Annotated in this window: 50 protein-coding genes and 1 pseudogene; 33 read left to right on the forward strand and 18 right to left on the reverse strand. The window is 35.2% G+C overall.

Translation table 11 applies throughout. The features are described from left to right. Window positions 1-120 precede the first annotated feature (120 nt). Window positions 121-1,191, reverse strand: a complete 1,071-nt coding sequence (gene corA, locus EKL98_RS14215; RefSeq protein WP_126562956.1) for a magnesium/cobalt transporter CorA — start codon at window positions 1,189-1,191, stop codon at window positions 121-123. A gap of 331 nt (window positions 1,192-1,522) precedes the next feature. Between corA and EKL98_RS14220 the strand changes: the two genes are divergently transcribed. After that, entirely contained in the window at window positions 1,523-4,084 is a 2,562-nt protein-coding gene (locus EKL98_RS14220; protein ID WP_197037198.1) for a zinc-dependent metalloprotease, read from the forward strand. A 172-nt stretch (window positions 4,085-4,256) separates the two neighbouring features. Here the strand turns inward: EKL98_RS14220 and EKL98_RS14225 are convergent. Beyond that, window positions 4,257-4,459 (reverse strand): annotated as a pseudogene (locus tag EKL98_RS14225) (rhodopsin); the annotation flags it as partial. Between the two features lie 160 nt (window positions 4,460-4,619). Here EKL98_RS14225 and EKL98_RS18620 point away from each other — a divergent pair. Continuing rightward, entirely contained in the window at window positions 4,620-5,042 is a 423-nt protein-coding gene (locus tag EKL98_RS18620; protein ID WP_126463003.1) for a Brp/Blh family beta-carotene 15,15'-dioxygenase, read from the forward strand. A 44-nt stretch (window positions 5,043-5,086) separates the two neighbouring features. Here EKL98_RS18620 and dnaK read toward each other — a convergent pair whose 3' ends face one another. Beyond that, window positions 5,087-6,973 carry a molecular chaperone DnaK gene (gene dnaK / locus EKL98_RS14235; protein WP_126452530.1) on the reverse strand — a complete coding sequence of 629 codons (1,887 nt, stop codon included), beginning with the start codon at window positions 6,971-6,973 and terminating at the stop codon, window positions 5,087-5,089. A gap of 381 nt (window positions 6,974-7,354) precedes the next feature. Between dnaK and EKL98_RS14240 the strand changes: the two genes are divergently transcribed. From EKL98_RS14240 to EKL98_RS14255, 4 genes are all read left to right on the forward strand, one after another. Continuing rightward, on the forward strand, window positions 7,355-7,531 hold the full coding sequence (locus EKL98_RS14240; RefSeq protein WP_126452532.1) for a histone H1: 177 nt from the start codon (window positions 7,355-7,357) through the stop codon (window positions 7,529-7,531). Window positions 7,532-7,769: 238 nt separating this feature from the next. Beyond that, window positions 7,770-8,207 (forward strand): acyl-CoA thioesterase, encoded by a 438-nt coding sequence (locus tag EKL98_RS14245; RefSeq protein WP_126463004.1) that lies wholly within the window; start codon window positions 7,770-7,772, stop codon window positions 8,205-8,207. 181 nt (window positions 8,208-8,388) lie between these two features. Beyond that, window positions 8,389-8,967: a cytochrome b/b6 domain-containing protein gene (locus EKL98_RS14250; protein WP_126562957.1), complete on the forward strand. Its 579-nt coding sequence runs from the start codon at window positions 8,389-8,391 to the stop codon at window positions 8,965-8,967. Between the two features lie 221 nt (window positions 8,968-9,188). Then, entirely contained in the window at window positions 9,189-9,869 is a 681-nt protein-coding gene (locus tag EKL98_RS14255; RefSeq protein ID WP_126562958.1) for a haloacid dehalogenase type II, read from the forward strand. A 122-nt stretch (window positions 9,870-9,991) separates the two neighbouring features. On the opposite strand, the gene EKL98_RS14260 is transcribed toward EKL98_RS14255, so the two are convergent. The 3 genes from EKL98_RS14260 to EKL98_RS14270 all read right to left on the reverse strand — a co-directional run bounded on the left by EKL98_RS14260 (window position 9,992) and on the right by EKL98_RS14270 (window position 12,847). Continuing rightward, window positions 9,992-10,477 carry a hypothetical protein gene (locus EKL98_RS14260; protein WP_126463010.1) on the reverse strand — a complete coding sequence of 162 codons (486 nt, stop codon included), beginning with the start codon at window positions 10,475-10,477 and terminating at the stop codon, window positions 9,992-9,994. A 244-nt stretch (window positions 10,478-10,721) separates the two neighbouring features. Further along, the gene (locus EKL98_RS14265) at window positions 10,722-12,302 is read right to left on the reverse strand and encodes an NADP-dependent glyceraldehyde-3-phosphate dehydrogenase (protein ID WP_126463012.1); all 1,581 of its coding nucleotides are present in this window, start codon (window positions 12,300-12,302) and stop codon (window positions 10,722-10,724) included. 233 nt (window positions 12,303-12,535) lie between these two features. After that, window positions 12,536-12,847, reverse strand: coding sequence for a rhodanese-like domain-containing protein (locus EKL98_RS14270; protein ID WP_126463014.1), 312 nt, complete (start codon window positions 12,845-12,847; stop codon window positions 12,536-12,538). 271 nt (window positions 12,848-13,118) lie between these two features. Here EKL98_RS14270 and EKL98_RS14275 point away from each other — a divergent pair, with 271 nt between their 5' ends. The 15 genes from EKL98_RS14275 (at window position 13,119) to trpA (ending at window position 26,663) form a co-directional block, all read left to right on the forward strand. Beyond that, window positions 13,119-13,745, forward strand: a complete 627-nt coding sequence (locus EKL98_RS14275) for a Crp/Fnr family transcriptional regulator (RefSeq protein ID WP_126463016.1) — start codon at window positions 13,119-13,121, stop codon at window positions 13,743-13,745. Between the two features lie 68 nt (window positions 13,746-13,813). After that, window positions 13,814-14,602, forward strand: a complete 789-nt coding sequence (locus EKL98_RS14280) for a sulfite exporter TauE/SafE family protein (RefSeq protein WP_126463018.1) — start codon at window positions 13,814-13,816, stop codon at window positions 14,600-14,602. 80 nt (window positions 14,603-14,682) lie between these two features. Continuing rightward, window positions 14,683-16,098: an MBL fold metallo-hydrolase gene (locus tag EKL98_RS14285; RefSeq protein WP_126463020.1), complete on the forward strand. Its 1,416-nt coding sequence runs from the start codon at window positions 14,683-14,685 to the stop codon at window positions 16,096-16,098. A 59-nt stretch (window positions 16,099-16,157) separates the two neighbouring features. Continuing rightward, window positions 16,158-16,994, forward strand: coding sequence for a methyltransferase domain-containing protein (locus EKL98_RS14290; RefSeq protein WP_126562959.1), 837 nt, complete (start codon window positions 16,158-16,160; stop codon window positions 16,992-16,994). A 212-nt stretch (window positions 16,995-17,206) separates the two neighbouring features. Then, window positions 17,207-17,662, forward strand: a complete 456-nt coding sequence (locus EKL98_RS14295) for a MarR family winged helix-turn-helix transcriptional regulator (RefSeq protein ID WP_126463024.1) — start codon at window positions 17,207-17,209, stop codon at window positions 17,660-17,662. A gap of 14 nt (window positions 17,663-17,676) precedes the next feature. Next, window positions 17,677-18,309, forward strand: a complete 633-nt coding sequence (locus EKL98_RS14300) for an NAD(P)H-dependent oxidoreductase (RefSeq protein ID WP_126562960.1) — start codon at window positions 17,677-17,679, stop codon at window positions 18,307-18,309. A gap of 35 nt (window positions 18,310-18,344) precedes the next feature. After that, window positions 18,345-18,914 carry a YceI family protein gene (locus EKL98_RS14305; protein ID WP_126463028.1) on the forward strand — a complete coding sequence of 190 codons (570 nt, stop codon included), beginning with the start codon at window positions 18,345-18,347 and terminating at the stop codon, window positions 18,912-18,914. 348 nt (window positions 18,915-19,262) lie between these two features. Further along, window positions 19,263-20,663: an anthranilate synthase component I family protein gene (locus EKL98_RS14310; protein WP_126463030.1), complete on the forward strand. Its 1,401-nt coding sequence runs from the start codon at window positions 19,263-19,265 to the stop codon at window positions 20,661-20,663. 154 nt (window positions 20,664-20,817) lie between these two features. Continuing rightward, on the forward strand, window positions 20,818-21,384 hold the full coding sequence (locus EKL98_RS14315; protein WP_126463032.1) for an anthranilate synthase component II: 567 nt from the start codon (window positions 20,818-20,820) through the stop codon (window positions 21,382-21,384). A gap of 73 nt (window positions 21,385-21,457) precedes the next feature. Further along, window positions 21,458-22,450, forward strand: a complete 993-nt coding sequence (gene trpD, locus EKL98_RS14320) for an anthranilate phosphoribosyltransferase (RefSeq protein ID WP_126562961.1) — start codon at window positions 21,458-21,460, stop codon at window positions 22,448-22,450. 87 nt (window positions 22,451-22,537) lie between these two features. After that, window positions 22,538-23,317: an indole-3-glycerol phosphate synthase TrpC gene (gene trpC / locus EKL98_RS14325; protein WP_126463036.1), complete on the forward strand. Its 780-nt coding sequence runs from the start codon at window positions 22,538-22,540 to the stop codon at window positions 23,315-23,317. Between the two features lie 117 nt (window positions 23,318-23,434). After that, window positions 23,435-24,076, forward strand: coding sequence for a phosphoribosylanthranilate isomerase (locus EKL98_RS14330; RefSeq protein ID WP_449404011.1), 642 nt, complete (start codon window positions 23,435-23,437; stop codon window positions 24,074-24,076). Window positions 24,077-24,080: 4 nt separating this feature from the next. After that, window positions 24,081-25,262, forward strand: coding sequence for a tryptophan synthase subunit beta (trpB, locus tag EKL98_RS14335; RefSeq protein WP_126463038.1), 1,182 nt, complete (start codon window positions 24,081-24,083; stop codon window positions 25,260-25,262). Between the two features lie 258 nt (window positions 25,263-25,520). Then, window positions 25,521-25,841: a gamma-glutamylcyclotransferase family protein gene (locus EKL98_RS14340; RefSeq protein ID WP_126463040.1), complete on the forward strand. Its 321-nt coding sequence runs from the start codon at window positions 25,521-25,523 to the stop codon at window positions 25,839-25,841. A gap of 60 nt (window positions 25,842-25,901) precedes the next feature. Beyond that, on the forward strand, window positions 25,902-26,663 hold the full coding sequence (trpA, locus tag EKL98_RS14345) for a tryptophan synthase subunit alpha (protein WP_126562962.1): 762 nt from the start codon (window positions 25,902-25,904) through the stop codon (window positions 26,661-26,663). 564 nt (window positions 26,664-27,227) lie between these two features. On the opposite strand, the gene EKL98_RS14350 is transcribed toward trpA, so the two are convergent. After that, window positions 27,228-29,876 carry a TonB-dependent receptor gene (locus EKL98_RS14350; RefSeq protein WP_126553551.1) on the reverse strand — a complete coding sequence of 883 codons (2,649 nt, stop codon included), beginning with the start codon at window positions 29,874-29,876 and terminating at the stop codon, window positions 27,228-27,230. A gap of 297 nt (window positions 29,877-30,173) precedes the next feature. Between EKL98_RS14350 and ychF the strand changes: the two genes are divergently transcribed. From ychF to EKL98_RS14385, 7 genes are all read left to right on the forward strand, one after another. Continuing rightward, on the forward strand, window positions 30,174-31,268 hold the full coding sequence (ychF, locus tag EKL98_RS14355; protein WP_126463046.1) for a redox-regulated ATPase YchF: 1,095 nt from the start codon (window positions 30,174-30,176) through the stop codon (window positions 31,266-31,268). A 370-nt stretch (window positions 31,269-31,638) separates the two neighbouring features. Then, a complete protein-coding gene (locus tag EKL98_RS14360; RefSeq protein WP_126562963.1) occupies window positions 31,639-32,160 on the forward strand; it encodes an NADPH-dependent FMN reductase in 522 nt (173 codons plus the stop codon). Between the two features lie 142 nt (window positions 32,161-32,302). Then, on the forward strand, window positions 32,303-34,165 hold the full coding sequence (locus EKL98_RS14365; protein WP_126463051.1) for a DNA topoisomerase IV subunit B: 1,863 nt from the start codon (window positions 32,303-32,305) through the stop codon (window positions 34,163-34,165). 11 nt (window positions 34,166-34,176) lie between these two features. Further along, a complete protein-coding gene (locus tag EKL98_RS14370; protein WP_126553547.1) occupies window positions 34,177-34,362 on the forward strand; it encodes a hypothetical protein in 186 nt (61 codons plus the stop codon). Between the two features lie 50 nt (window positions 34,363-34,412). Beyond that, window positions 34,413-34,862 carry a DUF1016 N-terminal domain-containing protein gene (locus tag EKL98_RS14375; protein WP_126562964.1) on the forward strand — a complete coding sequence of 150 codons (450 nt, stop codon included), beginning with the start codon at window positions 34,413-34,415 and terminating at the stop codon, window positions 34,860-34,862. Window positions 34,863-34,939: 77 nt separating this feature from the next. Continuing rightward, window positions 34,940-35,080, forward strand: a complete 141-nt coding sequence (locus tag EKL98_RS18150) for a PDDEXK nuclease domain-containing protein (protein WP_231507362.1) — start codon at window positions 34,940-34,942, stop codon at window positions 35,078-35,080. A gap of 32 nt (window positions 35,081-35,112) precedes the next feature. Then, window positions 35,113-37,803, forward strand: coding sequence for a DNA gyrase/topoisomerase IV subunit A (locus EKL98_RS14385; RefSeq protein WP_126463056.1), 2,691 nt, complete (start codon window positions 35,113-35,115; stop codon window positions 37,801-37,803). A 39-nt stretch (window positions 37,804-37,842) separates the two neighbouring features. On the opposite strand, the gene EKL98_RS14390 is transcribed toward EKL98_RS14385, so the two are convergent. The 7 genes from EKL98_RS14390 to EKL98_RS14420 form a co-directional block, all read right to left on the reverse strand. After that, window positions 37,843-38,613 carry a TerC family protein gene (locus EKL98_RS14390; RefSeq protein WP_126463058.1) on the reverse strand — a complete coding sequence of 257 codons (771 nt, stop codon included), beginning with the start codon at window positions 38,611-38,613 and terminating at the stop codon, window positions 37,843-37,845. A 33-nt stretch (window positions 38,614-38,646) separates the two neighbouring features. Continuing rightward, window positions 38,647-39,021, reverse strand: a complete 375-nt coding sequence (locus EKL98_RS14395) for a DNA topoisomerase IV (RefSeq protein ID WP_126463060.1) — start codon at window positions 39,019-39,021, stop codon at window positions 38,647-38,649. A 161-nt stretch (window positions 39,022-39,182) separates the two neighbouring features. Further along, window positions 39,183-39,755: a pentapeptide repeat-containing protein gene (locus tag EKL98_RS14400; RefSeq protein WP_126562965.1), complete on the reverse strand. Its 573-nt coding sequence runs from the start codon at window positions 39,753-39,755 to the stop codon at window positions 39,183-39,185. Continuing rightward, a complete protein-coding gene (locus tag EKL98_RS14405; RefSeq protein ID WP_126463064.1) occupies window positions 39,755-39,976 on the reverse strand; it encodes a DUF6095 family protein in 222 nt (73 codons plus the stop codon). Before EKL98_RS14405 ends, EKL98_RS14400 begins: the two co-directional genes overlap by 1 nt. Before the next feature lie 56 nt (window positions 39,977-40,032). After that, entirely contained in the window at window positions 40,033-40,845 is an 813-nt protein-coding gene (murQ, locus tag EKL98_RS14410) for an N-acetylmuramic acid 6-phosphate etherase (RefSeq protein ID WP_126562966.1), read from the reverse strand. 155 nt (window positions 40,846-41,000) lie between these two features. Then, the gene (locus EKL98_RS14415; protein ID WP_126562967.1) at window positions 41,001-41,669 is read right to left on the reverse strand and encodes a ZIP family metal transporter; all 669 of its coding nucleotides are present in this window, start codon (window positions 41,667-41,669) and stop codon (window positions 41,001-41,003) included. An 88-nt stretch (window positions 41,670-41,757) separates the two neighbouring features. Next, on the reverse strand, window positions 41,758-42,522 hold the full coding sequence (locus EKL98_RS14420; protein WP_126463070.1) for a class I SAM-dependent DNA methyltransferase: 765 nt from the start codon (window positions 42,520-42,522) through the stop codon (window positions 41,758-41,760). Window positions 42,523-42,617: 95 nt separating this feature from the next. On the opposite strand from EKL98_RS14420, the gene EKL98_RS14425 reads away from it, so the two are divergent. After that, complete coding sequence (locus EKL98_RS14425; protein WP_126452595.1) at window positions 42,618-43,793, forward strand: THUMP domain-containing class I SAM-dependent RNA methyltransferase; 1,176 nt, start codon at window positions 42,618-42,620, stop codon at window positions 43,791-43,793. Between the two features lie 56 nt (window positions 43,794-43,849). Continuing rightward, entirely contained in the window at window positions 43,850-44,086 is a 237-nt protein-coding gene (locus EKL98_RS14430) for a hypothetical protein (protein ID WP_126463073.1), read from the forward strand. Window positions 44,087-44,186: 100 nt separating this feature from the next. Here EKL98_RS14430 and EKL98_RS14435 read toward each other — a convergent pair whose 3' ends face one another. From EKL98_RS14435 to rlmD, 3 genes are all read right to left on the reverse strand, one after another. After that, complete coding sequence (locus EKL98_RS14435; protein WP_126562968.1) at window positions 44,187-45,008, reverse strand: DUF6048 family protein; 822 nt, start codon at window positions 45,006-45,008, stop codon at window positions 44,187-44,189. Continuing rightward, window positions 44,980-45,501 (reverse strand): DUF6452 family protein, encoded by a 522-nt coding sequence (locus EKL98_RS14440; RefSeq protein WP_126562969.1) that lies wholly within the window; start codon window positions 45,499-45,501, stop codon window positions 44,980-44,982. Before EKL98_RS14440 ends, EKL98_RS14435 begins: the two co-directional genes overlap by 29 nt. Before the next feature lie 88 nt (window positions 45,502-45,589). Next, window positions 45,590-47,005: a 23S rRNA (uracil(1939)-C(5))-methyltransferase RlmD gene (gene rlmD / locus EKL98_RS14445; RefSeq protein ID WP_126463077.1), complete on the reverse strand. Its 1,416-nt coding sequence runs from the start codon at window positions 47,003-47,005 to the stop codon at window positions 45,590-45,592. Between the two features lie 627 nt (window positions 47,006-47,632). Here rlmD and EKL98_RS18670 point away from each other — a divergent pair. The 3 genes from EKL98_RS18670 (at window position 47,633) to EKL98_RS18680 (ending at window position 48,467) form a co-directional block, all read left to right on the forward strand. Continuing rightward, complete coding sequence (locus EKL98_RS18670; protein WP_449404012.1) at window positions 47,633-47,911, forward strand: transposase; 279 nt, start codon at window positions 47,633-47,635, stop codon at window positions 47,909-47,911. Window positions 47,912-48,018: 107 nt separating this feature from the next. Continuing rightward, window positions 48,019-48,309 (forward strand): transposase, encoded by a 291-nt coding sequence (locus tag EKL98_RS18675; RefSeq protein WP_449404013.1) that lies wholly within the window; start codon window positions 48,019-48,021, stop codon window positions 48,307-48,309. Then, complete coding sequence (locus EKL98_RS18680) at window positions 48,309-48,467, forward strand: transposase (protein WP_199734583.1); 159 nt, start codon at window positions 48,309-48,311, stop codon at window positions 48,465-48,467. Before EKL98_RS18675 ends, EKL98_RS18680 begins: the two co-directional genes overlap by 1 nt. Window positions 48,468-48,623: 156 nt before the next feature. On the opposite strand, the gene EKL98_RS18155 is transcribed toward EKL98_RS18680, so the two are convergent. Beyond that, complete coding sequence (locus EKL98_RS18155) at window positions 48,624-48,749, reverse strand: VOC family protein (protein WP_317125163.1); 126 nt, start codon at window positions 48,747-48,749, stop codon at window positions 48,624-48,626. Window positions 48,750-48,919: the final 170 nt, after the last annotated feature.

Below are 48,919 nucleotides of genomic sequence, written 5' to 3' on the forward strand. Positions count from 1 at the left end.
AATTTTGCGGACTTGTTTCATAGGCTAAAATTAAGATTATTTCTTAACTTAATGTGATGGCTAAGTTAGCATGTCCAGTCATATTGTTATTTAATATTTTTTTGTAATACCCTTTTTATATTAAAACCACTGGCGTTTTTTAAAATATATAATCATCCCTATTACGATCAAAAACATAGCACCCATAACGGTATGATAGCCATATTGGTATTTAAGTTCCGGTAAATTTTCAAAATTCATTCCATACACACCTACAATAAATGTAAGCGGAATAAAGATTGCTGAAACAATAGTCAGTGTTTTCATAATCTCATTCATCTTATGTGTTTGTGCCGAGAAAAAAAAATTAGAGGCACTTTCTAATGACCCCATATCCGATTCTATTTGTTCTAAAAGTTCCAGGCTCTTTTGATGCAATCGTGCAAAAAAGCTAAAATTCTCTTTTTCTATCGCATTAAATACATTATCATCTTTGATGCTCTTTATATTGTACAAAGAATCTCGAAGCGGAACTATAGAGCGCTTCAAAAAATTGAAATTATCCCTGTGTTTTTCAATTTTTTCTAAGATAATTGGGTTGGTACTTTGTTTTGAAAGGTTGATGAGTTCCTCTACTTTATCTTCTTCGTTTTCTATGGTGATGTAAAAATTTTCCATAATGGCATCTAAAAGAATGTACAACAAGTAATCCGTTCTTTTGCTTCTTACAATGCCGGAATGCGTCCGAAGACGTTCGCGAATATGCGTAAAAAAGTCACTACGCTTTTCCTGAAAGGAAATTAAGATCCCATCTTTGATCAAAAAACTAATCTGCTCTACACTTATATTATCAGAATTTCCTGTCGGAAGTAATGATTTTATATTAAAAAACAAAACATCTGACAATTCTTCAACTTTAGTTCTTCGTGTAGTATTTAAAATATCAGCTAAAATGAAGGTATCTATTTTGAAATAATTCCCAATAGATTTTATGTATTCAATATTACTTAGACCGTGTAGATTAAGCCAATTATTTTTTTGCAGATCAATATATTTATCAAAATCCGAAACTTTGAAATCATCATACTCTGACAGCATTAAATCATCATAAACAAACAATTGTATTTCCGATTTATAGTCCTTATGAATCCCGGTATATTCTAAATTGTTGGGTTGTAGTTTTCTACTTTTCTTATATTTAATTTTTCTCATACAGCGTCATTTGTATCGTAATATTACGAAAATATTTTAAAAAAAAATCACTCCTCACTACTTTTACAGCTGCTGAAAAGGAAAAAAATATTTTTGATTTATTCATTATAAAACAAAGATAAGGCGAAAAAATACATCCATTCATGAGAAAAAACATATTGTGATATTAAAAAATCTTATTATTTAATAAATGTTAATTATTCGATTTTTGTACATTATTGGTCTGTTTTTAAAAATATATCAATAGATTTGGATTTCGATTGTAAAAAAGAAAAAAAAAACTACTTATTTACAAAAGCTAATCCTTAACCTTTATAAAACATTTAACTAAATGCTAAAAAAAAAACTAACCCTAATTATTGTATGTCTGCTGTTTTTTTCCGTCCAGGGAACATTTGCCCAAAGTAAGAAAAAGAAAAAAGCAGATAAAAATGCCGTTACAGCAGTTGACACCAAAGTAGCTGATGCCAAAAAAGAACCTAAACCCTATAAAAAAGTAATTGATACTAGTGCCGTTACTCAGAAAGGATTAATTGATGTTCATAAAATAGACAATAAGTATCTTTTTGAAATTCCTGATTCTCTATTAGGGAGTGAAATGATGACCATAACCCGATATTCTAAGACTCCTGCCGGAGGAGGAATTTTTGGCGGAGAAGAAATCAACAGACAAGTCGTTCGTTGGGAAAAAGGACTGAACAACAATATATTGTTGAGATCAATCACTTATGTCATTATGTCTCCAGATGAAGACAAACCAATGGCTAAAGCAGTTAAAAACTCCACTTCGGATCCAATTATTGGTAATTATGATGTACTTGCATACAAAAAAGATGATTCCGGAAAAATAACGGGCTATGTTGTCGATTTATCTACAACATTCGATGCTGATGTTCAAACTTTTTCATTAGATCCAATTAAGAAACAATTATTAAACATTCAAACATTTCAAAAAGACAAATCATTTATTTCAAAAATAAGTAGTTTTCCTATCAATACTGAAATAAGAAGTGTAAAAACATTTACCACTACACCACCAAAAATCAATACAACACCAACGCCAAAAATTGGAGTTGATTTACCTTCGGCTCTAGATGCTGGTGTACTCACTGTGGAAATAAATACATCCATGATTTTATTGCCAAAAACTCCCATGCGCAAAAGAGAATTTGATGCACGTGTAGGATATTTTGCCAATCAATACGGTGTTTTTGAGGAAGAATCCCAAAAGTCCGACACCAAAGTATTTGCTGTCAGATGGCGTTTAGAACCTAAATCTGCCGAAGATGCTCAAAAACAAAAAAATGGAGAATTGATAGAGCCTTTGAAACCTATTGTATATTACATTGACCCGGCTACACCAGAAAAATGGAAAAAATTCATCAAACAAGGAATTGATGATTGGCAAATTGCCTTTGAAAATGCAGGTTGGAAAAATGCCATTCGTGGAGAATATTGGCCAGAGAACGATCCAACTATGAGTTTAGAAGATGCTCGTTTTTCTGTATTGAGATATTTCGCTGCTGAAATTCAAAACGCGTATGGACCAAATGTTCATGATCCAAGAAGTGGTGAGATTCTGGAGAGCCACATTGGTTGGTACCACAATATCATGAGTCTTTTGAGAAATTGGTATTTGATTCAAACTGCGGCTGTAGATCCGGCGGCTAGAGCTAAGAAATTTGACGATAAATTAATGGGAGAACTCATTCGTTTCGTGTCTTCGCATGAAGTAGGACATACATTAGGCTTGCGCCACAATATGGGAGCCAGCTCTGCCACTCCTGTTGAAAAACTAAGAGATAAAGACTACCAAGAGCAAAACGGACATACTTCATCTATAATGGATTATGCGCGTTTTAATTATGTTGCACAACCAGAAGATGGTGTGACTAGTTTATTTCCTAGAATTGGAGACTATGACAAATGGGCTATTAAGTGGGGATACTCTTACTTTGAAGACACGAAAACGGAAGCAGAAGAGAAAGCTTTTTTGAATGAAATGACTAAGGAAGCCTACAAGAACCGTCGTTTATGGTTTGGGTCTGAAACCAGTCCCTATGATCCAAGATATCAAACGGAAGATATTGGTGACAATGCTATGAGAGCCTCTGAATATGGTATTAAAAATCTAAAAAGAATTTTACCCAATTTACTAGAATGGTCTAAAGAAGATGGTGAAAGTTATACTGAACTGGACGAACTTTATGGCGCACTTACCGGTCAGTTTAGAAGGTATATGGGTCATGTAACTAAAAATGTAGGTGGAATATATGATAGTCCAAAAACGTATGACATGACTGGCAATCAATTTGAAGTAGTACCAAAAAGCATCCAGAAAGATGCTGTAGCATTCTTGAATACCCAGTTATTCACCACGCCAAAATGGTTGTTGAATCAAGATATTCTTTCAAAAATTAACCCGGAAAATGGTGTCGAAGCAATCAAAGGAATGCAGGATGCCACCTTAAACAGCTTATTAGCCGGAGACCGAATGGTACGCCTTTTAGAAACCTCCTCGGTGAGTAAAGACAACTATTCTGTAGATGAATTAATAACCGATTTGAACAAAGGAATTTTCTCTGAACTGAAAAATAAAAATTCTATTGACATCTACCGCAGAAACATCCAAAAATTGTATGTAGACAAGATGATTGAATTACTAAAACCAGGTACGGCAAGCGTTAGATCTGTTCCGGTAGGAGTTACTTATGGTTTCACCACCAGAAAAGTCAATCTGGCGCAAACGGATTTACCATCTATTGCTAGAGGTCAACTGAATAGTTTAAAAAATGAATTGAAATTATCTACTTCTAGAATGTCAGATCGAATGAGCAAATACCATGTTCTCGATTTAATTTCCAGAATAGGAGAAGCTTTAGATCCTAAATAATAAATTAAAAAGGGAAAATGTTCAAACAACATTTTCCCTTTTTTTGTTAAATGTGACTTTAATGTAATGTATCTTGTAGAAACGCACGGCAGTACGTCTATACGTGATAAATAACAATAATGATAGAATTAAATACCCGACTTATTTAAAAAATAGGTCGGGTTTTTTGTTTCATGTATCCTAATGGATATATTGACCAGCCTACAAGTACAAACCAGCACAATATTCTGTGTGCTTTTTGAATTTCTCCACCTGTAGCAACAGCTAATTTTGAAGCTTTTCCTAACCTGATTTCATACACAATTCAAAATAAGCAAGTCCGAAAATGAAGTCCCATAGCGCTACACAATCGGTAAATACAACCTCGCCAAAGTACTATTCCAATTCTCTTATGGATTCTTTATTTTAGTGTTGCTGTTTACTTTTCACTCTGAGGAGGTACAAAACATTATATTAAACATCACAAAAATCAGTATTCCTATTCTATACATTTGGCTATCCTTACAGATTTCAGGTGCCTTATTTATAGCTATCAGTGTTTATTTGTATTGGAAATCAAAAAAAACGCCTAGAACTCTTTTATTTAGTACTATTTGCTATCCTTTTTAAATTCTCGAGTCTGATCTGGGGTTTTGCCATTTATTTTGTCTTGTGGCACAGTATTCCTTCTATAATTAACCAAATAAAGTTTTCAAATGGTTCTTGTTTCGTAAGCAATTTTATTGCATATTGCCCTGTAGCAGGCGTTTATTGGTTGGTTTCACTAGTAGAAATGGCACTTTTGTATTTTACATTTAAAGAAGAACAACTATTCAATACTTTATTTTTTTCTTTTTTGGCTGCCATAACATTTCCTCATACTTTAGTTATTACAAGAATATTTCGTGGTAAAAAGGAGAATAAAATTAAAATCAATGTCCATAAAAAAACCGTTCACCAAAGGCGAACGGTTTTCTAAATCAATAATAGAGACGCAATAAATCGCGTCTCTACGAGAAATAATTATTTTACTTCTTCAAATTCAACGTCTTCAACATTGTCACCTTGAGCTGCTTCACCTTCTGGTTTAGATGCTGCTTGACCTTGTTCTCCTTCAGCATACATTGCTTCAGTTGCTTTTTTCCATGCCGCATTGATGTTGTCAAGAGCCGTTTGAATTGCAGGAATATCTTGAGATTGGTGCGCCATTCTCAATTCAGTCAATGCGTATTCTACAGCTACTTTATTATCATCAGATAATTTAGCACCAAGTTCTTTCAATTGCGTTTCAGTTTGAAAAATCATTCCATCTGCTTCGTTCAATTTTTCAGCTCTTGATCTAGCGATTTTGTCAGATTCTGCGTTAGCTTCAGCATCTTGTTTCATTCTTTCGATTTCTTCAGATGTTAATCCAGAAGAAGCTTCGATACGAATATCGTGAGATTTTCCTGTTCCTTTGTCCGTTGCAGAAACTTTGATGATACCATTAGCATCAATATCAAAAGTCACTTCAATTTGTGGAACCCCTCTCGGTGCTGGTGGAATACCGTCTAAGTTAAAACGACCAATTGTTTTGTTATCAGCAGCCATAGCTCTTGCTCCTTGAAGAACGTGTAGTTCAACTGTTGGTTGAGAATCTGCTGCTGTAGAGAAAACTTGAGATTTTTTAGTTGGGATAGTTGTATTAGACTCAATAAGAGTTGTCATAACACCACCCATAGTTTCGATACCTAAAGACAAAGGTGTAACGTCAAGTAACAATACATCTTTTACATCTCCAGAAAGAACTCCACCTTGAATAGCTGCTCCAATGGCAACAACTTCATCAGGGTTAACTCCTTTAGACGCTTTTTTACCAAAGAATTTTTCAACCTCTTCAGCAATTCTTGGCATACGAGTAGAACCTCCTACAAGAATCACTTCGTCAATATCAGAAACAGATAAACCTGCATCTTTTAGCGCTTTAGCCACTGGTGCCATAGAACGTTTTACTAATGAATCAGTCAATTGCTCAAATTTAGCTCTTGTCAATTTTTTCACTAAGTGTTTTGGTCCTGAAGCTGTAGCGGTTACGTAAGGCAAGTTGATTTCAGTTTCAGCAGAAGAAGACAATTCAATTTTTGCTTTCTCCGCAGCTTCTTTCAAACGTTGTAATGACATTGGGTCAAGACGTAAGTCAATCCCTTCTTCCGTTAAGAAATCAGCAGCTAACCAGTCAATAATTTCGTGGTCAAAATCGTCTCCACCTAAGTGAGTATCTCCATTTGTAGACAATACTTCAAAAACTCCGTCTCCTAATTCAAGAACCGAAATATCAAAAGTACCACCACCTAAATCGTAAACAGCAATTTTTTGATCTTTACCTTTTTTATCCAAACCGTAAGCAAGAGCTGCAGCTGTAGGTTCGTTGATGATACGCATTACTTTAAGACCTGCAATTTCACCCGCTTCTTTCGTAGCTTGACGTTGTGCATCATTAAAGTAAGCAGGAACAGTAATAACTGCTTCAGTAACAGTTTGACCTAAATAGTCTTCTGCTGTTTTTTTCATTTTTTGAAGTGTCATTGCTGACAATTCTTGTGCAGAGTATAAACGGCCATCAATATCCACACGTGGTGTATTGTTGTCTCCTTTTACTACTTTGTACGAAACTCTTTTTGCTTCAGCTGTAATTTCGCCGAAAGAATGTCCCATGAAACGTTTGATAGAAGCAATAGTCTTAGTTGGATTAGTTACCGCTTGTCTTTTAGCAGGATCTCCTACTTTAATCTCTCCACCTTCAACAAAAGCGATGATAGATGGTGTTGTTCTTTTTCCTTCTGCATTAGGAATAACAACAGCTTCATTACCTTCCATTACAGAAACACAAGAGTTGGTCGTACCTAAATCAATTCCGATTATTTTACCCATTTTAAATATATTTAATTTTATTGTATACTAGTTTTAATGACTCGAAGTCGATAAGTCAATCTTTGTGCCAATACAAAAGGGACTAATGAATTGTCAGTTTATGTTAAAATTGGCGTAAAAAAATCTGACAATATGACATCACAGAGAAGTTGTCATTATAACCGAAGTTGTCATTCTTGATCTCAGGAATACTGAGATCTCACTTCTTATTTATTGAATAATTAAAAAAAGCGGACGTAATTTTATTCAGTATTTATAAAAAAAGATATTTCTGACACATACAATAAAATAATGGTTTTCTAATGTTAATTTAAAACTCAAAACATCCCAATCTAAAAATCAAAATTCTATTTTAGCGCCTTAATTTAACACAGTACTATTATGAAAGATTTAGTTGCAAAAATCAACGCTGAATTCGAAACATTCAAAACAGAATCTGAGTCACTAACTGAGAAAGGTGTCAAAGCTGCCGGACCAAGAGCTCGTAAATCAACTTTGGAACTAGAAAAACTATTAAAAGAGTTTAGAAAAGTTTCTGTAGAAGAATCAAAAAAATAAATTACGCAGCAAGCATCAGCCCTTTGGATTTTCTGAAGGGCTTTTTTATTTAATAGAATTCTTTATAAATTAGGCTTCGCTATTCAATATTTTTAGTAGTGCTAAAATATACTCCAACAAATGGATCTAATTTATAATTTCATTAGCTTCCTACTTGCTTTTTGTCGTACTTTTGAGTTTCAAAAAAACACAATACTTCCTTGGTATCAAATCTTGGAAACATCTATAAAAAAAAACAATGACTTCATTTAGCAAAGAATTATCTTTTCGCTGGTCAGATCTTGACCCTAATTTTCATGTTCGGCACAGTGCCTATTATGACTTTGGCGCACAACATCGTATCGAAATTCTGGAAAGTCTTGGTTTGACCATTAAGGTGATGCAGTTGCAAGGCTTTGGCCCTATTCTTTTTAGGGAAGAATGTGTTTTTAGAAAAGAAATAAAGCTTTCTGACAAAATTTTTTTGCGCACCAAAACTTCAAAAGTAAATGCGGATGCTTCCCGTTGGTCCATTGTGCATGAGTTTATAAATGAGGACAACAAATTATGTGCAACTATAACAGTTGATGGCGCTTGGATGGATCTCAAACTTCGCAAACTAGCCTCTCCTACTCCAGAAATTGCGATTGAAGCCTTGAGTATTTTTCCTAAAAGTGATCATTTTACAGCACTTTAAAGAAAGAACGATTTATTGGCTGGTAAAAATAGGATAGTATCGTTGCTGTTTTTCTAAAACCATTCTTCATCGCCTTTCATTATATCCGTGTACTCTGAATTAATTTAAACTAAATTCTTTCTGAAATTGTATCGCAATTAAAACTGACTCCTAAACCATAACAACCCAATTCTGATAAATCATGAAATCCAGAAATTACTCCACCATTTACCGAATCATGCACTGGTCAATAGCCATTTGCATGACGCTAATGCTTATTACTATATTTCTTAGAATGACCTGGATGAACAAAAATAATGTCGCACTGATCATGCAAGAATATCTTTCAACCACAGATCAATCCCTATCCCAGGATCAGCTTATTTTGCTTGCTAAAAAAATAAGAAAACCCATGTGGGATTGGCACATATATATTGGTTATGCGTTAGTAGGGCTGTACAGCATCCGATTGGCGCTTCCCTTTTTTGGACAGATGAAATTCTCCAATCCCTTTTCCAAAGGATTAGCATTTAAAGAAAAAATTCACTATTGGACGTATTTAGTTTTTTATGCTTGCGTGGCAATTTCACTAATCACCGGTTTAATCATTGTTTTGGGTCCAGAAAACAGAAAGGAATCAATGGAAGATATACATGTCCTATCCATTTATTATTTATTGACCTTCATCGTAATTCACTTGGCGAGTATTTTCTTTTCTGAATTCACGAACCAACAAGGATTGATTTCTAGAATCATAAGTGGTTCAAAAAAGAAGAACTAAAACAAAAGATCTCTCAAAGAAATACTTAAAAATAGTATTTTAAAATCAATTTATTACTTCCTTTTGTCTAATTTTAAAACATGCCATTACACAATGATTGTTACTTACTATTGATCAGATAAAACCCGACAAAAAAATATAATTTCGATTAAAAAGTGATCCATTTGGCTTCTTTTATTATCGAACAAAATGAAAGCCCATATAAAACTAAATTAAAAATTATGACAGCACCAAAAGTAGTATTCTTTGATGTAAATGAAACCTTATTGGATTTAGGAGCCATAAAAAAAAGTATTGGTCAAGCCTTAGGAAATCGAGAAGATTTAACTGCCCTTTGGTTTACTACCATGTTGCACTATTCTTTAGTAACAACAGTTGGTGGTCAGTATACAGATTTTGGTACTATTGGAGCTGCTGCTTTAAGAATGGTAGCTGCGAATCAAGGTATTCTTTTAACAGAAGCGGAAGCTAAAGTAGCCGTAAGCAGTATAACCTCTTTACCACCTCATCCCGAAGTAAAAGAAGCGTTAACAGCATTAAGAAATGCTGGTTATACATTAGTTGCCTTAACAAATTCATCAACCAAAGGCGTTGAAACTCAATTTAAAAATGCGGGCTTAACGGCATTTTTTGATCAAATTTTAAGTGTTGAAGAAGTAGGCAAATACAAACCAGATACTGCTGTGTATAATTGGGCAGCGCAAAAAATGGGAGTTAAACCCAACGAATGTTTGATGGTTGCAGCTCATGGTTGGGATATTGCAGGTGCAATTTGGGCAGGTTGGAGAGGTGCCTTTACGGCACGTCCCGGACAACAATTGTATCCTTTGGCACCATTACCTGAAATAAACGAAACAGATCTTCTAAAAATTGCCGAAAAACTTATATCCTTACAAAAATAACATAACATAACATAAGTATCTCTTTACCACTTTGATTAAGAGATACTTATATTATTTAAATCTTGTTTGCAGGAATTGCCCTTTTGATATTTTAAGAAATACTTTTTAGGCTGTTGAATTAATTATTTTTCACCAACACAATCAACACTTATAAATTTATATTTCACATTATCAAAATCTATAGGTACTCCTTTCACAAAATAAGAAGCTCCTAAATAAGTTTCGATTTTTCCATTACCTAAAATGAGTTCGTTCCCTTTCTTTAACATTGCCAATGGATTTTTATACGTTATTTTATCATAAGTTCCTTGAATAAACGAGTAGTCAGCAAATAATGTATCGCCTCGGAATTCGCCGTTGATTTTTCCAGTTTTTTTGGGCATGTTAAAAATCTTCATCACCATGTTTCCTGTAATTTTTCCGTTTTGCAAAGTGCTGATTTCTAAATCAATGGTATCTTTTTCAAACAAAGCTTTATAACACTGAACGTTTATTGGCTTTTCAGCTTGGGTTCGGGCAGCATCTGTAGCGTTAAGATTTTGATTTTTTTTACAACTTTCGAACCCAAAGCAAGCTAACAGTAAACAAAAAAGGATTAGATTTTTCATGTAAGTAAATATTTAGTTAATAATTACACCTCGACAAGAGTATAAAGATAAAGTTTCTTTTTAAACTTTTTAGATAATTTCACCTAAATAAGGATTTGTCCATCGGGTATTAATTCTATAGACTCTACTATTTTATGGCGCTATTAGCACGCGATGTTTTGAAATATGTCGTTTAAAATTCTAAAATATATTTCAAAGAGGAATGTTAAGTCCAAAAAAAACGGCTTTTTTTGATTATAAAAGATTATAAAATATAATCGGTATTAATAAAATTAGATTCTTTACTGCTCAATAATTCCTGTAAAATAGCATTGTTATAGGCATTGTCTTTAGATGCTACAAAGGTTCTAATTGAGAACGAGCGCAGCGCATCATGAATACTCAATGTTCCTACTGCTGAATCTTTTCGTCCTGTAAACGGGAGAACATCCGGACCTCTTTGGCAAGAACTATTCAGGTTTACTCTGCACACTAAATTCACCAAAGCATCAATAAGTGGTGCAATAGTTTTAATGTCTTTTCCAAACAAACTTACTTGTTGCCCATAATTCGATTCGGCCATATCATTCAAAGGTTCCTGAATGTCTTTGAAAGAAATAATAGGCACCACAGGACCAAATTGCTCTTCGTGATACACACGCATTTCTTTATTTACTGGAAATAAAACCGCTGGAAAGATGTAATTAGAATAATGTTGTCCTCCCTTTTCATTAATTATAGCAGCTCCTTTACTAGTAGCATCATCAATCAATTCCTGAATATAAGCTGGTTTTTCTTTTTCTGGTAAAGGCGTCAGAAACACAGAGGCATCCCACGGATTTCCAAAAACTAAGGCATCCACTTTGGCAGCAAAACGCGTATTGAACTCCTCAACAATAGACTCATGCACATACAATACTTTCAAAGCCGTACAACGCTGTCCATTGAACGATAAAGAACCGGCAATACACTCTTGGATGGCCAAGTCTAAATCAGCATCCGGAAGAACTATCGCAGGGTTTTTCGCCTCTAAACCTAGGATCAAACGCAATCTGTTTTTATTAGGATGCTGGTCTTGTAATGCAATCGCTGAGGTACTGTTTCCTATCAAAGCCAAAATAGCTACTTTACCGGATTTCATTATTGGCGAAGCCACTTCACGTCCGCGACCGTATACAATATTGATGGCTCCTTTTGGGAAACTGCTTCTAAAAGCTTCTAATAAAGGGGAGATCAACAGCACACCATGTTTTGCCGGTTTAAAAATTACCGGGTTCCCCATAATCAATGCCGGAATGAGTAACGAAAAAGTCTCATTCAACGGATAATTATAAGGCCCAAGGCATAAAACAACTCCAAGCGGTCCTCTACGAACCATAGCGTTTACTCCCTGAACTTTAGAAAAATGAGCACTACGGCTGTTCAATTCTTTTAAACTGTCAATAGTATCATATATATATTCTACAGTTCTGTCAAATTCTTTTTCAGAATCACTCAATGATTTTCCTATTTCCCACATCAATAGTTTAACTACTTCTTTACGGGTCGTTTTCATTTGAGTAACAAAGTTTTCCATACACTTTATCCGATCCGCCACTTTCATCGTAGGCCATAATCCTTGACCGTTATTATACGCTGCATTGGCTGCATTTACCGCTTCTAGAGCTTCCGTTTCCCCCATAGACGGGATAGAGCCTAAAATAGTTGGACCATATTCATCCGTAGACGAAATTGTTGAAAAAACAGGAGTTGTCTGACCGTTCCATTTTTTTAATTCTCCATCAATTAAGTACGTATCTTGATTTAATAAAGTGCTAATTTGAAATTCTTCTGGTATTACATTCATAAAAATAGATATTATATTTATAATTTGGCTCTGCCACGAAATCGGTATGCATTGCACTCTATACTGATTTGCAAAATAAAGACTTAATAATACCAGCATTAAAACATTACGTTAATTAAGCTTAATGGCAAAAAAGGGATTCCCTAAGTAGTGTGATTTCTAATTAAACCCACACAAAAAGTAGTAAAACCTGTAATTTAAATACTAAAAAGAGGTGTTACCCTCTTTGCGTTTTATGGAGCTACTACTTCTCCATCCCATTCTATAATTCCGCCTATTAAGTTGTAGGCGTTTTCAAAACCAAGCTGATTCATTATTTCGCATGCTTTTGCACTTCGCATTCCGGATCGACAATACACATAATACTTTTTGTTTTTGTCCAAAGCTTCTATTTCAGTTACAAAATCCTGGCCGCTGTGAATGTCAATATTGATGGCATTGGCAATATAGCCTTCGCTAAATTCATCTTCGGTTCTCACGTCTAGAATTACTGCATTTTCATCCGCTTCAAATTGAGAAATCCAATCTTCTTGTGTTAAATTCATAATGATGTTTTTTGTAAAAATACAACGTTTTTACCAAACAATAAACGTAACAATTGTTAATTAGATATTTTTATTGAAAAATCGTTTTCGCAAAACATTAAACATCAATAAACTAAAACCAAGGCTTGAATTCTTATTAAAAATAGTCTATTAAATCCATAGACAACAAGCCATAAATCAAAGGTTTGTACACTGTTATAGTCTGAAAAACGGTCTGTTTTTTGAGTTATTTACACTACTTTTACAAGGCAGAATATAGAGAAAAATAAAAATGCTTGATTCCATAAAAAAAATATTTCCTTCCTTTTCTACTGAACTAGTCAAAGATGTGGATGCAAATGCTGCGATCCAATCCTTCAAAACTGGTGATGTCATCATGCGCACCGGACAGTACATAAAAAATACTGTATTGGTAATCCGTGGAAAAATTAAGGTCTATCGCGAAGATGAAAATGGAGGAGAGTTTTTCATGTATTATTTGCAACCCGGTCAGGCTTGTGCCATTTCAATGATATGTGCCACCAAAAATGAAAAAAGCCAAATCATGGCTAAAGTCGTTGAAGATGTCGAACTAATCCTCTTGCCCTTACTCTTGATGGACAAGTGGATGATGCAACACCGCAGCTGGTATGAATTTGTAATTGATACCTACAGAAGTCGTTTTGAGGAGATTCTCGAAGTCATTGACAGCATTGCTTTCCGGGCGATGGATGAGCGATTGGAATTTTATCTAAAACGCCATGCCGATGTGTGTGGTTGTAAAGAATTGAAACTCTCCCATCAGGAAATCGCATCAGAGCTCAATACCTCAAGAGAAGTAATTTCGCGTTTGTTAAAAAAAATGGAGCAACGCGGCATTGTGGCCTTACACCGCAATAACATTGAACTGTTAAAATAAAATTTACGCCCTGAAGCGGTGCTTTTGTGCAACTATTTTTAAAATCAGAGCTTCAAAAAAATGTTACGATGGAATATTTAGGCTATTTTGCTTCTATTATTATTGGTCTTTCTTTGGGTTTAATTGGCGGTGGCGGATCCATACTTGCCGTTCCCATACTGGTATATCTCTTTAATATCAATCCGGAACTAGCCACCAGTTATTCGTTATTTATAGTCGGAATAACAGCTATGATTGGGAGCTACAGCCAGTACAAACTTGGTAATTTAAAAATAAAACCAGCACTTGCCTTTGCGATTCCTTCTCTCCTCTCTTTACTTTTTGTACGAGAAATTGTGTTACCAAAAATTCCGTCCGTTATTTTTACACTACACCATTTTGAAGTGTCAAAAAATCTTTTGATTCTCATTGTGTTTGCGTGTCTTATGATAGCCACATCCGTATCGATGATCAAAAAGGCAATACCAAAAAAAACTCTTCAAAAAGACAATTTCAGCAAGATAGCCCTCATTGGACTATTAGTAGGTTTTCTCACTGGTTTTCTAGGTGCCGGTGGTGGTTTTTTGATCATTCCAGCATTGCTTTTCTTTGCAAATTTACCTATGAAACAAGCTATTGGCACTTCTTTATTGATTATCTTTATTACTTCGTTAATTGGTTTTGGCGGCGATGTGTTAAACGGTATCAGCATCAATTTCAGACTACTTTTTACCATTTCGGCAATTGCCATCCTGGGACTGTTCATTGGCACCTATTTATCTAAAAAAATCGATGGCGCAAAACTAAAACCGGCTTTTGGTTGGTTTGTGTTAGCTATGGGAATGTATATTATTATCAAAGAATTTCTCCTGAATTAAAAAAACAGAATGTAGCAATTGTTACCGTTTATCCTAAAAAACAGAAGTACATTTATACCATAAATTAAAAAAACGCAATCATGCAAATCGAACAAATATATACCGGATGTTTAGCACAAGGCGCCTATTATATCACATCAAATGGAGAAGCAGCCATTATTGACCCGTTACGGGAAACCCAGCCCTATCTGGATCGATTAGAACGAGATGGTGTGCAATTAAAATACATTTTTGAAACTCATTTTCACGCTGATTTTGTTTCCGGTCACATAGATTTAAGCCGTCAAACTGGTGCTCCTATTGTTTATGGCCCAAATGCAACATGTGAATTTGAATGCATTTCTGCAAATGACGGACAGGAATTCAGCATTGGAAACATCAAAATAAAAGTACTACACACGCCGGGACATACCATGGAAAGCACCACTTTTTTATTGATAAACGAAAACGGAAAAAACCATGCCATTTTCTCCGGTGACACCTTGTTCATTGGTGATGTGGGAAGACCGGATTTAGCCCAAAAAGCGGCACACATGACCCAGGAACAGCTGGCCACAACTTTATTTCATTCTTTACGAACAAAGATTATGACCTTGGCAGACGACGTCATCGTATATCCTGCTCACGGTGCAGGAAGTGCCTGTGGAAAAAACATGAGCAAGGAAACCGTTTCGACCATTGGCGACCAAAAAGCGACCAATTATGCGTTGCGTGCGAATATGACGGAAGCTGAATTTGTTCATGAAGTCACCGAAGGTTTATTGCCTCCGCCAGCTTATTTTGGTATGAATGTGGCAATGAACAAAAAAGGATATGAAAGTTTTGAAAACGTTTTGAATCTGGGAATGCGTGCGCTTTCCCCTTCTGAATTTGAAGTAGCCGCTGAAGAAACCGGAGCTTTATTATTGGACACTCGGAAAAATGGGGAATTTGCCAAAGGATTTATTCCGCAATCCATAAACATTGGTATCGATGGTGATTTTGCTCCTTGGGTAGGCACTTTAATTGCCAATGTGCAACAACCCATCCTGATTGTTTGTGAACCGGGACAAGAGGAAGAAACCGTTACGCGTTTGAGCCGTGTGGGTTTTGACAACTTAATGGGGCATCTGGCTGGTGGTTTTGATACCTGGGCAAAAGCAGGAAAAGAAATGGATACCGTACATAGAATTACTGCAGAACAATTTGCCAAGGAAGTAAAAATTGGCCAAAGCAAAGTAATCGACATTCGGAAAGAAAGTGAATACTCCGCAGAGCATGTTGAGGAGTCCTACAGCAAGCCATTAGCAGCTATTAATGAATGGATCAAAGACATAAATCCTAAAGCCCATTTTTACCTGCATTGTGCCGGTGGATACCGCAGTATGATTGCGGCTTCAATACTGGAAGCGCGGGGTTTTAGAAATTTTACTGAAATTGAAGGCGGTTTTAATGCTATTGCAAAAACGACTGCTCCTAAAACAGATTTCGTTTGCCAAAGCAAAATTTTGAAATAAAAATAATTTCAATAACAATGGCTGTTCCAAAGTAATGGCTATTTCAAAAAAATAAAATTATGGAGCATCTAAAATGTTGTGTCATTTCTAACAACGAACCGCTGGACCAAGCCTATTGGGAAACACAATACAAAACCAAAACAACCGGTTGGGATTTAGGCCAAGTATCTCCGCCCTTACAAAGGTATATCAATACTATAATTACTAAAAACAGTCGTGTTTTGATTCCCGGTTGTGGCAACAGCTACGAAGCGGAATATCTTCTGGAGCATGGATTTACAAATGTTACCGTTATTGATATTGCTCTAACACCTGTTAGAGCTTTAAAAGAAAAATTTAAAAACAACCCTTCTATTAAGATTGTTTTAGGCGATTTCTTTGCACATCAGGGAAAGTATGATTTGATTATTGAGCAAACTTTTTTCTGCGCTTTGCCTCCTACAATGCGCCAGAAATACGTTTGGAAAATGCATCAACTCTTGGCTGAAGAAGGAATTCTGGCGGGATTATTATTCAATAGAACGTTTGAATCCGGACCTCCTTTTGGCGGAAACAAAGAAGAATATGAGCTGATTTTCAAAGGTGCTTTTGACTTTTTGAAAATAGATGTGTCTAAAGATTCAATTGCACCAAGAGCAAATTCAGAGTTGTTTATCGAATTAAAAAAAAACAGTCAGGTTGTTGTGAATTTATATGAGCTGGAAGGCATTACAGATAGCGACTGTATGGAAAAACTTATAGAAAAACTACTGGCAATTAACGGTGTTTTAAATGTAAGCATCAGCAGTAATTTTGCCGATGTACTACTTGTGAGTAAAAAGGAAATTACAACCGAAACATTACAGGAAGTGACTGCTTATGACGAAAAGTACGCTATCAAAAAAATAAAGAACTAAATTCAGATTCCTTTTTTAGAGACAAAAAATGAAAACATTATTTACAAATTGGCATATTATGCGCTGGGTGCGGCTAGTGTTTGCCTTATTTTTATTTGCACAAACCAGTATCCTGTATAGCACTTAAAAAATAATTAACAAAAAAATTAACATTTGTATATACAACTATAAAAAGTGTTACATTTGTACCAACAAATTACATATATACAAATATGAAAATTGAAGAAATTTTAAAAACAACTATACCAATGGATAATTCAAAAAAAATTATCCTTAATGTGTTGTACACACAAAATGTAATTACAGAAAACTTTAATGAATTATTAAAACCTCACGAAATATCAGGAGAACAATACAATGTACTTCGAATATTAAGAGGGCAAAAAGGAAATCCTGCAAATATGTGGGCTATTCAGGAGCGAATGTTAGCCAAGACCAGCAACACCACCCGATTAGTTGACAAACTACTATTGAAAGAGTTTGTCACTCGAAAAGTGTGTCCTGAAAACAGACGTAAAATAGAAGTTCTGATTACACAAAAAGGATTAGATGTTCTAGCAGTATTAGATCCTAAAGTTATAGCGCACGAACGGTTTTTCTCAAAAAATTTGAGTGCAGAGGAAATCATTCAATTAAATCAATTATTAGAAAAATACAGAAACCAATAAATAGTATATACAATATGAACACCTTTTTAGATCACCAAAATTGGAGATACGCCACCAAAAAATTTGACGCCACCAAGAAAATATCCAATGAAGATTTAAACATTCTAAAAGAAGCAATCCGTTTAAGTTCTTCTTCCTACGGATTGCAACCTTACAAAGTCATAATTGTTGAAAATCCTGAATTAAGAGCTAAAATTAGACCATCGGCCTGGGGACAATCACAAATTGTAGAGGCATCACACTTAATTATCTTTGCTAATGAAATTAACTTTGGCACAACTGGAATCGATAATTATTTTAAAAACACCAGTGAAACCAGACAAATTCCTTTAGAAAGTATGAAGGGATATCAAGAGCTGGTAATCAAAAACATTACGTCACTTTCCGAAGAAATGCGAAATATCTGGACGGCAAAACAAACGTATTTAGCTTTAGGAAATTTATTGAACGCCGCTGCTGAACTTAAAATTGATGCTACACCTATGGAAGGTTTTGTTCCCTCCGAGGTTAATGAAATATTAGGTCTGGACAAATTAGGATTAAATGCCACTTTAATAGCAACTATTGGCTACAGACACGAGGAAGATGCAACACAACACAACAAAAAAGTTAGAAAATCAAACGAAGAATTATTTATCACATTATAATTATTAATCAAATTCAAATTTAAACACTCAAACACATGAAAAAATTCAAATCAATCGCATTAGCATTAGTAGTAGTTTTATCTGCGGTATCTGTAACAGCCCAAACTAAAAAAGTTGATGTTGCAAAAAGCACCATCAACTGGACAGGAAAAAAAGTAACGGGACAACATGAAGGAACAATCAACCTGAAAGATGGCGCATTAGTTTTTAAAGGAAAAAAATTAGTTGGCGGTACCTTCAACGTAGACATGACCTCACTTTTGGCAACAGATTTAAAAGCAGGTCAAGGCAAAGAAAAATTAGAAGGCCACTTGAAATCAGAAGATTTTTTTGGAACTGAAAAATTTGCAACAGCAACTCTAGTATTCAAAAAACTAGTAACTAAAGCGCCTAATGTGTATACAGTAACTGGAGATTTAACAATTAAAGGAATTACGAAACCAGTTACTTTTGATTTAACCACAACCGCAAATACAGCTTCAAGTACTGTAATAATTGATAGAACAAAATATGATATCAAATACGGTTCCGGAAGTTTCTTTGACAACCTTGGAGACAAAGCAATCTCAGACGAATTTACTTTAGCTGTTGCTTTGAAATTCTAAATTTCAGTACATTTTGTTTTGAAACCCCAACAAGCAATTGTTGGGGTTTTATTTTTAATAATTCTAGTCTGTAAATTTATTTAACAAAAAAACTTTACCTTTCAACTTATTTAACGCTTAATGTTTTTGAAAAATCAAATTTCATTTCTATCTTTGTAACATGAAAACAATTTTAAACAATACTTGGTGGTGGAACAATTTACGTCAGTCGTCGTGAACTAAGCTCCTATAGTATTATTAAAACTATAAATATAAAAGGCTTGTCATCACGACAGGCCTTTTTTTGTTTCAAATTATAAATTAGAACGCACAGGATACATCCTGTTGCTATCAAATAATAAAAACATAATGAAAACTTTGATATTAAATACCAAATACAAACAAATCCTGGCAGATACGATAACTCCTGTCAGCGTATATCTCAAAATTCGTGATAAATTCCCAAATAGTTTACTACTGGAAAGCAGCGACTATCATGGTAATGACAACAGTTTCTCCTATATTTGTTGTAATCCGATTGCTTCCATAAAAATAGAAAATGAAATCATCTACAAAACATTTCCTGATGGGAGTTTTGAGAAAATTGAAATTGATGCCAACACCAATATCCCGCAAGTAATTCAAGAATTTTCAGGTCAATTCAAATCCGAGAAAAACGATTTTAAATTCATCAATAATGGACTTTTTGGATATATTTCGTACGATGCTGTTCGTTACTTTGAAAAAGTGTCTATTGCCAAAAAAGAAAATAGCAATACTATTCCTGATGTGTATTATGCCGTGTACCAAAACATAATTGCTATTAATCATTTCAAGAATGAGGCCTATATTTTTTGTCATAGTTTAGATGGTAAAAACAACATTTCAGAAATTGAACAATTATTACAATCCCGAAATATTGCTTCTTATAAATTTTCGAAACAAGGAGAAGGATTTTCAAATTTAACCGACGAAGAATTCAAACATAATGTGGCTTTAGCCAAAAAACATTGCTTTAGAGGTGATGTGTTCCAATTGGTTTTGTCCAGACGATTTACACAAGGGTTCAAGGGCGATGAATTCAATGTATATAGAGCATTGAGAAGCATTAATCCTTCGCCTTATTTATTCTTTTTTGATTACGGTGATTTCAAAATATTTGGTTCTTCGCCCGAAGCCCAAATTATTGTTAAAGACCGTAAAGCTGAAATTCATCCTATTGCAGGAACTTTTAAAAGAACGGGAGATGATGAAAAAGATGCCATTCTTGCCAAAGAGCTATCCATTGATAAAAAAGAAAATAGTGAACATGTGATGTTGGTGGATTTAGCCCGAAATGATTTGAGCCGCAACGGTCATAATGTGAATGTAGAGAAATACAGGGAGGTGCAGTTTTTCTCACATGTCATTCACTTAGTTTCAAAAGTAACCGGACATTTACATGAAAAAGCTTCTACAATGCAGGTTGTAGCCGATACTTTTCCAGCTGGAACATTGAGTGGCGCTCCCAAACACAGAGCCATGCAACTGATTGAGGAGTATGAAAAAACAAATCGTAATTTTTATGGTGGTGCTATAGGTTTTATGGATTTTGAAGGCAATTTTAATCATGCGATTATGATTCGGACTTTCCTTAGTAAAAACCATCAATTGCATTCTCAAGCCGGCGCCGGAATTGTAGCCAGTTCAGATGAAGAAAGCGAAATGCAGGAAGTATATAATAAATTGAGGGCCTTAAATGCCGCTTTGGATTTAGCAGAAACAATATAAATCCCCTCCCCAACCCTCCCCGAAGGGAAGGGAAGGAAAGGGAGCCAAATGTAAAAAAATTAGCAACTTATGAAGTTGTAAATAAAAATAACAATTAAAAAACCTATTTACCCCAATAGGTACTCCCCTCCTTCGGAGGGGTTGGGGGAGGAAAATGAAAAAAATACTAGTTATAGATAATTACGATAGTTTCACTTACAATTTAGTGCATTATCTGGAAGATTTAGATTGCGAAGTAACCGTTTATAGAAACGATGAATTTGATATTGATGAAATTGCCGTTTTCGATAAAATTCTTCTTTCGCCGGGACCCGGAATTCCGGATGAAGCGGGGTTACTCAAAGCAGTGATTCAAAAATATGGCCCTACAAAAAGTATTTTTGGGGTATGTTTAGGCCAACAAGCAATAGGTGAAGTCTACGGTGGGTCACTTTCTAATTTAGAAAAAGTCTACCACGGTGTGGCCACTAATGTAAAAACTGTTGTTGATGATGAGCTTTTATTTGAAGGGTTAGGAAAGGAATTTGAAGTAGGGCGGTACCATTCCTGGGTAGTTAATGCCAATTTACCGGATGTTCTAGAGGCAACTTCCTTTGATGAAAACGGGCAGGTAATGTCATTGCGCCACAAAACATACGATGTCCGTGGTGTACAATTTCATCCCGAAAGTGTGTTGACTCCAAATGGGAAAAAGATATTGGAGAATTGGGTTAAAAATTAGTCATAAAGTCAAATATCACAAAGTCGAAAGACTTTAAGACTTTAAGACTTTCAACTTTAAGACATATATAAAAATGAAAAATATATTAAACCGATTAATCAACCACGAAATGCTTTCGAAAGAAGAAGCAAAAAACGTATTAGTTAATATCTCCTACGGAAGTTACAACACCAGTCAGATAGCTGCTTTCCTTACCGTGTATATGATGCGAAGCATCAGCATTGAAGAGTTAGCCGGTTTTCGTGAAGCATTATTAGAACTGTGCATTCGTGTGGATTTATCTGCCTACAATACCATTGATTTATGTGGCACTGGTGGTGACGGGAAAGACACATTCAATATTTCAACTCTGGCTTCTTTTGTAGTTGCCGGAGCCGGAATAAGAGTAGCTAAACATGGTAATTACGGAGTATCCTCTATTTCTGGCTCGAGTAATGTAATGGAGAAACTAGGAATCAAATTCAGCAACGATTCTGATTTCTTAGAAAAAAGTATTGATAAAGCGGGAATTTGTATTCTACATGCTCCATTATTTCATCCAGCGATGAAAAACGTAGGACCTATTCGAAAAGAACTGGCGGTTAAAACATTCTTCAACATGCTGGGTCCCATGGTAAATCCATCATTTCCTAAAAATCAATTAGTAGGAGTGTTTAATTTAGAAATGGCCAGAATGTATGCGTATTTATATCAAAATACTGATGTGAACTTTACCATCCTGCATTCGCTTGACGGCTATGATGAAGTGTCCTTGACGGGACCTACAAAAACGATTACCAGCTCCATGGAAGGCATGATAAATCCGGAAGATTTTGGTGTTCGCCTTTTGCTGCAAAGCGAAATCGAAGGAGGGAAAACTATAGAGCAATCTGCTCAAATGTTTACTGATATCATTTCCGGAAAAGGAACTGAAGCACAAAATAATGTGATTTGTGCCAATGCGGCCATGGCAATTACAACCGTTACAAAATGTTCTCCTTTAGAAGGATTTCAAATAGCAAAAGAAAGTTTGCTATCCGGTAAAGGACTTGTAGCTTTGAAGAAATTGAAAGATTTAAGTAAATAAAAATAGTTTGAAGTTCAAGGTTTAAAGTTGTTTGCATTTCGAACAACTTTAAACCTTGAACAAAGAAAACTTTAAACAAAAAAATAAATGAATATTTTAGATAAAATCATAGTTGACAAAAAAAGAGAAGTCATTCTCAAGAAATCTATCATACCTGTTTCACAATTGGAAGCTTCCGTTTTCTTTGAAAAAAAAACTATTTCTTTGAGTGATAATTTACGAAACAGTACATCCGGAATTATTGCGGAGCACAAACGCCGTTCGCCTTCCAAAGCAGCAATAAATTATAGTTTTACTGTTGAAGAAGTAACCAAAGGCTATGAAAATGCTGGGGCTTGCGGAATTTCAGTATTGACAGATGGAAAATATTTTGGTGGTTCTTTAGACGATTTACTTTTGGCAAGAGCCACAGTAAATATACCATTATTGAGAAAAGAATTCATTGTTGATGACTATCAAATATTGGAAGCCAAAGCATACGGAGCCGATTTAATTCTACTTATCGCAGCAATTTTAACCAGAGAAGAAATCAAATCCTTGTCTGAATTTGCCAAAAGTTTAGGACTAGAAGTTTTACTGGAGGTACACAATCAAGAGGAACTGGAAAAATCGATTATGCCTACCTTAGATATGATTGGTGTAAACAATCGCAATCTAAAAACATTCGAAGTGAGTTTGGATTTCAGCAAGCAATTAGCAGCGCAAATCCCAAATGATTTTGTAAAAATTTCCGAAAGTGGGATTTCATCAGTTGAAGCGATTAAGGAATTAAAACCATTCGGATATAAAGGATTCCTGATTGGAGAAAACTTTATGAAAACTGATAATGCAGGTAAAGCTGCAACCGAATTTATCAGCCAACTATAAAACAACCCTGTTAAGGTTCAAAACTCTAAAAGGATTGAATTTAAAAAAAAACTGGAAATGAAAAAACAAACAGACCATCAAGACACTTCGACTCCATCCCCTTCGAGGTGGGCTGGGGTGGGGATAAAAATTTGCGGCATGAAATATCCCGATAATATAATCGAAATAGGGTCGTTCCTACCCGATTATATGGGATTTATATTCTGGGAGAAATCGGCTCGATATTTTGATGGTGTGATTCCAAATTTACCAAAATCAATTAAAAAAGTAGGAGTTTTTGTCAATGAAAGGACCGAAGTTATTTTGGCGAAAACCAATAAACACGATTTGCAGGCCATTCAATTGCACGGTCACGAATCCGTTGCCTTTTGCCAGGAATTAAAAAATAAAATTGATCCTAAAATTGATATTATAAAAGTATTCTCTGTTGATGATTCTTTTGATTTTGAGGAACTAAAACCGTTTGAAACCGTTTGTGATTATTTTCTTTTTGATACCAAAGGAAAATTACCCGGAGGCAACGGAACCACATTCAATTGGAAAGTATTAGAAAAGTATCCCTCAAGCAAACCGTTTTTCTTGAGTGGTGGAATCGGAATTGATGAAATGGGCGCTATAAATGAAATTTCGAAAACCAATTTACCGCTTTACGCCATTGATGTAAACAGTAAATTTGAGATAGAACCCGGTTTAAAAAACATACAATTGTGTAAAGACGCACTGCAGTACGTCTCTACAGATAATAAAATAAAAAAATAAAACTATGTCATACAACGTTAACGAAAAAGGCTATTACGGAGAATTTGGAGGCGCCTTCATTCCTGAAATGTTATATCCAAATGTGGAAGAATTACGTCAAAATTATTTAAAAATTACAGCTGAGCCTGAATTTCAGGCTGAATTTGATGCCTTGCTTAAAGAGTATGTTGGTCGCCCTACGCCTCTTTATTTTGCAAAACGGTTATCAGAACAATACAACACTAAAATCTACCTAAAAAGAGAAGATTTATGTCATACTGGCGCGCATAAAGTGAACAACACCATTGGACAAATTTTATTAGCCAAACGTTTGGGTAAAAAACGTATCATTGCCGAAACCGGTGCCGGGCAACATGGCGTAGCAACAGCAACTGTTTGTGCGTTAATGGGACTGGAATGCATCGTGTATATGGGTGAAATTGACATCAAACGTCAAGCGCCAAATGTAGCTCGTATGAAAATGTTGGGTGCCGAAGTGCGTCCGGCGCTTTCAGGATCAAAAACCTTAAAAGATGCCACAAACGAAGCCATTCGCGACTGGATTAACAATCCTGTAGACACCTATTATATCATTGGATCCGTCGTAGGACCACACCCTTATCCGGATATGGTGGCGCGTTTCCAAAGTGTTATTTCTAAGGAAATTAAAGAACAATTATTGGAAAAAGAAGGTCGTGAAAACCCTGACTATGTGATTGCCTGTGTAGGTGGTGGTAGCAATGCTGCCGGAGCCTATTATCATTTTCTGGATAATGAAGACGTGACTATTATTGCGGTCGAAGCAGCAGGATTAGGAGTCGATTCAGGCGAAAGTGCTGCTACATCGGCATTAGGGAAAGTAGGCGTTATTCACGGTAGTAAAACCCTGTTGATGCAAACTCCTGATGGTCAAATCACCGAGCCATATTCCATCTCGGCAGGATTGGATTATCCAGGCGTAGGTCCTATGCACGCTAATTTATTCGCTACTGGCAGAGCACAATTCATCTCCATAACGGATGATCAAGCCATGCAATGGGGGTTAAAATTATCCCAAATGGAAGGACTGATCCCCGCTATCGAAAGTGCGCATGCCTTTGCCGTTCTCGACCAAATGAAATTCAAAGCAGATGATATTGTTGTCATCAATCTTTCCGGTCGTGGCGATAAGGATTTGAATACTTATATTGATTATTTTAAATTATAGTTGATTTGGCCCTCCTTTTTTTAGGGTTTATCCCGAAATTATTTCGGGGCGTTCCCTCGCTTCCACTAACGTTACTGCGAGGTCAGGATTTTCGTTGCACTCTTTTTTATCTCGTTAAAAAACGAGACGAAAAAGGATTTTCACTGCAAACGAAGTTCACTGAACTCCAATAAAAAATAAGAGTTTAGTGAAGTAATCCTTAACGCAAACCCAACAACATAAAAATGACGTTCAATTCACATTTTAAAAATAGAAACTATGGAAAAATTATTCGCTTACAGCAGCTTACAAAATGTGGACATACAAAAAGATCTTTTTGGGCGTATTCTTGAGGGAACTCCTCAAACACTAATTGGTTACATCATAAAAGAAATCCAAATTGAAGAAGAATTTGGATTAGTGCACTACCCCATTATTACAGAAACCCAAAAACCGGAAGACACCATCAACGGAATGGTGTATTCCGTTTCTTCACAAGAACTTCGCCAAACGGATTTGTACGAAGGATTGCATTACAAACGTGTTGAAGTGCATTTGCAATCCGACCAAAAAGCTTGGGCGTACAGCGCCGCTATCTAAACATTCCAATTAAAACTCCAAGGTAAAAAAGATCCTAAAATAGAATAAAAAAATACGACAATGAACCGAATAAATCAAAAACTACAAGACACTAAGAAGATCCTTTCCATCTATTTCTCGGCAGGATATCCCAACCTTAACGATACCGTACAAATCATCCAGGATATAGAAAAAAGCGGGGTGGATATGATTGAAATAGGATTGCCGTTCAGTGATCCATTGGCTGATGGACCAACGATTCAAGCGAGTTCCACACAAGCATTGCACAACGGAATGACGACACAAGTTTTGTTTGACCAATTAAAAGACATTCGTAAAACAGTATCTATTCCTTTAGTGATTATGGGATATTTCAACCCAATGTTACAATACGGAATCGAGAATTTCTGCCAGAAATGTGCGGAGATTGGCATTGACGGGTTAATCATTCCCGATCTTCCCGTTGACGTATATGCAGATGAATATAAATTAACTTTCGAGAAATACGGATTGAAAAATATATTCTTAATTACACCACAAACTTCTGACGAGCGCATCAACTTTATTAACAGTGTATCTGATGCATTTATTTACATGGTAAGTTCCGCGAGCGTTACAGGATCACAATCCGGTTTTGGAAGCGTTCAAGAAGACTATTTCAAACGCATTGCCAAGATGAATCTGAAAAACCCTCAAGTAATAGGTTTTGGCATCAATAACAAGGAAACCTTTAATCAAGCCACTCAGTTTGCCAAAGGAGCAATTATAGGAAGCGCTTTCATTCAGCATTTAACTGAAAATGGTACCGGTAAAATCGAGGAATATATAAACGCAATTCGATAACTAATCTCTTTTATATAAAATCAAACGGCGTTTACAGTTCCTTTAAACGCCGTTTTTTTTAGGATCATTTAGTTAAGTACATGACAAAAAGTAAAACAGATTGTTTTCTAAAAACTTAAATCCTGTTAAAATAAATTTTGACAAGTAATCAAATCCATATTTAAAAACGTTTACTGCTCTTCTTCCATGTTTTTTTATTATTATTTGGATGTTTTCATCTAAATAGTCACCAATTTTATAACACCATACAAAAGCAATGATTGTCAAAGAAAATAGTTTCTCTAATCTTTCTAAATCGGATACATGAGTAGCCTTTTTTGTTTATATTTTAAAAAGGAGAAACCTGTGGAACTACCTCTTTTTAAGGAGCAGACAAAAAAATATTTTTCACTTGATGAAAGGCCCAAAAATTGATTTTTTTGAGCTATAGTGCAACTACATAAACGCGAATTAAATACCTAAAAATCAATTTAATAAAACAAAAATAATCCTTTGTTCTATTAATTATTAGTACCAAAAAGGGCTGTCGATTGACAGCCCTTTATAATTAATTAAATACTTAAATTAGAATTTATAGTTTAATGATAAATTAAACATTGTTCCTAATTGGCTAAAGTGGTATCCATCATACGTCATTTGAGAGTAACGTTGGTTGAAAGTAACCAAATTAGACTGATTTTTTACTTGAGCAGGATCGTTTAAAATAGCTCTTCCTGCAGCGTTTTCTGCTTTGAAATTCCATTCAGGAAGCACGTTTAATAAGTTATTCACGTTTAAAGATAATGTTAATTTATCAGTCGCTGTGAAATTAATACCTAAATCAGTAACGATTTTTGGAGTAAATTCAGTTCTTAAGTTAGCGTCCATACCATCTTGTTTGAAAATAGATTTCCCAAAGTAAGTGTTATTAAGGGAGAAACCAAATTTTCCAACTTCGTAATTCGCTCCTAAGATCCATTTTGTATTTGGTCTTGAAGTAAACGTTAATGCATCTAACGTTGCTCCAAAGTTATTACTAGCAACTGGAGAAATTCGCTCATTTTGAAAAGTTACGTTTCCAGATAAATTGAATCCAAGTTTACCAGATCCTAATATAATGTTATTGTAATTAGAAACTACATCTAAACCTGAAGTTCTAGAGTCAAATGAATTCTCAAACCAAGCTACATTACCAAATTCAGTATCCTGTCTGTCTCCTAAAACAATTCTATCTTCTACTTTAATGTTATAGTAATCTAATGTGAAATTAAAATTTTTCGTTGGTTTTGCTCCAATTCCGATAGTGATATTTGTTGATTTCTCAGCATCTAGCGGATCAATTCCTAATTTACGTGCTTGTGGTGAAACGTTATTTATAATTCCACTAACTTGAATTCCTTGTCCCGCAACGAATGAGTATTGTGATTTTTGCGTGTAAATTTGGTGTAATGTAGGTGCTCTAAATCCAGTAGAAATAGACCCTCTTAATGTAATTTTGTCATCTAAAAATTTATATCTAGAACTTAATTTCCAAACTGTTGCACCACCGAAATCGCTATAATCTTCATAACGAACAGTACCATTGATTAAGAAATCTTTGGTCACATCATAAGCAAGGTCAAAATAAGCTCCTAAATTATAACGATTCCATGATCCTGAATTTTCAGGTCGATTACCTGCAAATGAATCAGCTCCAATTCCGTCCCAAGATGCTTTATCCCCTTCAATTACTTCAAAAGTTTCTGTTCTCATCTCAGATCCAAAACCAATACTAACTTTGTCAGATAATATTTTAGAGACATCTAAGTTTCCTACAATATGATTGAAAGCAGTCCCTCCTGGTTTGAATGATATTGGGCTGTTTTCTCTGTAAACTTGAGCACCATTTCCATCTACAATGTTAGATCTATTCTGTGAGTTGTTTACAGAATATGATTGGGTGTTACCACCTACAGTAATACTCGCGTCAGTATTCCAGTCATTTTTAGTTGATTTGTAACCTAATGTTCCGTTATAGTCATTTAAATCCCCTTCAAAAGTAGGAACATATCCTTGGTAAGAAGCTGCAGTACCGTCACCAAATAAGTCTTTCAAATAAGGTGCAGATGCTAATGTTCTCCAATATGGAGTTCTGTAGTTAGCAAATGAATTTACTTTTTTGTAAACATAAGCGGCATTGTAATACAATTGAGATGTTTCGCTTAATTCACTTCCACCATTTACTAAGAATTTTGCAGCAGCAGTTTCAGGTGAACCATTAATATTCCCTGCATCTGGTTTTTTAGCTAAAAATGCCTGAACGTCTGATAGAGAAGCCCCAAAATCTGCTGCTTCACCAGCGGCATCTACAGTCCCTGGTCTGTTAGATAAATTAACTTTCGAAAAATCAATAGTATAATTTATAAATCCTTTTTCTCCTACCGTTGTTCCATTATTTAAACTTACACCTAGCATTTCGCCGTCACCAGCAGAAGTCATTCCACTTCTTACTGTTACTGATCCGTCACGTGTTCCTTTTTTTAAGATAATATTCATTACCCCAGCAATTGCATCAGAACCGTATTGAGCCGATGCACCATCACGAAGTATTTCCACTCTTTCGATTGCATCAGTAGGAATAGCAGAGATGTCAGCACCTGTTTCACCACGTCCCGGAGAGGTTTGTACATAAAGTAAAGAACTTAAATTTTTACGTTTCCCGTTGATAAGGATTAACGTTCTACTCGGTCCCATGTTTCTAATCTCATAAGGATCTAATAATGAAGTTGCATCATTTACCGGAGTCTGAACGGTGTTGAACGATGGAATCTTGTATTGTAAAGCTTTGTCAAAAGAAGCTTGCCCTGTTGAGGCTAAATCCTTTGCAGAAATAACATCAATAGGTAATGCTGATGTGGTATTACTTCTTGGCGCAGTTCTGCTTCCAGTAACTACAACTTCATTTAGATTTTGTCCACCTTCTTCTGATAAGACAACATTCAGCACAGCACTTGTAACTGCTTTTTCTAATTTAGCAAAACCTACATAGCTAAAAACTAAAGTAGCCCCGTCTTTAACTTTTATCTTGTATGCTCCATTCATATCAGTAGAAACCCCATTTTGAGTTCCCTTTTCAACAATGTTTACACCAGGCAAAGCATTGCCGGTGTTCTCTTTTACAACACCCGAGACTTCTTTTTGTGCAAAAAGAAACGAGATGTTTAATAGAAATAATAATAATGCAAATTTTCTCATAATAAGTTTTGTTTGATTTTTGGTTTGGTTTTAAATCGATCGCAATATAATTTTTTTTAACAAAATATTAGTAAATTTTTCGTTTTTTTATAAAAAATATTTCAGATACGTTTAATCTGAAATTTTACTTATTTAAACATTTTTAAAATCTTATCTTTGCATACTTTTAGCGGTAGCTACTAAATTTTACGTTTAGCGTGTCATTCAAAAAAAGCATTACAAAATCGTGATGAAATCTGTTTAAAAACAGCAAAAGTGACGATACTATACTCCATTAAAAATAAATATTATCTACATATGAAAGCAGGAATTGTAGGATTACCAAATGTTGGAAAATCAACATTATTCAATTGTTTATCCAATGCAAAAGCGCAAAGTGCCAACTTTCCTTTTTGCACCATCGAACCCAATATAGGTGTTGTAAATGTTCCGGATTCCAGAATGGAAAAACTGGAAGAATTAGTAAAACCAGAACGCGTGCAAATGGCAACTGTCGATATCGTTGATATTGCAGGATTAGTAAAAGGAGCTAGTAAAGGGGAAGGTTTAGGAAATCAATTCCTTGGAAACATTAGAGAATGTAATGCGATCATCCACGTTTTGCGCTGTTTTGATAACGATAACATTGTTCACGTTGACGGAAATGTAAATCCTATCCGCGACAAAGAAACCATAGACATCGAGCTGCAATTGAAGGATTTGGAGAATGTTGAAAAACGCTTAGAAAAAGTAAATCGTGCCGCTAAAACGGGAAATAAAGAAGCACAAACCGAAAAAGCTCTTTTAGACCGAATCAGAGAAACATTGCTTCAGGCAAAATCAGCTAGAATAGTAATTCCTCAAAACAATGATGAAGAGGTTTTGATGGAAGCGTTTCAGTTAATTACAGCAAAACCAGTTTTATACGTATGTAATGTTGATGAAAACTCAGCAGTAAATGGAAACAAATATGTGGATCAGGTTCGGGAATTGGTCAAAGATGAAGATGCGGAAGTAATTATTCTTTCGGTTGGTGCTGAAGCTGATATTACCGAATTAGAAAGCTACGAAGAGCGTCAGGTTTTTCTGGAAGATATGGGTTTAAGCGAACCCGGAGCCTCAGTCTTGATACGTGCAGCTTATAAATTATTGAAACAACAAACTTACTTTACAGCAGGTGTCAAAGAAGTTCGTGCTTGGACTATAGATGTTGGGGCAACTGCGCCACAAGCTGCAGGAGTAATTCACACTGATTTCGAAAAAGGATTTATCCGCGCCGAAGTGATTGCATACGAAGATTTTGTTCATTACGGTTCCGAAGCTAAATGTAAAGAAGCCGGGAAATTCAAAGTAGAAGGAAAAGAATACATCGTAAAAGATGGTGATGTGATGCATTTTAGATTCAACGTGTAAATAAGTCATAATATCCAAAGTCATAAAGTCGAAAGTTAGTATTAGCTTTCGACTTTTTTGTCCCCAATCCAGCTTTCCACTTCAAACGAAGTTCACTGAACTCCAATTAAAATAAAAGTTTAATGAAGTAATATTTCTCCAACAATCTCTTTTTTCTAAGACAAAAAAAGGAGCTTCCGCTGGTTACTCTTTTTGTCAAGAAAAAAATGAGATTGATCAGAAAAATGCTTTCCATTTCACTCTGGGGTAAAATTAATTTTGCAAATATCAGATTTCATAGTTTCATCTTTGTTTTCAAAATGGGTCAATCTGTGGCTAATTATTTTGGAGCTGAACCAATTTTTAGTACTTTTAGTCAAAATAAAGTATCATGAAAATAATCGCTTTTGGCGCAAGCCCCAGCAAAAACTCGATCAACAAAAAATTAGCGACTTACGCAGCGAATCTTTTTGAAAATGCAGTAGTTGAGGTGCTGGATTTAAACGATTTCCAAATGCCGATATTTACCGTCGATATAGAAAAAGAAATTGGTCAGCATGAATTAGCAAAATCATTTCTGGCTAAAATTGCCACTGCTGATATTCTAGTGGTATCCATGGCGGAAAATAACGGAAATTATTCTGCCGCTTTCAAAAATGTTTTTGATTGGTGTACCAGAATAAATGCGAAGGTTTTTCAGGAAAAACCCATGTTATTGATGGCTACTTCTCCCGGAGCCAAAGGTGGCGCAAGCGTTTTGGGAATTGCAAATAAGGCTTTCCCCTTTTATGGCGGAAACATAAAAGCGACTTTTTCATTGCCTAGTTTTGAGACTAATTTTGATGCGATAAATAATAAGATTTCTAATGCTGAATTAGACAATCAGTTGAAAGAGATTATCAAGATTTTTTAAATTCGAATATCAAAAATCAATTTCAATTTGAAATCGTTAATTCTAAATCGGTTGTCAATATCATTCTTAATAACTTTGATGACTTCCTGTTTTAAATTTTATCGAATTACACTACATTAGCACCAAATCCACAAAACCTACAATGTCCGATCAAAATCAATATACCGAAGACAACATTCGGTCACTCGACTGGAAAGAACATATTCGCATGCGTCCCGGAATGTACATCGGAAAATTAGGCGACGGCTCCTCTTCAGATGACGGAATTTATATTCTGCTGAAAGAAGTACTCGATAACTGTATCGATGAATTTGTTATGGGTGCTGGAAAAACAATCGAGGTCACTATCAAAGATAAAACCGTTACGGTCAGGGATTATGGACGTGGAATTCCTTTGGGAAAAGTGATTGATGTAGTTTCCAAAATGAATACCGGCGGAAAATATGATTCGCTTGCGTTTAAAAAATCAGTTGGTCTGAACGGAGTAGGGACAAAAGCAGTCAATGCGTTGTCTAATTATTTTAGAGTAGAATCCGTTAGGGATGAAAAACAAAAAGCAGCAGAATTCTCAGCAGGAAACCTTGTTCTCGAAGAAGATATTATCGAAACCACCAAGCGAAAAGGAACCAAAGTTACTTTTATTCCAGATGAAGCAATTTTCAAAAATTATAAATACCGATATGAATATGTAATCAAAATGCTCAAAAATTATTGTTACTTAAACAATGGTTTGACAATTCTTTTCAACGGTGAAAAATATTTTTCAGAAAATGGTCTGAAAGATTTATTAGAAGAAACTATTCATGCTGAGGATTTAGAATATCCTATCATTCACTTGAAGGGTGAGGATATCGAAATTGCTTTGACGCACAGCAAAACCCAATACAGCGAAGAATACCATTCGTTTGTAAACGGACAAAACACGACTCAAGGCGGAACACATTTAGCAGCCTACCGGGAAGCAATTGTTAAAACCATCAGGGAGTTTTACAACAAGAGTTTTGAAGCTTCTGATGTTCGAAAATCAATCGTTACAGCGATCAGCATCAAAGTAATGGAGCCGGTTTTTGAGTCGCAAACCAAAACTAAATTGGGTTCAACTGACATGGGATCCGAACCGGGAATGCCTTCCGTGCGTACTTTTGTAAACGATTTTGTGAAAACCAAATTGGACAATTACTTGCATAAAAATCCACCAACCGCAGAAGCATTATTACGAAAAATTATTCAAGCCGAAAGAGAGCGCAAAGAATTGTCCGGAATACGAAAATTAGCGACAGATCGTGCCAAAAAAGCAAATCTGCACAATAAAAAATTAAGAGATTGTAGGGCGCATCTCCCAGATACTAAAAACCCTAAAAATCTGGAAAGCACGCTTTTTATTACCGAAGGAGATTCTGCATCCGGATCCATTACTAAATCGCGCAATGTAAATACGCAAGCCGTTTTTAGTTTGCGTGGTAAGCCTTTGAATTCCTATGGAATGAGCAAGAAAATTGTATATGAAAATGAAGAGTTCAATTTGCTGCAAGCGGCACTGGATATTGAAGATGGCTTAGAAAAATTGCGGTATAACAACATCGTAATTGCTACAGATGCGGATGTTGATGGAATGCATATTCGCTTGTTATTGATTACTTTTTTCCTGCAGTTTTTCCCTGAATTGATAAAAGAAGGGCATTTATACATTTTGCAAACGCCACTTTTCAGGGTTAGAAACAAGAAAGAAACCATTTATTGTTACTCTGATGAGGAACGAAGAAATGCTATTGAAAAATTAAAACCAAAACCAGAAATTACCCGATTCAAAGGACTAGGTGAAATTTCACCGGATGAGTTCAAAAATTTCATTGGCGAAAGCATTCGTTTAGAACCCATTATGATGGATAAAAACACTTCGATTGAGCAATTATTGTCATTCTATATGGGCAAGAATACGCCGGACAGACAGGAATTTATCATCAAGAATTTGAAGGTGGAATTAGATGTGATTGAGAAAATTTAAATAATTATAAAATGCCTACAAAAAGAATACTTATTCTTATTGCCCTACTATTTGTGATCAGTTTTTCAGCTACTTTTTTTATTATAAAGAGCAATGATCACAAGGAATGTGAAACAGTAGTAAAAAAAGAGTTGGATAAAAATGGAAATAGTGTCACAAAAGAAGAGCATATTTGTAAAGAAAAATATTCGTTTTAGCATTTTAAGACAAAAAATATAATTAACTACTATTCAATAGAATATATTTAATGAAAGACGAAGAAAATACAATTCCAAATAATTCTCAAAATAAAATTTTATTTTCTCAAGTGGTCACGCTGTTGCAAAATACCCGTCAACAGGTTTTACGTACCGTAAATTCAACAATGGTTTACACCTATTTTGAAATGGGAAGAATGATTGTTGAAGAAGAGCAAAGCGGAAAAGAACGAGCTGAATGCGGAAAGCAACTACTAAAAGGACTTTCTGAACAGTTGACTATTCAGTTTGGAAAAGGGTTTTCGATTCGGAATTTAGAACAAATAAAACAATTTTACATAACTTATTCAAAATCCGATTCATTGACCCGGATTTTAGAAATTCGAAATTCGCAATCACTGACTGCGGAATTCAAATTTCAAAAAGCGCAGACAGTGTCTGTAGATTTAAATAAATTAAATTATCAAAAAATTTCAGGATTCTTAAATGTTTTATACTGATTGATTTAAAAATAGGAGAATTAAAACACCAAGATTTGTGACAAATGCAAATGTATGTCAATTAAGATGACCGAGAAATGCGTTTTGAAGATGAAAATAAAACCATAGGAATTGTACTGTGCCAAAACAAAAGTGATTTGGTTTTAGAATATACTTTACCTGAAAAGAATGAGCAAATTTTTGCTAGCAAATACAAAACAATTCTGCTAAGCAGATAAGATTTAATACAATTAATTTCGGAATCAAGATAATGAAAGACGAAGAAGACGATAACATATTACCAGAAGGTCAGGAAGAAGATAATTCGATTAATGAAAATCAATCTGAAGAAAAAACCTCGAAAGGCCAGCATTTTTACGACAATCAAGAAGACGGCAACGATACCATTACCAAAGTTACGGGAATGTATAAGGACTGGTTTCTGGATTATGCCTCGTATGTAATATTAGAGCGTGCCGTACCGGCTATTGAAGATGGTTTTAAACCGGTGCAACGCCGTATCATGCACTCTTTGAAGGAGCTGGATGATGGTCGTTACAATAAAGTGGCCAATGTTGTTGGGCACACCATGCAATATCATCCTCACGGAGATCAGAGTATCGGTGATGCGATGGTGCAAATAGGGCAAAAAGAATTACTGATTGATTGTCAAGGTAACTGGGGAAATATTCTGACAGGTGATGGTGCTGCGGCTTCGCGTTACATTGAAGCACGTTTGTCTAAATTTGCTTTAGAAGTGTTGTACTCTCCAAAAATTACCGATTGGGGTGTGTCCTATGACGGAAGACGGGCAGAACCCAATAACCTGCCAGTTAAATTCCCATTATTATTAGCTTCCGGAGCCGAGGGAATCGCAGTAGGTCTTTCTACGAAAGTATTGCCTCATAATTTTAATGAATTAATCGATTCATCGATAAAAATATTAAAGGGAAAACCGTTTACTTTATATCCTGATTTCTTGACACAGGGAATTGCAGATGTATCCAATTATAACGATGGATTGCGTGGTGGACGTATCCGTGTGCGAGCCAGAATTAGTCAGCTAGATAAAAATACTTTGGTAATTACCCAGATTCCGTTTTCGACCAATACGACGACTTTGATTGACAGTATTTTGAAAGCCAATGAAAAAGGGAAAATCAAAATCAAGAAAATTGAAGATAACACCGCTGCTGAGGTCGAAATATTAATTCATCTTTTTCCGGGTGTTTCTCCTGATAAAACCATTGATGCATTGTTTGCCTTTACGGCCTGTGAAACTTCGGTGGCACCATTAGGCTGTGTGATTGAAGACAACAAACCGCTGTTTATTGGAGTCTCTGCGATGTTGAAAATTTCGACCAACAGAACGGTCCAATTACTGAAAAGCGAACTCGAAATCCAGTTGAGTGAATTAGAGGAGCAATGGCATTTTCTTTCTTTGGAACGTATATTTATCGAAAATAAAATCTATCGTGATATTGAAGAACAGACCACTAAGGAAGGCGTCATTAAAGCGGTAGATGATGGACTGAAACCCTACATTAAACACCTGAAGCGCGCCGTTACCGAAGACGATATTCTGCGTTTATTGGACATCCGAATCATGCGTATTTCTAAATTTGACAGCAACAAGGCTCAAGATAAAATTCAAGCGCTGGAAGGAGATATTGAACAAGTGAAACACGATTTAGAACATCTGATTGATTTTGCTATAGCCTATTTCACACGATTAAAAGAGAAATATGGTAAAGGGAGAGAACGTCAAACTGAGCTTCGTGTTTTTGATGATATCGAAGCCACGAAGGTAGTCCTTAGAAATACTAAATTGTACGTAAACAGAGAAGAAGGTTTTGTAGGAACGAGTTTAAAAAAAGACGAATATGTTACAGACTGTTCTGATATTGACGATGTAATTGTTTTTCTGCGTGACGGAAAAATGATAATTACCAAGGTAGATGCGAAAACCTTTGTGGGAAAAGATATCATTCATATTGCCATTTTTGACAAAAGTGATAAACGGACCATTTACAATACGATTTACCGTGACGGAAAATCAGGACCTTCTTATATAAAACGGTTCAATGTTTCAGGTGTGACTAGAGACAAAGCGTATGATCTGACGAATGAAAGTACAGGATCACAAGTGGTGTATTTCTCCTGTAATCCAAACGGAGAGGCAGAAGTAATTACCATTATGTTGCGTCAGGTGGGAACTGTCAAAAAACTAAAATTCGACATTGATTTTGCGAGTTTAGCTATAAAAGGAAGAGGTTCGAAAGGAAATTTAGTCACTAAATATCCAATCAAGAAAATTGAATTAAAAGAAAAAGGAATTTCAACATTATTGCCTCGAAAAGTATGGTTTGATGAAACCGTACAAAGACTTAATGTGGATGGAAGAGGAGAACTGTTAGGCGAATTTAGACCTAATGATAAAATTTTGATCCTTTCGCAATCCGGAAAAGTAAAGGTAATTACACCAGAATTATCTACACATTTCGATGAAGATATGATCGTTTTAGAAAAATGGATTCCAAAAAAACCAATTTCAGCCATTTATTATGATGGTGAAAAAGAACGTTACTACATCAAACGCTTTTTGGTGGAAACCGAAAACAAAGAGGAAAGTTTTATTACAGAACATGCTAATTCACATCTTGAAATTGTATCAACAGAGTATCGTCCAGTAGCTGAATTAGTTTTCACAAAAGTGAAAGGCGTTCAAAAAGAAAATATAACTGTAGATATAGAGTCGTTTATTGCACTCAAAGGATTTAAAGCACTAGGGAATCAATTAACCGCTGATAAGTTAAAACAAGTAAACCTGCTGGACTCTTTGCCTTATGAAGCACCGGAGGAAATTATTGCGGAAGAATTGGAAGTAAAAGGGGAAACTAATGCTGACGATTCAGGCATACAGCGCGATGATGACGGTCAGATAATATTAAGTTTAGAATAAAAAAAATGCTCCGATTTGGAGCATTTTTTTTATAAATAATTATTTTTTCTTTCTCATTTTCATGTTTAGGAACTCGACAGCCAATGAAAAGGCAATTGCAAAATACAAATAAGCTTTAGGAACCACTCCTACAGATTGGCCTACCAATACTGCTTCGGATAAGTGCATACTCTCCGTGATCAGCATAAAACCAATCAGAATTAAAAATGCCAAACCTAAAATCTGTATAGATGGATTGTTGTTTACAAACGTTCCAACCGGCACCGCAAACAGCATCATAACCCCAACAGAAATTAAAACAGCCGTAATCATAATATACAATGCACCTTCCAGTCCGTTAGTCATGCCTACAGCAGTCAAAATACTGTCTACGGAGAAAATAAGGTCAATCAACAAAATCTGGACAATAACGTTAGCAAATGATTTTGCCGCCGAAGTTTTTAAATTTTTTTCTTCTTCTCCTTTATGGTCTACTTTTTCGTGAATTTCCTTGGTACTTTTGTAAATCAGAAATATACCACCGGCCAATAATATCATCGCTTGCCCGTTAAAATGAGCAGAGAACCAACCCCAATCCACACTAAACCACGGTTCTTTCATTGCAATAAGAAGTGTAATCCCAAATAACAACGCAATTCGCATGAACATGGCTAGAAATAAACCAATTTGCGTCGCTTTTTTTCGTTTTTCAACGGGTAATTTTCCTGTAACAATCGAGATAAAGATGATATTATCAATACCCAGTATGATTTCTAGAAACGTCAATGTTAACAGTGCTACCCAAGCATCAGGATTTAAAAATACTTCCATTTTATGTAGTTATAATTGTTTGATTTAAAATATTTAATCCGAAATCTTTGTTACTGTTCCTCTTTGTTTGGCATCAGAACCAACCATTCCAAACTCAAAGGTATACGATTTTTTTGATGTAGTCAAAATTTTCATACCAATAGCTTTTTCTTCAGCCATGTTTTTAGGATGCAGTTTTTGCAGTACATATTCGCAATCACTGATCCAACGAATGGAAGCTGTATCCGTTTTTCCTTCAAAAGTCTCAATTTCAATACTGTCGTTGCGCTCAAAAAAAGCCGTTTTCGTAACACCGTCTACGTCATATTCAAATTTGAATTTTCCGGTTTTAAAATCTTTGCAGTTGCGCTCTGTAGTATAACAAGACAACAGCAATAGCAGTGGGAGAAGAAATATTATTTTTTTCATTTTTATTTTTTTTAGTACCTAATCCAGCTGTGCGTTGCAACTCCCAATGCTTAATTTTTTTTTCTATTGACAAAAAAGGAACTTCTTTTAGTCGTTCTTTTTAGTCAAGAAAAAATAGCTTTAAGCCTTGCTTGGTTTTCACTTCCATCTGGGGTAGTAGATTATTGTATTTTAATATCATATTTGTCCAGAAGACCAATAATTCCTTGTGTCGAAAATTTTGCTTTTTTCATCGGATTGAATTCAGGATCAATTTTAAAATCAGTTGCTTTTGAAAAATCGGCTCCAGCTAATTGCGTATTATTAAAAACAGCACCATCCAGATTGCTATTGTCAAAAACGGAACTCGTAAGATTGGTCCCAACAAAACCTACTTCTCTTAACGAACAGGAAATGAATTTTGTCTTTGGCATTTTTTTATTGGCAAACGAAGAATAATCCAAAACACATTCCTGAAAACTGACATTAAACAAGAAATCATCACATTCTTCAAATTGAATTCCAAGCAATTTACAGTTTTTGAATTGTATTCCTTTTAAGCTAGTTCCGGATAATTTAGTCATAGCCAGATTACAATCAATAAACTCGCAATCCATGAAACTGCTATAAGAAAAATCACTATTGGATAAATCGCAGTTTCTAAATACGCAATCCTCAAATTCTCTGTTATTTACTTTTTTATCGACGTAAATAATTTTTTCGAATGTTTTTTGAACGTGAATTAGGTTTTCCATTAGTCATTAAATAAACTTTTCATAATTGTTTTTAGTCCCAAATACATCAAATACATTGCACTGATGCAGGTAATGATACCTATTGCTAAAACTAAATAGTGCCAAACATTGTGTTGATTCATAAAAGCATTAGTAATGACAATTGGACCAATAAACAGCAAAGGCAAAGCACCTGCCAAATATTTAATTCCTTTAGATAAAAGTTCTTTGTTGGTTGCCATTTTTCTTGTTTATAGGTTTACTCTTCAAAGGTAATCGATATGTTGAAAAACAAGTGTTACTTTTTGTAATTATCAACTGCTTTTCGCACACTTCCGTGTTTTTTTAATAATTCGGCAGCTTCTTTATAGGAAACAGAAATTTCTCCCAGTATCATTTTTATGCCACGATCTATGAGTTTGCTGTTGCTCAGTTGCATGTCGACCATTTTGTTGCCTTTTACTTTTCCCAGCTGAATCATAGTGGCTGTTGAGATCATGTTGAGTACCAGTTTCTGTGCCGTACCTGCTTTCATACGGGAACTTCCAGTTACAAATTCGGGCCCAACAACTACTTCTATAGGGAATTTTGCGGTTTGCGAAAGCGGACTTCCTGCATTGCAAGAAATACTTCCTGTAGTAATATTATTTTCGTTGCAAGTTTGCAATCCTCCAATAACATAAGGTGTTGTTCCGGAAGCTGCTATTCCTATAACTACATCATCTTCATTTACCTCGAAAGCTTTTAAGTCTATCCAAGCCTGAGTTGTATTGTCTTCGGCATTTTCTACGGCTTTGCGGATTGCGGTATCTCCACCAGCAATAATCCCGATTACTAAATTGAAAGGGACTCCAAAAGTTGGTGGACATTCCGATGCATCAAGAATCCCGATACGACCGGATGTTCCTGCGCCAATGTAGAATAATCGTCCGCCGAGTTTCATTTTGGTAACAATTTCAGTCACTAAAGTTTCTATTTGTGGCAAGGCTTTTTCTACGGCAAGCGGAACGGTTTTGTCTTCCTGATTGATATTAGAAAGCAATTCTTGAACCGACATTTTTTCTAAATCGTCGTATTTTGAGGATTGCTCAGTGGTTTTTTTGAATTCCATATTTATTTTTTTTGAAGGGACAACTCGCGAGGTGCCCGTACATTTATTTCTTGCGTGAGGGATAGAAGTGGAAATCCTTTTTTATGTAGCGACAGCGGAATAAAAAAGATTGCAACATATAGCCCGACCCTTGCGGTCACGCCCAAATTGTAAAATTATATAAAATACGCCAGCGCAATTCCTATCACGATCATGGAAACTTTGGCGATGTTAAACTTGTGTCCTTCACTACTTTCAAAAATAATGGTGGAAGAGATATGGAATAATATCCCAATTACAATGGCTGTGATTTCAGTATAATACTCATTTAATATGGGCAAATAATCCGATAGAACAGTTCCCAACGGCGTCATGACTGCAAAAGTGATCATGAAGAAAAAGATAGCCTTTTTATTCAGGTTTGAATTGATGAAAAAAGTAGTCAAAATAATGGCTATAGGCAAATGATGAATGGCAATTCCTACCGCTAAATCATGATGATGGCTTACCGGGAATCCTTCCAGAAAGGCATGAATGCAAAGACTGATAAACAATAACCACGGGATTTGGGTCATGGTTTCATATCCGTGTACGTGTCCGTGCTCAGCACCTTTTGAGAAAAATTCCAATATAATTTGGAACAATATTCCAAGCATAATAAAGAGTCCGATAGTTGGATTTACACTTTCATAAACTTCTGGCAACAAATGCATTACGGTCAAGGAAAGCAGAAACGAACCACTAAAGGCCAATAGTAATTTTAGATTGGTTTTATTTTTTGGTTTTAAAACCAAGGCGATACTATATCCTATAAGTACGGAAAGTAAAGGTAAAAGGTAATTCATATTCTTTGTTGAATCGTTTATTTGTTGATTTTCTTCCGGTTTATTTTTTTGATTAACCTTATAAACGATTAACCAATTAACCCAACAACTATTTGAAAATCATGATTAGTCGTTCACTATCTGTTTTATGGAATTTTTTTAATTTGTAATCGCCAAAAATATCTAACAAATAAATACCGGCTTCTTCCATTAACATCTCAAAATCTTTTAGGTTTAATGCTTTAACTTTTTCGGTAAAGTGAAACTTTTGTCCTTTGTCTTCAAATTTAATTTCTTTATACAGATATCCTTCTTTCAGATAACGGTTCATGTGAAAATCGATTCCTTCGACCGTTTTAGTTTCTTCGGGAACCAGTGTTTCGATAACTTGGGTGACGTTCATAAAGTCAATCACAGCAAATCCATATTCCGATAGGCTTTCTTTGATTGCGATTAGCGTAGTCAGGTTATCTTGGTCATTTTCGAAATAACCAAAACTAGTAAATAAATTAAAAATGGCATCGTATTTTTCATCAAAAGGTTCCCGCATATCATGTACTTTGAAATGAAGGGTTTCATTTGCATTTTTAGTAGCTTCGGCAATGCTGTTTTCTGATAAATCCGCACCCAAAACCGTAAAACCTAATTGATTCAAATAAATAGAGTGTCTGCCTTTGCCACAGGCTAAATCCAATACATTAGCTTTTTCAGGCAAGTTGAGATAATGCGTCAAATTATCCATGAAAATCTGTGCTTCTCTATAGTTTCGGTCTTTGTACAGAATGTGATAATACGGAGTGTCAAACCAGGAAGTATACCAGTTTTCAGTTGATTTCAGTTGGTTTTCAGTTGGCGGATTTTGTGCTGCAGACATTTATTCTTTTTCAATTAATTCGATTGATGCAAATTTAGTGTATTTTTGCCGAATATAACGATAACAATTTCCCCTTTGAGGGGTAAAGGGCGCAAATGGAAAATAATTATAAAATGATTGCCAAAACCTTTTTTGGTTTTGAAGAAATATTAGCAAAAGAATTGCAAATCCTTGGTGCACAAAACGTAGAGCAAGGTGTGAGAATGGTAAGTTTTAAAGGCGATAAAGGGTTCATGTACAAAGCGAATTTATCTTTGCGCACGGCTTTGAAAATCCTAAAGCCAATTTATTTTTTCAAGGCTAATAATGAACAGGCTTTATACAAAGGAATTTCGGGAGTCAATTGGTCTAAATTGATTGGTGCTAATCAGACTTTTGTGATTGATACCACCGTGCATTCAGAATATTTTAATCACACGGAATTTGTTTCTCAAAAATGTAAAGATGCAATTGTAGATCAGTTCAGAGAGAGAACTGGGCAACGACCTAGCATTGATAAAGTACATCCTGATTTGAGAATCAATATTCATATTGATAAAGACCAGGTTTCAGTAGCACTGGATACATCAGGTAATCCGTTGAACCAACGTGGATATAGAACTGCTACCAATATTGCTCCTATAAACGAGGTTTTGGCTGCAGGAATTCTACTGCTTTCTGGTTGGGACGGTCAAACGGATTTTTTAGATCCAATGTGTGGTTCCGGAACATTTCTGGCTGAAGCAGCAATGATTGCCTGTAATATTCCGGCAAATATCAACCGTAAGGAATTTGCTTTCGAAAAATGGAACGATTGGGACAATGATTTGTTTGATAGTATTTCAGACAGTTTATTAAAACGCGTTAGGGAGTTTCATTACACCATAAAAGGCTATGATAAAGCACCAAGTGCCGTTCAAAAAGCCAAAGACAATATCAAGAACACCAATCTGGAGGAGTATATTTCTATTGACGAACAAAACTTTTTTGATACCGAGAAGTCTTCCGAAGGGAAACTTCATATTGTTTTCAATCCGCCGTATGATGAGCGATTGGATATTCACATGGAAGAATTCTATAAAAACATTGGCGATACTTTAAAGAAAAACTATCCTGGTACGAATGCTTGGATGATTACAGCAAACTTGGAAGCTTTGAAATATGTAGGGCTAAAACCTTCCAGAAAAATTAAACTTTTCAATGCCGGCTTAGAAGCCCGTTTGGTAAAATACGAAATGTATGAAGGCAGTAAAAGAACAAAGTTTCAGGTAACAACTGATACTGCTGAATAAACTAGTATTCTGTTTTTACTTTCGACCTTTGAATTAAAAATTTTAAAACTTAAAAAATGACTAAATTACAAATACGAGCATTCTTATATCAATTGGGATGTTTTGCAATCTTATTTATTTCTGCGAGATATGTAGTGGAACATTACACGAATTTAACCGGATTATGGATTCCGTTAACCGCATTTGTCATAGGAACACTTTTATCACCAAAATTCCATGCGATAAAAACCAAAGACGGAGAGAAATTATTCATGAAGTGGATTTTGATGAAAGGAATTAAGGAAATAGGATAGTTTAGAAATCCTAAGACATTCTATTTTTAAAATAGTGACCGCTAATTTGCCAATTTTTTGCACTAAATAAAAATTAGCGAATTAGCGGTTATTTTTTTATCTACTTTTTTGGGACTGCAATAGGTTTCACTTTTTTCTTATAAATAGGGACAAAATACGTCACCGTATAATTGAATCCTACGCCAAAACTGCCATCATAAGTTCTGTTGAATCCAGGAATATATAAGTTGGAGAAATTTTCCGGTTCTTTATTGGTTACTAATCGGTTCAATCGAAGGCTCAATCCCATAAATACGTTGTCAAATACTTTAGCTTTTATTCCAGCCACCACTTCAATCCAGCTGGCGGATAGTCCACTGAACTTTTTGCCGGATACAATTTCCGGGACTTCACCAAAATAAGGGTTTGCATTGTAGATGCGATAGCTGTTTAATTCCTGATTAAATGTGCTGAAACCGTAGCGCATTCCTATAGAAATCACATTTTCCATATCCAGCCAGTTTTCATAAGCATTATAATCAAAACCGGCTTTTATGTAGGAGCCTTTGGTGGTAAAATTGACGCGATCATCAGCTGTAGTTTTGTTTTCATTACCAATTTCGGCCGCTAAAAAATACTTTTTAGTCAACCGATAGTCGGCTACAAATTCAATTCCCTTATAATTTTGGTCATACAAAGCTCGCGTCAGTTTGAATAAATCAACTCCTACACGTATCCCATAGCGATCTGTTTTTATGGGAATCGAATCGTTATTTTTTGGTTCCGTATTGATTCCAACCCGCTGCAATGGAGTTTCGGGAATGATTTCATCTGTTTGGGTAGTTTTCGTGCTCTCTTTCACAGGTGTTTTCTCTTGCGCTTGCATCAAAGTCAACGACAACAGGAGACCAAAACTAAAAAAAGATCTTAATGTGTATTTCATTTTCATTTTCGATGTTACTTCTTTCAACCGATATAAATTGTATCCATTTTTGATTTGCCGTTGTTGCATCAGTATGGGTATATGGATTTGTTGGATCCAATGTGAATATTGTTTTGTAGCCACAGGCTCTGGAGACAAAAAGTTCCTGTGTAGTATACTTAAATTGTATATTATCTTCATCAACCAATGCCGAATTAGGATTTCCAGAGTTCAGCGTAAAACTATAACTGGTACTACTTTTGGCTGTTTTCAATGGAATCGAAATCTTATTTGCACTGGTAGTTTGGAGACCATTAAAAACAATTCCATCCGTCATTCCTTCACCAACTACTTTTAGATTTGTTACATTTTTTAGAACAGAAGGATTTGAAAAATCATAAAACTCTATCACTAATCTTGGTGTAGTTTGGGTATTTGCATCACAAATATCATCTTTCTCACAACTGGAGAAAGCGAAAACGAAAAACAATAACAATAAAAATGTTTTTTTCATATAATACTATTCAGTGTTCAGTGTGCCGTTTTTAGTGTTCCGTTTTTAGTGTTCCGTAATTTAAGTTCTGAATACTAAAAACTGACCACTATTTTCTTCTTTCTAAAAGTACAACATTCTCTACATGATGTGTTTGTGGAAACATATCCACAGGACGTACCCGGGTCACTTTGTATTTCTCATCCATCAACGCCAAATCACGCGCTTGTGTTGCCGAATTACAACTGACATAAACTACTTTATCAGGCGCAATCTTCATGATTTGTTCAATTACGTCTTTATGCATTCCGTCTCTTGGCGGATCAGTAATAATCACATCAGGATGTCCATTTTGTGCTATAAAACTATCGTTGAAAACCACTTTCATATCACCTACAAAGAACTCACAATTAGTAATTTCATTGCGTTCCGCATTTAATTTGGCATCTTTAATAGCTTCAGGAACACTTTCAACTCCAATAACTTTTTTGGCATTCTTAGATACAAACTGTGCAATTGTTCCAGTTCCGGTGTATAAATCGTACACGATTTCGTTTCCGGTAAGTCCGGCAAAATCGCGCGTTATTTTATACAATTCATAGGCTTGATCAGAATTAGTTTGATAAAAAGATTTGGCGTTAATACTGAATTTCAATCCTTCCATTTCTTCCAAGATGTAATCTCTTCCTTTATATAATTTAATATCGGTGTCGTATAAAGTATCGTTGGCTTTATTATTGATAACGTATTGCAACGAAGTGATTTGTGGGAATTTCTTGTGAAGATGATCCAGAAGTAATTCTCTGTTGGTTTTATCGTTTTCGAAAAACTGGATCAAAACCATGATTTCACCAGTAGAAGCGGTTCTCAACATCAGCGTTCTAAGCAAACCTTCATGTGCTCTTGGATTAAAAAAAGTCAGTCCATGCGCATTGGCAAAGTCTCTTACTTCGTTTCTAATGGCATTCGATGGATCTTCTTGCAAATGACATTTGTTGATGTCCAGAATTTTATCCCACATTTTCGGAATATGAAAACCAAGTGCGTTTCTATTTCCTAGATCTTCGGTGCTGCCAATTTCCGCTTCGGTCAACCAACGGCTGTTCGAAAATGAAAATTCCATTTTGTTTCTGTAGAAAAACTGTTTTTCCGAACCAAGAATTGACTCAAATTCAGGAAGTTCTATTTTTCCAATGCGTTGCAAATGATTTTTTACTTCGTTTTGTTTGTAATGCAATTGTTGGCTGTATTTCATATTCTGCCATTTACAACCGCCACAAACACCAAAATGCTCGCAAATAGGTGCAACACGATGCTCCGAATATTCATGAAAATGAACTGCTTTTCCCTCGTAATACGCCTTGCGCTTCTTAAAAGTTTGCACATCAACCACGTCACCCGGAACCACATTCGGGATAAAAACTACTTTACCATCGGGAGCCTTTGCTACCGATACGCCTTTTGCACCAGCATCAAGGACTTTTATTTGATGAAAGACAACTTTGTCTGTATTTTTCTTTGCCATAGCGCAAAAATAAGCGTTTGATTGGTTTTATAAATTCAAATTAGCAACTATTTTTAATAAGAAGTGTTTTTTATTGGCGTAACATTCTGTTTTAGATAATAACTTCAATTTTTTGGCACTTATTACTGTTGATTAAAATAAATTTTCCTTTTCTTTTTCATAATTTAAAATTAAGGCTTTTATTCTTAACTTTTATGCGGGTAAAGTTAGCAAGTACAATATTCAATATTACCCTCAAATTAATACTGTGTATTATAAGCGTCTATTTCCTTACTAACTCCAAAAGTGCCACTAGTTACACTACTAATCATATCAATATCATAATCACCTCAAGCTATTTGCCCACCGTATCTATTTTCGTGAATTTGTTTAGCAGCGTCATCAGTAAAAAGTTTGCGTATTTTTTAAAAGAGATCAATAGATTCGAAGCCTAATGATTGTAAAGCCATTACTTCTTTCTATGGAGTTAGTATCAAAAATCTGCAACATCAATACAAAGATTTCCTAAGTGATTTCAAAACGTGGGATGAACTATCACACGCCAAACAATGGCTTATTTTTCCAAAAAACTTAGGCAAACGTTTATCGATTGATGAAACTTCTCTCTCCAACGCAGAATTCTATACTATCTTAACCAATAAAGCAGCAAAAGGAAAGAACGGAACTATAGTTGCAATGATTGCCGGAACTAAAGCCAATACTGTTATTGCAATTATCAAAAAAATCTCTCTAAAACAACGCAATCAAGTCTCGGAAATTACATTGTACATGGCAGCAAATATGGCATTAATTGCCAAGATGTGCTTTCCAAATGCCACAAGGATAACCGACCGGTTTACTCATATATTTTCATTGAAATTTTGGAATTCGAGATACCGCTTCGCTAAATTCATGTTCAAAAGTTAACTTAAGAAGCTTTACAAGAAATCAGAATCTAGTATCGTTGGCAAGCAATTGACCTCCAGAATAAAGCTATAGAAAAAGCAAAATCATCAAAGAAAAAATACAACCCTATACTATTAGCAAATGATGATACTGCCAAACAATTATTGGCAAGAAGTCGCTATTTCTTATATAAAAACAAATCAAAATGGTCCGAAAATCAAGCAGAACGTGCCAAGTTGTTGTTTGAATTGTATCCCTATATTGAAAAAGCCTATGACTTAGCTCAAGATTTAAGAACCATCTTTGAGAGAACAACCGATAAAATTATTGGTCTTTCAAGGCTCGCTAGATGGCATGAAAAAGTAAATCAATCAGGGTTTAAACCTTTAAATCTTTCAATACAATCTCAAGATCAATAATGAATCACTACCAAACAATATTAAACTATTTTGATAATAGAAGCACAAATTCATCGGCTAAGTCATTCAATGCTAAAATAAAAGCGTTTAGATCTCAATTCAGAGCGGTTAGAAATATAGAATTTTTCCTTTTTAGACTAACAAATATTTATGCTTAATTTTTATCGCTCCACAGGTTTTGGGATTGATCCCCTAGTTCGTCTTGGTATTCTCTTCTATTAAACTTATACTTGTATTAATCTCCTTTAAGACAGATGCATATTTAAATTTAGATAGGTTATAAACTCAAAAAAATGAATTTCAATCGTGTCTTTTTACACCATCAAATACCCGTCAAAGTCAGCACTACCCAATTCTTGAAAACCCAAGTGGTTCACATAGAAATCCCGTGTAATCGCTTTGTTGCGCATGGGTAGCTTTGAGTTTATGACGGTTAGCATGATTTTGGGTTTGATCGTAAGGATCACTCGTTAAAGAGTTTTTAGAACCCCAGTCTTTTCAGACTGGGGTTTTTAAAGAAAGGCGACGAACCGAGCCCGCAGGGCGAACACGTGGTATCTATAAACAAAAGAACCCCAGTCTTTTCAGACTGGGGTTCAAATAAAGAAAG

The sequence above is a fragment of the Flavobacterium bomense genome (genome assembly GCF_003970355.1).

Coding starts and splice junctions, on each gene's coding strand:
- EKL98_RS14365 (WP_126463051.1), top strand. CDS start 32,303: ATGTCCGATCAAAATCAATATACCGAAGACAACATTCGGTCACTCGAC.
- EKL98_RS14300 (WP_126562960.1), top strand. CDS start 17,677: ATGAACACCTTTTTAGATCACCAAAATTGGAGATACGCCACCAAAAAA.
- EKL98_RS14420 (WP_126463070.1), bottom strand. CDS start 42,522: ATGTCTGCAGCACAAAATCCGCCAACTGAAAACCAACTGAAATCAACT.
- EKL98_RS14270 (WP_126463014.1), bottom strand. CDS start 12,847: ATGAATTTAACACAAGAAGATTGGATTTCTCAATTTGAAGCGGATGAA.
- EKL98_RS14285 (WP_126463020.1), top strand. CDS start 14,683: ATGCAAATCGAACAAATATATACCGGATGTTTAGCACAAGGCGCCTAT.
- EKL98_RS18680 (WP_199734583.1), top strand. CDS start 48,309: ATGAATCACTACCAAACAATATTAAACTATTTTGATAATAGAAGCACA.
- EKL98_RS14255 (WP_126562958.1), top strand. CDS start 9,189: ATGACAGCACCAAAAGTAGTATTCTTTGATGTAAATGAAACCTTATTG.
- ychF (WP_126463046.1), top strand. CDS start 30,174: ATGAAAGCAGGAATTGTAGGATTACCAAATGTTGGAAAATCAACATTA.
- EKL98_RS14375 (WP_126562964.1), top strand. CDS start 34,413: ATGAAAGACGAAGAAAATACAATTCCAAATAATTCTCAAAATAAAATT.
- corA (WP_126562956.1), bottom strand. CDS start 1,191: ATGAGAAAAATTAAATATAAGAAAAGTAGAAAACTACAACCCAACAAT.
- EKL98_RS14400 (WP_126562965.1), bottom strand. CDS start 39,755: ATGGAAAACCTAATTCACGTTCAAAAAACATTCGAAAAAATTATTTAC.
- EKL98_RS18155 (WP_317125163.1), bottom strand. CDS start 48,749: ATGCTAACCGTCATAAACTCAAAGCTACCCATGCGCAACAAAGCGATT.
- EKL98_RS14350 (WP_126553551.1), bottom strand. CDS start 29,876: ATGAGAAAATTTGCATTATTATTATTTCTATTAAACATCTCGTTTCTT.
- EKL98_RS14280 (WP_126463018.1), top strand. CDS start 13,814: ATGGAATATTTAGGCTATTTTGCTTCTATTATTATTGGTCTTTCTTTG.
- murQ (WP_126562966.1), bottom strand. CDS start 40,845: ATGGAATTCAAAAAAACCACTGAGCAATCCTCAAAATACGACGATTTA.
- EKL98_RS14310 (WP_126463030.1), top strand. CDS start 19,263: ATGAAAACTTTGATATTAAATACCAAATACAAACAAATCCTGGCAGAT.
- EKL98_RS14405 (WP_126463064.1), bottom strand. CDS start 39,976: ATGGCAACCAACAAAGAACTTTTATCTAAAGGAATTAAATATTTGGCA.
- EKL98_RS18150 (WP_231507362.1), top strand. CDS start 34,940: ATGCGTTTTGAAGATGAAAATAAAACCATAGGAATTGTACTGTGCCAA.
- EKL98_RS14245 (WP_126463004.1), top strand. CDS start 7,770: ATGACTTCATTTAGCAAAGAATTATCTTTTCGCTGGTCAGATCTTGAC.
- EKL98_RS14260 (WP_126463010.1), bottom strand. CDS start 10,477: ATGAAAAATCTAATCCTTTTTTGTTTACTGTTAGCTTGCTTTGGGTTC.
- trpA (WP_126562962.1), top strand. CDS start 25,902: ATGAACCGAATAAATCAAAAACTACAAGACACTAAGAAGATCCTTTCC.
- EKL98_RS14290 (WP_126562959.1), top strand. CDS start 16,158: ATGGAGCATCTAAAATGTTGTGTCATTTCTAACAACGAACCGCTGGAC.
- EKL98_RS14435 (WP_126562968.1), bottom strand. CDS start 45,008: ATGAAATACACATTAAGATCTTTTTTTAGTTTTGGTCTCCTGTTGTCG.
- dnaK (WP_126452530.1), bottom strand. CDS start 6,973: ATGGGTAAAATAATCGGAATTGATTTAGGTACGACCAACTCTTGTGTT.
- trpB (WP_126463038.1), top strand. CDS start 24,081: ATGTCATACAACGTTAACGAAAAAGGCTATTACGGAGAATTTGGAGGC.
- EKL98_RS14360 (WP_126562963.1), top strand. CDS start 31,639: ATGAAAATAATCGCTTTTGGCGCAAGCCCCAGCAAAAACTCGATCAAC.
- EKL98_RS14390 (WP_126463058.1), bottom strand. CDS start 38,613: ATGGAAGTATTTTTAAATCCTGATGCTTGGGTAGCACTGTTAACATTG.
- trpD (WP_126562961.1), top strand. CDS start 21,458: ATGAAAAATATATTAAACCGATTAATCAACCACGAAATGCTTTCGAAA.
- EKL98_RS14305 (WP_126463028.1), top strand. CDS start 18,345: ATGAAAAAATTCAAATCAATCGCATTAGCATTAGTAGTAGTTTTATCT.
- EKL98_RS14395 (WP_126463060.1), bottom strand. CDS start 39,021: ATGAAAAAAATAATATTTCTTCTCCCACTGCTATTGCTGTTGTCTTGT.
- EKL98_RS14220 (WP_197037198.1), top strand. CDS start 1,523: ATGCTAAAAAAAAAACTAACCCTAATTATTGTATGTCTGCTGTTTTTT.
- EKL98_RS14340 (WP_126463040.1), top strand. CDS start 25,521: ATGGAAAAATTATTCGCTTACAGCAGCTTACAAAATGTGGACATACAA.
- EKL98_RS14425 (WP_126452595.1), top strand. CDS start 42,618: ATGGAAAATAATTATAAAATGATTGCCAAAACCTTTTTTGGTTTTGAA.
- EKL98_RS14370 (WP_126553547.1), top strand. CDS start 34,177: ATGCCTACAAAAAGAATACTTATTCTTATTGCCCTACTATTTGTGATC.
- EKL98_RS14315 (WP_126463032.1), top strand. CDS start 20,818: ATGAAAAAAATACTAGTTATAGATAATTACGATAGTTTCACTTACAAT.
- EKL98_RS14265 (WP_126463012.1), bottom strand. CDS start 12,302: ATGAATGTAATACCAGAAGAATTTCAAATTAGCACTTTATTAAATCAA.
- EKL98_RS14295 (WP_126463024.1), top strand. CDS start 17,207: ATGAAAATTGAAGAAATTTTAAAAACAACTATACCAATGGATAATTCA.
- EKL98_RS14440 (WP_126562969.1), bottom strand. CDS start 45,501: ATGAAAAAAACATTTTTATTGTTATTGTTTTTCGTTTTCGCTTTCTCC.
- EKL98_RS14275 (WP_126463016.1), top strand. CDS start 13,119: ATGCTTGATTCCATAAAAAAAATATTTCCTTCCTTTTCTACTGAACTA.
- EKL98_RS14415 (WP_126562967.1), bottom strand. CDS start 41,669: ATGAATTACCTTTTACCTTTACTTTCCGTACTTATAGGATATAGTATC.
- rlmD (WP_126463077.1), bottom strand. CDS start 47,005: ATGGCAAAGAAAAATACAGACAAAGTTGTCTTTCATCAAATAAAAGTC.
- EKL98_RS14250 (WP_126562957.1), top strand. CDS start 8,389: ATGAAATCCAGAAATTACTCCACCATTTACCGAATCATGCACTGGTCA.
- EKL98_RS14385 (WP_126463056.1), top strand. CDS start 35,113: ATGAAAGACGAAGAAGACGATAACATATTACCAGAAGGTCAGGAAGAA.
- EKL98_RS14430 (WP_126463073.1), top strand. CDS start 43,850: ATGACTAAATTACAAATACGAGCATTCTTATATCAATTGGGATGTTTT.
- EKL98_RS14240 (WP_126452532.1), top strand. CDS start 7,355: ATGAAAGATTTAGTTGCAAAAATCAACGCTGAATTCGAAACATTCAAA.
- trpC (WP_126463036.1), top strand. CDS start 22,538: ATGAATATTTTAGATAAAATCATAGTTGACAAAAAAAGAGAAGTCATT.